Annotated in this window: 53 protein-coding genes (1 of these 53 cut by a window edge); 27 read left to right on the top strand and 26 right to left on the bottom strand. The window is 62.3% G+C overall.

Features of this window, described 5'->3' with window-relative positions; translation table 11 throughout:
* The 4 genes in view from AC1DCM_RS24805 to ccsB are tightly spaced (at most 5 nt apart) and all read left to right on the top strand, a layout consistent with a single transcriptional unit that may run on beyond the window.
* Window positions 1-31, top strand: partial view of a TlpA family protein disulfide reductase gene (locus AC1DCM_RS24805; protein ID WP_442003492.1) — the end only. Its footprint begins 575 nt before the window's first position; the window shows 31 of its 606 coding nt (coding positions 576-606); its start codon lies beyond the left edge, outside the window; it ends in the stop codon at window positions 29-31.
* Window positions 32-36: 5 nt separating this feature from the next.
* A complete protein-coding gene (locus tag AC1DCM_RS24800) occupies window positions 37-792 on the top strand; it encodes a cytochrome c biogenesis CcdA family protein (protein ID WP_442018880.1) in 756 nt (251 codons plus the stop codon).
* Window positions 792-2504: a cytochrome c biogenesis protein ResB gene (gene resB / locus AC1DCM_RS24795; protein WP_442018879.1), complete on the top strand. Its 1713-nt coding sequence runs from the start codon at window positions 792-794 to the stop codon at window positions 2502-2504. The genes AC1DCM_RS24800 and resB overlap by 1 nt, the downstream gene beginning before the upstream one ends.
* The gene (gene ccsB, locus AC1DCM_RS24790; RefSeq protein ID WP_442018878.1) at window positions 2504-3571 is read left to right on the top strand and encodes a c-type cytochrome biogenesis protein CcsB; all 1068 of its coding nucleotides are present in this window, start codon (window positions 2504-2506) and stop codon (window positions 3569-3571) included. Before resB ends, ccsB begins: the two co-directional genes overlap by 1 nt.
* 55 nt (window positions 3572-3626) lie before the next feature.
* On the opposite strand, the gene AC1DCM_RS24785 is transcribed toward ccsB, so the two are convergent.
* Together AC1DCM_RS24785 and AC1DCM_RS24780 are read right to left on the bottom strand one after the other, a co-directional pair.
* The gene (locus AC1DCM_RS24785) at window positions 3627-4205 is read right to left on the bottom strand and encodes a hypothetical protein (protein WP_442018877.1); all 579 of its coding nucleotides are present in this window, start codon (window positions 4203-4205) and stop codon (window positions 3627-3629) included.
* Window positions 4206-4210: 5 nt separating this feature from the next.
* The gene (locus tag AC1DCM_RS24780; protein WP_442018876.1) at window positions 4211-4654 is read right to left on the bottom strand and encodes a PLD nuclease N-terminal domain-containing protein; all 444 of its coding nucleotides are present in this window, start codon (window positions 4652-4654) and stop codon (window positions 4211-4213) included.
* A gap of 87 nt (window positions 4655-4741) precedes the next feature.
* Here AC1DCM_RS24780 and AC1DCM_RS24775 point away from each other — a divergent pair, with 87 nt between their 5' ends.
* Window positions 4742-5053, top strand: a complete 312-nt coding sequence (locus tag AC1DCM_RS24775; protein ID WP_442003607.1) for a DUF4229 domain-containing protein — start codon at window positions 4742-4744, stop codon at window positions 5051-5053.
* A 23-nt stretch (window positions 5054-5076) separates the two neighbouring features.
* Here the strand turns inward: AC1DCM_RS24775 and AC1DCM_RS24770 are convergent, their stop codons facing one another.
* The 4 genes from AC1DCM_RS24770 to AC1DCM_RS24755 all read right to left on the bottom strand — a co-directional run bounded on the left by AC1DCM_RS24770 (window position 5077) and on the right by AC1DCM_RS24755 (window position 8908).
* Complete coding sequence (locus AC1DCM_RS24770) at window positions 5077-5958, bottom strand: 1,4-dihydroxy-2-naphthoate polyprenyltransferase (protein WP_431120303.1); 882 nt, start codon at window positions 5956-5958, stop codon at window positions 5077-5079.
* 60 nt (window positions 5959-6018) lie between these two features.
* Window positions 6019-7158: an AMP-binding protein gene (locus AC1DCM_RS24765; protein WP_442018875.1), complete on the bottom strand. Its 1140-nt coding sequence runs from the start codon at window positions 7156-7158 to the stop codon at window positions 6019-6021.
* 9 nt (window positions 7159-7167) lie between these two features.
* Window positions 7168-8118: a 1,4-dihydroxy-2-naphthoyl-CoA synthase gene (locus AC1DCM_RS24760; RefSeq protein ID WP_477520084.1), complete on the bottom strand. Its 951-nt coding sequence runs from the start codon at window positions 8116-8118 to the stop codon at window positions 7168-7170.
* A gap of 61 nt (window positions 8119-8179) precedes the next feature.
* The gene (locus AC1DCM_RS24755) at window positions 8180-8908 is read right to left on the bottom strand and encodes a CPBP family intramembrane glutamic endopeptidase (RefSeq protein WP_442003499.1); all 729 of its coding nucleotides are present in this window, start codon (window positions 8906-8908) and stop codon (window positions 8180-8182) included.
* 226 nt (window positions 8909-9134) lie between these two features.
* Between AC1DCM_RS24755 and AC1DCM_RS24750 the strand changes: the two genes are divergently transcribed.
* The 12 genes from AC1DCM_RS24750 (at window position 9135) to AC1DCM_RS24695 (ending at window position 21782) form a co-directional block, all read left to right on the top strand.
* Entirely contained in the window at window positions 9135-10784 is a 1650-nt protein-coding gene (locus AC1DCM_RS24750; RefSeq protein WP_477520083.1) for an ABC-F family ATP-binding cassette domain-containing protein, read from the top strand.
* A gap of 131 nt (window positions 10785-10915) precedes the next feature.
* Window positions 10916-11263: a molybdopterin oxidoreductase gene (locus AC1DCM_RS24745; RefSeq protein ID WP_431116373.1), complete on the top strand. Its 348-nt coding sequence runs from the start codon at window positions 10916-10918 to the stop codon at window positions 11261-11263.
* Window positions 11263-13731 carry a nitrite reductase large subunit NirB gene (nirB, locus tag AC1DCM_RS24740; RefSeq protein WP_477520082.1) on the top strand — a complete coding sequence of 823 codons (2469 nt, stop codon included), beginning with the start codon at window positions 11263-11265 and terminating at the stop codon, window positions 13729-13731. The genes AC1DCM_RS24745 and nirB overlap by 1 nt, the downstream gene beginning before the upstream one ends.
* The gene (locus tag AC1DCM_RS24735; protein ID WP_477520081.1) at window positions 13728-14036 is read left to right on the top strand and encodes a Rieske (2Fe-2S) protein; all 309 of its coding nucleotides are present in this window, start codon (window positions 13728-13730) and stop codon (window positions 14034-14036) included. Before nirB ends, AC1DCM_RS24735 begins: the two co-directional genes overlap by 4 nt.
* Window positions 14037-14314: 278 nt before the next feature.
* Window positions 14315-15778 (top strand): amino acid permease, encoded by a 1464-nt coding sequence (locus tag AC1DCM_RS24730; protein WP_477520080.1) that lies wholly within the window; start codon window positions 14315-14317, stop codon window positions 15776-15778.
* 166 nt (window positions 15779-15944) lie between these two features.
* Entirely contained in the window at window positions 15945-16403 is a 459-nt protein-coding gene (locus tag AC1DCM_RS24725) for an SRPBCC family protein (RefSeq protein WP_477520079.1), read from the top strand.
* Window positions 16403-17059, top strand: coding sequence for a pentapeptide repeat-containing protein (locus AC1DCM_RS24720; RefSeq protein ID WP_477520078.1), 657 nt, complete (start codon window positions 16403-16405; stop codon window positions 17057-17059). The genes AC1DCM_RS24725 and AC1DCM_RS24720 overlap by 1 nt, the downstream gene beginning before the upstream one ends.
* Window positions 17060-17188: 129 nt before the next feature.
* Window positions 17189-18415: a thiolase family protein gene (locus AC1DCM_RS24715; RefSeq protein WP_431116361.1), complete on the top strand. Its 1227-nt coding sequence runs from the start codon at window positions 17189-17191 to the stop codon at window positions 18413-18415.
* The gene (locus AC1DCM_RS24710) at window positions 18416-19219 is read left to right on the top strand and encodes an enoyl-CoA hydratase/isomerase family protein (RefSeq protein ID WP_442019061.1); all 804 of its coding nucleotides are present in this window, start codon (window positions 18416-18418) and stop codon (window positions 19217-19219) included.
* Window positions 19216-20079, top strand: a complete 864-nt coding sequence (locus AC1DCM_RS24705) for a 3-hydroxyacyl-CoA dehydrogenase family protein (RefSeq protein WP_442019060.1) — start codon at window positions 19216-19218, stop codon at window positions 20077-20079. Before AC1DCM_RS24710 ends, AC1DCM_RS24705 begins: the two co-directional genes overlap by 4 nt.
* 26 nt (window positions 20080-20105) lie before the next feature.
* A complete protein-coding gene (locus AC1DCM_RS24700; RefSeq protein WP_442019059.1) occupies window positions 20106-20702 on the top strand; it encodes a GNAT family N-acetyltransferase in 597 nt (198 codons plus the stop codon).
* Between the two features lie 180 nt (window positions 20703-20882).
* Window positions 20883-21782 (top strand): SGNH/GDSL hydrolase family protein, encoded by a 900-nt coding sequence (locus AC1DCM_RS24695; RefSeq protein ID WP_442019058.1) that lies wholly within the window; start codon window positions 20883-20885, stop codon window positions 21780-21782.
* Between the two features lie 88 nt (window positions 21783-21870).
* Here the strand turns inward: AC1DCM_RS24695 and AC1DCM_RS24690 are convergent, their stop codons facing one another.
* The 7 genes from AC1DCM_RS24690 to AC1DCM_RS24660 all read right to left on the bottom strand — a co-directional run bounded on the left by AC1DCM_RS24690 (window position 21871) and on the right by AC1DCM_RS24660 (window position 29345).
* A complete protein-coding gene (locus AC1DCM_RS24690; RefSeq protein WP_442019067.1) occupies window positions 21871-23082 on the bottom strand; it encodes a Gfo/Idh/MocA family protein in 1212 nt (403 codons plus the stop codon).
* Between the two features lie 20 nt (window positions 23083-23102).
* Window positions 23103-24272, bottom strand: a complete 1170-nt coding sequence (locus tag AC1DCM_RS24685) for a Gfo/Idh/MocA family protein (protein ID WP_442019057.1) — start codon at window positions 24270-24272, stop codon at window positions 23103-23105.
* Entirely contained in the window at window positions 24269-25045 is a 777-nt protein-coding gene (locus AC1DCM_RS24680) for a ThuA domain-containing protein (protein ID WP_442019056.1), read from the bottom strand. Before AC1DCM_RS24680 ends, AC1DCM_RS24685 begins: the two co-directional genes overlap by 4 nt.
* 26 nt (window positions 25046-25071) lie before the next feature.
* The gene (locus tag AC1DCM_RS24675; RefSeq protein WP_442003515.1) at window positions 25072-25935 is read right to left on the bottom strand and encodes a carbohydrate ABC transporter permease; all 864 of its coding nucleotides are present in this window, start codon (window positions 25933-25935) and stop codon (window positions 25072-25074) included.
* Window positions 25936-25942: 7 nt separating this feature from the next.
* Complete coding sequence (locus AC1DCM_RS24670; protein WP_442019055.1) at window positions 25943-26956, bottom strand: carbohydrate ABC transporter permease; 1014 nt, start codon at window positions 26954-26956, stop codon at window positions 25943-25945.
* A 10-nt stretch (window positions 26957-26966) separates the two neighbouring features.
* Window positions 26967-28205, bottom strand: a complete 1239-nt coding sequence (locus AC1DCM_RS24665; protein ID WP_442019054.1) for a sugar ABC transporter substrate-binding protein — start codon at window positions 28203-28205, stop codon at window positions 26967-26969.
* A 117-nt stretch (window positions 28206-28322) separates the two neighbouring features.
* Window positions 28323-29345, bottom strand: a complete 1023-nt coding sequence (locus AC1DCM_RS24660; RefSeq protein ID WP_442019053.1) for a LacI family DNA-binding transcriptional regulator — start codon at window positions 29343-29345, stop codon at window positions 28323-28325.
* Window positions 29346-29594: 249 nt separating this feature from the next.
* On the opposite strand from AC1DCM_RS24660, the gene AC1DCM_RS24655 reads away from it, so the two are divergent.
* Together AC1DCM_RS24655 and paaZ are read left to right on the top strand one after the other, a co-directional pair.
* Entirely contained in the window at window positions 29595-30299 is a 705-nt protein-coding gene (locus AC1DCM_RS24655; protein WP_442019052.1) for a tyrosine-protein phosphatase, read from the top strand.
* Between the two features lie 211 nt (window positions 30300-30510).
* On the top strand, window positions 30511-32610 hold the full coding sequence (gene paaZ / locus AC1DCM_RS24650) for a phenylacetic acid degradation bifunctional protein PaaZ (protein WP_442019051.1): 2100 nt from the start codon (window positions 30511-30513) through the stop codon (window positions 32608-32610).
* 129 nt (window positions 32611-32739) lie between these two features.
* Here the strand turns inward: paaZ and AC1DCM_RS24645 are convergent, their stop codons facing one another.
* Window positions 32740-33147 carry a VOC family protein gene (locus AC1DCM_RS24645; RefSeq protein ID WP_442003521.1) on the bottom strand — a complete coding sequence of 136 codons (408 nt, stop codon included), beginning with the start codon at window positions 33145-33147 and terminating at the stop codon, window positions 32740-32742.
* Between the two features lie 78 nt (window positions 33148-33225).
* On the opposite strand from AC1DCM_RS24645, the gene AC1DCM_RS24640 reads away from it, so the two are divergent.
* On the top strand, window positions 33226-33807 hold the full coding sequence (locus tag AC1DCM_RS24640; RefSeq protein ID WP_442019050.1) for a mismatch-specific DNA-glycosylase: 582 nt from the start codon (window positions 33226-33228) through the stop codon (window positions 33805-33807).
* Window positions 33808-33838: 31 nt separating this feature from the next.
* Here AC1DCM_RS24640 and AC1DCM_RS24635 read toward each other — a convergent pair whose 3' ends face one another.
* Entirely contained in the window at window positions 33839-34396 is a 558-nt protein-coding gene (locus tag AC1DCM_RS24635) for a TetR/AcrR family transcriptional regulator (RefSeq protein ID WP_477520077.1), read from the bottom strand.
* 62 nt (window positions 34397-34458) lie between these two features.
* Between AC1DCM_RS24635 and AC1DCM_RS24630 the strand changes: the two genes are divergently transcribed.
* Window positions 34459-35532 (top strand): SLAC1 family transporter, encoded by a 1074-nt coding sequence (locus AC1DCM_RS24630; protein ID WP_442019048.1) that lies wholly within the window; start codon window positions 34459-34461, stop codon window positions 35530-35532.
* A 40-nt stretch (window positions 35533-35572) separates the two neighbouring features.
* On the opposite strand, the gene AC1DCM_RS24625 is transcribed toward AC1DCM_RS24630, so the two are convergent.
* Genes AC1DCM_RS24625 through AC1DCM_RS24615 form a run of 3 tightly spaced genes read right to left on the bottom strand, consistent with a single transcriptional unit; the run spans window position 35573 to window position 38055 of the window.
* Window positions 35573-36175, bottom strand: a complete 603-nt coding sequence (locus AC1DCM_RS24625) for a TetR/AcrR family transcriptional regulator (protein ID WP_442003525.1) — start codon at window positions 36173-36175, stop codon at window positions 35573-35575.
* Between the two features lie 53 nt (window positions 36176-36228).
* A complete protein-coding gene (gene paaK, locus AC1DCM_RS24620; protein WP_442019047.1) occupies window positions 36229-37578 on the bottom strand; it encodes a phenylacetate--CoA ligase PaaK in 1350 nt (449 codons plus the stop codon).
* Between the two features lie 9 nt (window positions 37579-37587).
* Entirely contained in the window at window positions 37588-38055 is a 468-nt protein-coding gene (locus tag AC1DCM_RS24615; RefSeq protein ID WP_224088717.1) for a hotdog fold thioesterase, read from the bottom strand.
* Between the two features lie 119 nt (window positions 38056-38174).
* Between AC1DCM_RS24615 and AC1DCM_RS24610 the strand changes: the two genes are divergently transcribed.
* Window positions 38175-38738 carry a GNAT family N-acetyltransferase gene (locus tag AC1DCM_RS24610; protein WP_442019046.1) on the top strand — a complete coding sequence of 188 codons (564 nt, stop codon included), beginning with the start codon at window positions 38175-38177 and terminating at the stop codon, window positions 38736-38738.
* Window positions 38739-38791: 53 nt separating this feature from the next.
* Here AC1DCM_RS24610 and AC1DCM_RS24605 read toward each other — a convergent pair whose 3' ends face one another.
* Both AC1DCM_RS24605 and AC1DCM_RS24600 read right to left on the bottom strand, forming a co-directional pair.
* Window positions 38792-40348, bottom strand: coding sequence for a putative bifunctional diguanylate cyclase/phosphodiesterase (locus tag AC1DCM_RS24605; protein WP_442019045.1), 1557 nt, complete (start codon window positions 40346-40348; stop codon window positions 38792-38794).
* A gap of 2 nt (window positions 40349-40350) precedes the next feature.
* Window positions 40351-41403 (bottom strand): hypothetical protein, encoded by a 1053-nt coding sequence (locus tag AC1DCM_RS24600; RefSeq protein WP_442019044.1) that lies wholly within the window; start codon window positions 41401-41403, stop codon window positions 40351-40353.
* Window positions 41404-41508: 105 nt separating this feature from the next.
* Between AC1DCM_RS24600 and AC1DCM_RS24595 the strand changes: the two genes are divergently transcribed.
* Entirely contained in the window at window positions 41509-41682 is a 174-nt protein-coding gene (locus tag AC1DCM_RS24595) for a hypothetical protein (RefSeq protein ID WP_442019043.1), read from the top strand.
* A 270-nt stretch (window positions 41683-41952) separates the two neighbouring features.
* On the opposite strand, the gene AC1DCM_RS24590 is transcribed toward AC1DCM_RS24595, so the two are convergent.
* The gene (locus AC1DCM_RS24590) at window positions 41953-43596 is read right to left on the bottom strand and encodes an ATP-binding protein (RefSeq protein WP_442003530.1); all 1644 of its coding nucleotides are present in this window, start codon (window positions 43594-43596) and stop codon (window positions 41953-41955) included.
* Window positions 43597-43836: 240 nt separating this feature from the next.
* Here AC1DCM_RS24590 and AC1DCM_RS24585 point away from each other — a divergent pair, with 240 nt between their 5' ends.
* Window positions 43837-44220, top strand: a complete 384-nt coding sequence (locus AC1DCM_RS24585) for a DUF7793 family protein (RefSeq protein ID WP_442003531.1) — start codon at window positions 43837-43839, stop codon at window positions 44218-44220.
* 19 nt (window positions 44221-44239) lie between these two features.
* Window positions 44240-45043 carry a class I SAM-dependent methyltransferase gene (locus AC1DCM_RS24580; RefSeq protein WP_442019042.1) on the top strand — a complete coding sequence of 268 codons (804 nt, stop codon included), beginning with the start codon at window positions 44240-44242 and terminating at the stop codon, window positions 45041-45043.
* An 85-nt stretch (window positions 45044-45128) separates the two neighbouring features.
* On the opposite strand, the gene AC1DCM_RS24575 is transcribed toward AC1DCM_RS24580, so the two are convergent.
* Window positions 45129-46001: a nuclear transport factor 2 family protein gene (locus AC1DCM_RS24575; protein ID WP_442019041.1), complete on the bottom strand. Its 873-nt coding sequence runs from the start codon at window positions 45999-46001 to the stop codon at window positions 45129-45131.
* Window positions 46002-46052: 51 nt separating this feature from the next.
* Here AC1DCM_RS24575 and AC1DCM_RS24570 point away from each other — a divergent pair, with 51 nt between their 5' ends.
* Together AC1DCM_RS24570 and AC1DCM_RS24565 are read left to right on the top strand one after the other, a co-directional pair.
* The gene (locus AC1DCM_RS24570) at window positions 46053-46691 is read left to right on the top strand and encodes a TetR/AcrR family transcriptional regulator (protein WP_442019040.1); all 639 of its coding nucleotides are present in this window, start codon (window positions 46053-46055) and stop codon (window positions 46689-46691) included.
* A gap of 121 nt (window positions 46692-46812) precedes the next feature.
* A complete protein-coding gene (locus AC1DCM_RS24565; RefSeq protein ID WP_442003535.1) occupies window positions 46813-47307 on the top strand; it encodes a hypothetical protein in 495 nt (164 codons plus the stop codon).
* Window positions 47308-48104: 797 nt separating this feature from the next.
* On the opposite strand, the gene AC1DCM_RS24560 is transcribed toward AC1DCM_RS24565, so the two are convergent.
* The 4 genes from AC1DCM_RS24560 to AC1DCM_RS24545 form a co-directional block, all read right to left on the bottom strand.
* On the bottom strand, window positions 48105-50330 hold the full coding sequence (locus AC1DCM_RS24560) for a S9 family peptidase (protein ID WP_442019039.1): 2226 nt from the start codon (window positions 50328-50330) through the stop codon (window positions 48105-48107).
* 63 nt (window positions 50331-50393) lie between these two features.
* Window positions 50394-51323, bottom strand: a complete 930-nt coding sequence (locus AC1DCM_RS24555) for a GGDEF domain-containing protein (RefSeq protein WP_442019038.1) — start codon at window positions 51321-51323, stop codon at window positions 50394-50396.
* Window positions 51320-54766 carry a PAS domain-containing hybrid sensor histidine kinase/response regulator gene (locus tag AC1DCM_RS24550; RefSeq protein ID WP_442019037.1) on the bottom strand — a complete coding sequence of 1149 codons (3447 nt, stop codon included), beginning with the start codon at window positions 54764-54766 and terminating at the stop codon, window positions 51320-51322. The genes AC1DCM_RS24555 and AC1DCM_RS24550 overlap by 4 nt, the downstream gene beginning before the upstream one ends.
* Before the next feature lie 212 nt (window positions 54767-54978).
* Window positions 54979-56643, bottom strand: a complete 1665-nt coding sequence (locus AC1DCM_RS24545; protein ID WP_442019036.1) for an alkaline phosphatase D family protein — start codon at window positions 56641-56643, stop codon at window positions 54979-54981.
* Window positions 56644-57034: the final 391 nt, after the last annotated feature.

Below are 57034 nucleotides of genomic sequence, written 5' to 3'. Positions count from 1 at the left end.
GGCCCTCATTACGTCCGCAGTGGCTGAGTAGTACCGATGAACAGTCCTTTCGCCGAGACGATACTGAATGGATCCTTACTGCTTGCCGTGCCGGTTGCGCTGCTGGCGGGACTCGTCTCGTTCCTTTCGCCGTGCGTCCTGCCCCTCGTCCCCGGTTACCTCGGCTACGTCACGGGACTGACCGGCGTCGACCTCCAAAAGCAGCGGCGAGGCCGGATGCTGGCAGGTATTGGACTGTTTGTGCTGGGCTTCTCGGTAATCTTCGTCCTCCTGGGCGGTGCGTTTGGCCAACTCGGCACCCTCCTGACTGGCCCGCAAAACGCCTGGATCACCCAACTGCTGGGCATTCTGGTCATCCTTATGGGCATCGTCTTCATGGGTGGCTTTGGTTGGCTGCAACGTGACGCCAAAATTCATGCAAAGCCTCCGGCCGGCCTATGGGGCGCGCCGCTCCTGGGGCTGACATTCGGCCTGGGTTGGGCCCCATGTATCGGGCCCACATACTCCGCGGTACAGTTGCTGAGCTTGTCCGGCGGATCGTCGGCGGCAAAGGGTGCGCTTTTGGCCTTCGTTTACAGCCTTGGCCTGGGCATCCCGTTCCTCTTGATCGCCCTTGCCGTGCGGCGGGGCATGGGCGTCATGTCCTTCTTCCGGACACACCGCCTGGCGATCCAGCGGTTTGGCGGAGGCATCCTGATTTTGCTCGGCATCCTGATGGCCACCGGTGTGTGGGGAACCTGGGTGACCGAGTTGCAGTACTGGTTCCAAACCGATGTGAAGTTGCCAATCTGATGAGCGAGTCCGTGAAAGCCAAGAAGAAGTCACCAGCCGCTGAAGGCACGACCACAGCGGAAGGGAAACTGCAAAAGGCCAAGTCCGAGGCCGCGCTGCCGTCCCTCGGTATCCTGGGCATGCTTCGGTGGGCCTGGACCCAGTTGACGAGCATGCGGACGGCGTTGTTCCTGCTCCTCCTGTTGGCTGTGGGCGCGGTGCCGGGGTCCCTGTTCCCGCAGCGCGCAGCGAATCCTGCGGTTGTCACCCAGTACATCAAGGACAACCCCTCCTACGGGCAGCTTCTCGATGCCCTCCAGCTCTACGACGTCTACTCGTCGGCCTGGTTCTCGGCCATCTACATCCTGCTGTTCATCTCCCTGATCGGCTGCGTCACCCCGCGTGCCATCGCCCATTACAAAGCGATGAAGTCGCAGCCGCCGCGCACTCCCAAGCGCCTTTCGCGCCTGCCGGAGTACGGCACGCTCGCGCTGCCCGCCGACGCCGGGATTCCGGCGTCGAAGGCTATCAACGATGCTGCTGGACTGCTCAAGAAGCGCGGTTACCGCGTGGAGGTCAGGGACGTCGACGGCGACCTCCCGTCCTTGGGTGCCGAGCGCGGCTTCCTGAAGGAAGTCGGGAACCTGGTGTTCCACACTTCGCTGATCGGCGTGTTGGTTTCCGTGGCGATCGGCGGCCTTTTCGGGTACAGCGGCCAGCGGATCCTGGTGGAAGGTGAGACGTTCGTCAACACCCTGGTGGGCTACGACCAATTCACGCCAGGCACCAACTTCCAAAGCAGCTGGCTCCAGCCTTACTCCATTCAGTTGGACAAGTTTGAGGCCACCTTCGATCGCGAGTCGCCCAAAAAGATCGGCCAGCCCATCGACTACACGGCCGAGGTCACCACCAAGGAAAATCCGGATTCTCCGGCGAAGAAGGAAACCCTCAAGGTCAACGATCCCATTTCACTGGGTGGCACCAGCCTCTACCTCACCGGCAACGGCTACGCACCCGTGGTCACTGTTCGCGATGGCGAAGGCAACATTGCTTTCCAGGGGCCGGTCACAGCCAAGGTTCAGGGCGATAACTACTACTCATCCGTGGTCATCAAGGTGCCGGATGGCAAACCGGACCAGCTGGCGTTCCAAGGCTTCTTCCTGCCCACGGCCTTCAAGTCCGAAAATGGCATCTCCTTCAGCGCAAGTCCCGAACTCTTCAACCCACAGTTGAGCCTGGATTCCTACTACGGCGACCTCGGCCTGGACAAGGGCGTTCCCCAGAACGTGTTCGAGCTGGACGTCAGGAATCTCCAACAGCTCAATGGCCGAAAGCTTGAAGCCGGCGGAATCACGCTGGCCCCAGGAATGACCAAAACGTTGCCGGACGGCAAAGGCAGCATCACCTTCGATGGCGTCAAGAAGTACATTGGCATGGATGTCCACCACAACCCTGGCCAGTTGTACGCCTTGATTTTCGGCCTCCTGGCCGTTGCTGGCCTGGTCACTTCGCTCTACGTTAACCGCCGCCGCGTCTGGGTCCGCACCGGAACGCACCAGGACGGCCGCACCATGGTGGAATACGGCCTGCTGGCCCGAGGCGAAGACCATCGACTCGCAGGCGAAGCAGCAGCCCTCCGTGAACTTTTTGCCCGGGAATGGCAGATCCCCACTGACTCCGATATGCCGGCACCAACCCCCACAGTCTCTTCCCCAACCTCGAAGGACCAGTAATGCCCGTCATCAACGAAACCCTGGGCCAGTACAGCGAGCTGTTCATGCTGTTGGCCGCCGGCACGTACACCGTGGCGTTCATCGCGTTTGCCTGGGACCTGGCCAAGAGCAGCAAGGCGCTGCGTGCCATCGACGCGAAGGCTGCTGCCAGCGCTCCTGCAGTGAAGGTTGCCGTGGCGGCTGGCCGCGCCAGCGGAAGCTTGGGAGGCCCCGACGCCGGTGGGCCGGCTGGCCGTGCCGAGCGTCCGACGTCGGGCCTCACCATTGAGGGTGGCACCGCGGCAGGCGACATGAAGTACGGCGCCGAACGCCGCGTGCCCGCCCGGGTGGCTGTGGCACTCACAGTACTGGGCGTGCTCATTCATGGCGCGGGCGTTGTGACGCGTGCACTGGGCGCAGGCCGGGTGCCTTGGGGCAATATGTACGAGTTCCTCACCACCGGCGCATTCGTAGCCGTGGCCGTTTTCCTCATCGTGCTCATCCGCCGTGACCTGCGGTTCCTGGGTACGTTCGTCATCGGGTTGGCCATCATCATGCTGGTGGCTGCCTCGGTGTCCTTCTGGACGCCGGTGGGCCACCTCGTTCCGGCCCTCCAGAGTTACTGGCTGATCATCCACGTTTCCATCGCGGTGCTCTCTTCGGCCCTGTTTACCTTGACGTTCGCCATGTCCGCGCTGCAGTTGGTCCAGTCGTACCGGCAGAAGAACCTGGCCGCCGGCCGCGCTGACAAGCTTGGCTTCATGCGGGTGGTTCCAAACGCGCTGAGCCTGGAAAACCTGTCCTACCGCATCAACGCGATCGCTTTCATCGGCTGGACGTTCACCCTCATGTTCGGTGCCATCTGGGCTGAGAAGGCCTGGGGCAGGTTTTGGGGCTGGGACCCCAAGGAAGTGTGGACGTTCGTTATCTGGGTGGTCTACGCCGGATACCTCCACGCACGGGCTACACGCGGTTGGACGGGAACCCGCGCAGCGTGGTTGTCGATCGTTGGCTACGCGTGCGTGATCATCAACTTCACACTCGTCAACACCGTTTTCAACGGCCTGCACTCATACTCCGGGCTCTGAGCAGACCGCTTTCGAGGCCGACCCCCTCGCTGGCGTTCAGCCACAGTGGGCGCGGTTAGATTTCCGTCGCGCGTCGGCGTCCGCTGAGCAACCATGCTGTGGTGGAGGGCAGGAACAAAAGGATCAGGCCTGCCGCAGCCAAGACGTACTGGACGGCAAGCAGCACGGTGGACAGGACGCCCGCGCCTCCCGGGGCTACGACGTAATCTGCGGTGATTACGGTGACCACGGCGTGCAGGAGGATCAGCGGTGCAAGCAGCCACCGCGCCCAGCTGCGGCGCTTGAAGGCCACAGCCAGCAGGACCGCTTCCATCGCGACCACCAGGGCAAGCATGGCCAGGCTTCCGAGGAACACGACGGCGGTTGCACCCTCGACTGCCAGGGCGTCACCATCGGGGAGCTTGCCTGCGATAACACCCTTCAGGCGGTCCAGGTGCGAGTCGCGGGCGAGGAGACTGGTGATGACTACTGCGACTCCTGCGACAAAGCTGGCTACCCACAAAATTCTGGACAGCAGTGCTGGACCTGGTGGCCGCACGACGTCGTCAATGGGTGGATGTGCAAGAGTCGGTGGCCCGCCGCTGGGGGATGCGGAAGTAAATGACTGCCGTGATCCATCAGCTTGCTGGGCCATGTTCCCTACTTCAGTTCGTCGGTGCCATGGGTATCCGGCTCCCCGCGTTTGGCATCGCCGGACTTGTATCCGGGGGCTTTATTGCCCTGGCTGCCCTCCGCGCCATCAGCACCCTTGAGCTTCCGTTCCTTGGCTTCAAGCTCTGCCTTGAGCTTCTTGAGGCGCTCTTCTTCGGCGGTGTTCCGGCGGCGGGTTTCCAGGTTGCGGAGGAACTCGGGATCATCATCCGGGGCGGTAGGGTGGCGGCGGATGGGCTGCGCCGAGGGCTTGCCGTAGGGCCGCCCGAAGATGAACCAGAGGACGGCACCCAAGAGGGGCAGGAGGATCATGACGACGATCCAAGCGGGTTTGGAGATGCCGCGTGTGAACCTGCCATCCGTACGTATCACGTCCACGAGGGCGTAGACGAAGATAACAAGGACGACGACGACGCCAACAACCCGGAGCATGCACCAAGTCTAGTCGCCGTAAGGCATTCACTGGACGCCCCGTTCCGGCTGTGATCAGAGTGCAACCATCCGGGCGGCTAAACTTGGATAGTGGCTTTCCTGAAGTATTCCCTCATCCGTTTGGCGCTGTTCGTGCCGCTGTTCATCCTGTTCGCCTTTTTGCAGGTGGGCTGGATCCTGGCCGTGGTCTTCGCGGGACTGATCGCGTTCGCCATCAGTTACCTCTTCTTCCAGAAACAGCGCGACGCCGCCACTGCGGCCATGCGGGAACGCTTTTCCGGCCGGGCCAAGCCCATCCGCACCGCTGGTGAGGTTGAGGACGCCGAGGCAGAGGATAGCCTCGTGGAGCAGAACCCGGACATCGCCGTCAACAACGACAAACGCCCGGGTTCCAAGTAGGAAAAGGTTCCCAGTAGGGAAACCTAGAAGCCGCGGCTCAGAATCAGGCCGAGCGAGAACAGCAGGCTGTAGCCGAGGTTGATCAGGCCGGTCTGCTTGAGCACGGGAATGAGGCTCTTGCGCTTCTTGCCGTTCACCATGAGCCAAGCGGGCATCAGGCAGGCGGGGATCAGCAGGAGAACGATCAACATCCACGGCTTGGTGGGCGCCAGCACAATCACCAGCAGGATGGCGACGGCCAGCATCAACACGTAGCTCTCGCGGGCATGCCTGTCTCCAAGACGCACGGCCAGAGTGCGTTTCCCGGCCGCCGTGTCCGTGGGAATGTCCCGGACGTTGTTGGCCATGAGCAGGGCGCAGGCGATGAGCCCCGTACCGATCGCGCCAATGACGGCAGCAAGGCTGACCTGCCCCGCTTGGGTGTACGTGGTGCCGAGCGTTGCCACCAGCCCGAAGAACACGAAGACGAAGACGTCGCCCAGGCCAAGGTAGCCGTAGGGGTTCTTGCCGCCCGTGTAGCCCCAGGCTGCCAGGACGCAACCAAGGCCTACCAGGATCAGCCACCAGGTCTGGGTAATGATGACCAGGATCAGCCCGCACACCATGGCGGCGCCGAACAATCCGAAGGCCGCCCACTTCACTTGCTCCGGCTTGGCGAGTCCGGAACCAACCAGGCGCAGCGGCCCCACCCGGTCCTCGTCGGTCCCACGGATGCCGTCCGAGTAGTCATTGGCGTAATTGACGCCGACTTGGAGAAGGAGCGCCACGAGCGCCGCCAGGATCGCGTTCGGCAGCCGGAAAGCATGGAGCTCGAACGCCGCTGCCGAACCGATCAGTACGGGCGCGATGGCCGCGGGCAGTGTGCGGAGCCGGGCTCCTTGAATCCATTGTGCAGCTGTCGCCACGTGCAGTACCTCGTGTGTTTCGCGTTGATCTTTAGTCGGAGTCATGAGGGCAGAACCTCTCTATTGTCCCTGATGCGCGGCGGATAGCTGGTCGATCATGGCCAGCCTGTCCGGTTTTCCGTTGGGCAGCATGAGCAATTCCTTCTCCGCCAGGACCGTCTTCGGCGCCAGGACGCCCAGTGCGGCTTCGCCTCCGGAAGTGAAGCCCTTGATGCCTTCCGGCGATGGATCTGTCATGGCCACGTAAGCTGCAACGGCCTGGCCCCATTCACGCGACGGGACACCCGCGACGAAAGCCCCGCTGACGCCGTCGAGCTCTTCCAGCTTGCTTTGGATGTACGCGGCGGAGGCTTTGACGCCGCCGGTGATGATGACGTCGTCGGCGCGGCCCAGGACGGTGAGCTTGCCGTCGCCGGTAACTTCGCCGAGGTCGCCGGTGACGTACCAGCGCACGCCGTCCTCTTCGAAGAACGCGGCCTTCGTCGCGCGCGGCGCGTCAAGGTAGCCCGCCGCCACCGTCTCGCCACCTAGCAGGATGCGGCCTTCCAGTTCGCCCTCGCCGATGCGGACCTCGACGCCGTCCAGGGGCTCGCCGTCGTACACGCACCCGCCGCACGTCTCGGCCGAGCCGTACGTGGTGACAACGTGGAGTCCCTCCGCGTGGGCGTTTGCCAGCAGCTCGGACGAAGCCGGCGCGCCGCCCAGCAGGATGGCATTGAAGCGGCGCAGCACGGCAAGGGTTTCCGGGGCGGGTGAGTCCAGGAGCCGCTGCAGCTGGGTGGGTACCAGCGAGGTGAAGCGGATCTTGTCCGTCAGTTCCTCGGCGGCAGCCGTGAATGCCTCAGGCGTGAAGCCGTTCGACTGATCCATCACCCAGGGCCGCGTCCCGGCGTAGAGGGAGCGAACCAGGACCTGCACGCCAGCCACGTACTGAAGGGGGAGCGCGAGCAGCCACTGGCCTTCGCCGCGCAATGCCATGGCCGTGGCCACAGAGGACGCAGCCAGGGCATCCACAGTGAGGACAGTCGCCTTGGGCGTCCCGGTGGAGCCGGAGGTTCGGACCACCACTGCAGTCTCTTCCACGCCGGTCTCTACCGGAACGGCTTCCGGCCGTCCGTCCTCGTGAACCACAATTTCGACGGCGGGACCCTCGCCATGCAGGGCAGCGGCCAGTGCTTTGAGTACGGGATCGATGTCCACAGGGATGTCCTAGAAGTAGTAGGGGAAGTTGGACCAGTCGGGGTCGCGTTTCTGGAGGAAGGCTTCCTTGCCCTCGACGGCTTCATCCGTCATGTAGGCCAGGCGCGTGGCTTCCCCGGCGAAGACCTGCTGCCCGGCAAGGCCGTCGTCGGCCAGGTTGAAGGCGAACTTCAGCATGCGGATGGCCTGGGGGGACTGGCGGGCGATATCAGCCGCGTACTCCAGTGCGACTTCCTCCAATCGTGCGTGGTCCACCGCCTCGTTCACGGCTCCCATCCGGACCATGTCCTCAGCCGAGTATTCACGGGCCAGGAAGAAGATCTCCCGCGCGGCCTTCTGCCCGATCTGGCGGGCCAGCAGCGCAGAGCCATATCCGGCGTCGAAACTTCCCACCGTGGCATCGGTCTGCTTGAACTTGCCGTGTTCACGGGAGGCGATAGTGAGGTCGCTGACCACATGCAGGGAATGTCCGCCGCCCGCTGCCCAACCATTGACGACGGCTATGACCACCTTGGGCATGGTCCGCATCAGGCGCTGGACTTCCAGGATGTGAAGCCGGCCGGCGCGGGCGGGGTCGATGGTCTCCTGGGTATCACCCTCGGCGTAGCGGTAGCCGTCCCTGCCACGGATCCGCTGGTCGCCACCCGAACAGAACGAGTGCCCGCCGTCCTTTTCCGAGGGTCCGTTGCCCGTGAGCAGCACGGTTGCGACGTCGGGAGTCATGCGGGCGTGGTCCATGGCGCGGTAAAGCTCGTCCACAGTGCCCGGACGGAACGCATTGCGCACCTCGGGGCGGTTGAAGGCGATGCGGACTGTGGGGAGATCCTTGATCGTCCCGTCCGTGGAACGCTCAACCTGCCGGTGGTACGTCATGTCCTTGAAGTCGTCGAAGCCGGAAACGGTGCGCCAGCGCGAGGGGTCAAAGATGTCGGAAACCTTGGCAGGGAGATGGTTGTTCACAGTCCGAGTCTAGTAACGGCCTCCGCTGATGCAGAACTCGTGTCTCGGCATGCCCTTGTTGCTAGTGGGGGAGGAAGTCCGGCGGGATCGCATAGATGAGAACCACAGCCAGGAGGTTCTTGGCGGCATGGACGAAGTAGGAGAACATCAGGTTCTTTCCCGTCCACACATAGACCGCCACCAGCACCAGGGCCATGCCGAGATAAGGCGCAAGGGCCGGCAACACCAGACCCTCCCTGCCCACCACGTGGATCGATGCGAAAACTCCCACCGAAAGGGCACAGCAGATCCAGATGTTCACGTACTGCGACAGCTTGCCGATCAGCAGGTGCCGGAACAAGTACTCCTCAACGAACGGCCCCAGGACCACCAGCAGCGGCACCATGAGCCAGGCCGGCACACGCTGGAGCAGGCCTTGGATGCCCAACTGGTTTTCGGAAGTCTGCGCAGTACCGGTCGCCGCAACCAGGAGTGCCGTGACGATCAGCATGACCACCACCGCAAGGGGGACCATGCCAAGAGTGAACCAAGGGCGGGTGCCCAGGATCTTGACGTCACGGCCGACTATGCGCCAGGCGGATGCCAAGGCGAAAACCCCGACGACGGCATAGAAGAGTGCGTTAACGGCATACGAGGCGGTGGCAGGGTCTGAAAAAAGCTGGAGCATCATTCGCTCCACGGATTCGCCCGCAAACGTGAAGTAGATCGTGAATCCCAGATAGGCAGCGACGGCCACGGCGTCCAGGGCATTGAACCGGTAAAGCCTCGTCCGCGTCGAAATGGTGCCCATATGACCAGACTATCTTTGCGGGTGGAATGGTGCGCGCCTGCCAGGGGGGCCCGGGGAAACGGGCAATCGCTCCAGCCTGAAACTTGACGCGCCCTCGTTCCCCGGGCAGTCTGGACCGATGAAGTCTTGAGCGCAGCCCTTCCATCCGGCTGCATCCCCAGTACCCACTACGGCAGTGCCCTCAGCGGTTCCCTGCCATTCACTGCGGACTTTGCGAGGACACCTCTTGACTGACCACCTTCACCTTTCCGGCGTTTCCCACGGTTATGGGGACCGAGAACTTTTCCACGGCGTTGACCTCACCATCGATCACGGCGAACACGTAGCCATTGTGGGAGAAAACGGGGCGGGGAAATCCACCCTTCTCCGCCTGCTGGCCGGCGTAGAAACGCCCGACGACGGCAGTGCCGGTTTGGTCGGGAATTCCGGCTACCGCGTGGGTTATCTCGCCCAAACACACGGACTTCCGGCCTCGCTCACTGTGGGGGACGCCATTGACGCGTCGCTTACCGCGTTGCGTGCGCTCGAGGCCAGCATCAGCGAACTGGAGCGGGACCTGGCGGATGCCGACCCCGAAACCCTGGAACTCTACGGAAGCCTGCAGACCCAGTACCAACTTCGCGAAGGTTACGCTGCCGAGTCCCGGGTGGAAGCAGCGCTTGACCGGCTGGGGCTAGGAGGCCTGGACCGGCGTCGAACGCTTGGATCTTTGTCCGGCGGCGAGCAGGAGCGCGTTGCCCTCGCGTGCCTGCTGGCCGATCCGGCCGAAGCCCTGCTCCTGGACGAGCCCACCAACCACCTCGACGCGAACGGCACGGCCTGGCTGGAATCGAGGTTGGCTGCGCATCGAGGGACCGTGGTGGTGGTTTCGCACGACCGTGTCCTGCTGCGGAAGGTAGCCAGCACAGTCATCGAAGTCGATGCCGAACGCCGGTCCGTCAATCGCTACGGCAACGGCTATGAAGGCTACTTGCGTGAGAAAGCCGCACAGCGTGCCCGTTGGGTGCAGCAATACGACGAATGGCTCGACGCCATGGCCGCCGAGCGGTTCCAGGCCGCCACGGTTTCGGGCGGCATGGGCTACGGCCGGGTGCGCGACAACGACAAATTTGCGACCGGCTTCAAGAAAGGAACGTGGCAGCGCGCCGCCACGAGCAAAGTGCGGAACGCCCAGGAACGCCTCCGACGGCTCGAAGAGAACCCCATTGACCGGCCACCCGTGCCGCTGAAACTCGCCGTACAACTAGACCTTCACGTGGAGGAGACCGCTGGACCGCCCATCGAAGCACGCGGCATCAGCGTGCCCGGTCGCCTCAAAGCGACTGACCTGCGCGTTGAAACCGGGGAAAAGATCCTCATCACCGGACCCAACGGCGCAGGAAAATCAACACTGGTGTCTGTGCTCGCAGGGACGCTTGAATCCGCAGGCGGGACCTTGGCCGTCCAGGGCAAAGTCGGGTACCTGCAGCAGGAACTCGACGTTCCGCCCCGTCCGGGGCTCCGTCTGCTTCCGGCGTTTGCCGCGGGACTGGGCGGAAACATCGACGAACACGCCGAGGCCCTGCTCCGCCTGGGCTTGTTCCGGCCTGCTGAATTTCACGTTCCCGTGGGCAGCCTCTCGGCCGGACAGCAACGGCGGCTAGCCCTTGCCCGGCTGCTTCTGGGCAGTTACGAGACCATGATCGTGGACGAACCCACCAACCACCTGGCGCCAGTGCTCGTGGAACAGTTGGAAGCTGCGCTCGCGGACTTCGCGGGGACGCTGGTCATCGTGAGCCACGACCGTGCGTTGGGGGAGTGGTTCGACCGGTGCGCCGCGGCGGGCTCGGTGGGTAGCTGGGTCCGGTACGGAATGCAGGATGGCGAGTTGCTGTAGGTCGTTGCCGCCGGGGTGAGTTGTTCGCAAAGGGATCGTTACGCTCTGTCCTGCTTATGGAAACACGGCATCAAGCGTCCCGAAACAACACTGGAGCACCATGGAAGGAAGCCGGCCGAAAGGATCTTTCCGTGATCTCCAAGAACCTCTTCCTCCAGGGCATTTTCCCGTTTGACGGCATCGGTATGGAAAAGCCGGTTCCCCTCCACAGCGAGCTCGCGCACTTTGTCCCGGACGGCGTCGTGAACCAGACTCTCTACTTCCGCGGCGGCAACTCCAGTTCCGAACTCATCGCGGTTGTCCTCATGCGGGACGGCGTTCCGATGCGGTACTTCCCCATCGGAGCAAAAGGCGATGTACACGTCCCGCTGAGGGTTGTGGAAGATATCGAGGGCGGCTCGATGATCGAGCTGTTCATCGCCGCGCCAGCTGGTGTCCGCGGTTCCGTGGTGGTGGACCTGGGCATGGTGGAGCACTGATGGCCAGGCGACTGGTGGTCATCGGCAACGGCATGGCCGGTGCCCGCACTGTTGAGGAAATCCTCGCCCGCGCCGGTGGAGACGCTTTCGAGATCACCATCTTCGGGGATGAACCGTATGGGAACTACAACCGCATCATGCTGAGCCACGTGCTGTCCGGTGAGGAAAGCGATGCGGACATCTTCCTCAACGCCCTTTCTTGGTACCAGGACAACAACATCACCCTGCACGCCGGGGTGCGGGTGGAGCGCATAGATAAGTACAGCAAACACGTCTTCGCGGCCGATGGCAGGGTGGTTCCGTACGATGTCCTGATCATCGCCACCGGAAGCCACTCGTTCCTTCCTCCGATGGATGGCCTGTACACACCCAGCGGATCGGTGCGTCACGGGGTCTTTACGTTCCGGACCATGGACGATACCCGCAAGATGGTCCAGTTCGCCCAGCACGAGCATCATCGCAAGGCCGTCGTGATTGGCGGTGGACTGCTCGGGTTGGAGGCGGCCCGCGGGTTGCAGGCCTACGGCCTTGACGTGGCGGTGGTCCACTCAGGCGGCCACCTCATGAATGCACAATTAGGGCCCGACGGCGGCGCAATACTGCGGCGAAGCGTCCAGGCGCTGGGCATCGAGGTCCACACAGGAAGCCGGACCACCGCGGTGCTGGGCAAGGACCGGATCACCGGTGTGCGATTGCGTGATGACACTGAGCTGAGCTGCGACATGGTGGTTGTTACAGCCGGCATCCGGCCCAACGTTGATGTCGCCGTGGTGAGTGGCCTGGCCGTGGAACGGGCCATCGTGGTGGATGACCACCTGCGTGTCATGGACGAAGAGGACATTTATGCCGTGGGGGAGTGCGTGCAGCACCGGGGCGAGGTTTATGGGCTCGTGGCTCCCTTGTGGGAGCAGGCCGCCGTTCTGGCCGACCAGCTCACCGGCGTGGATCGTTCATCGGTCTATCTGGGGTCCCGGACCGCCACCAAACTGAAGGTGGCCGGCGTCGACGTCGCTTCCATGGGCTTGCCGGGCCCGGAACTCGACACGGATGAGCACATTGTTTTCTCGGAACCGAGCCGGGGCGTGTTCAAGTCGATCGTGATCCGGGACAACAAGATGGTGGGCGCCACCCTTCTTGGTGACAGCCGGAAGGTTGCGTACTTAACCCAGGCTTTTGACCAGGGACTGCCGCTGCCGGAGGAGCGGCTCTCGCTGATGTTCGATCTCGGCTCCCCTTCAGAGGAGGAAGGTGTTGCGGAACTGGCTGACTCTGCCCAGGTCTGCAACTGCAATGGAGTCTCCAAAGGGGCACTCGTCTCGGCTGTACAGGGTGGATGCCGCTCGGTACCCGCTGCCATGGATGCCACCCGGGCAGGCAAGGGGTGTGGTTCGTGCAAGTTGCTGGTCAAACAGGTGGTGGAGTGGGCGGCCGACGGTGCCGTAGAAGATGACCCCTCAGCCAGCTATTACGTCCCTGGCATTCCCTTGGACAAGGCTGCGTTGATGTCCCGGATCCGGGAGCTTGGACTGCGCTCGGTTTCACAGGTTTTCGCGGCTTTGGCTCCTGACAGTGCGGAGGACGCCAAGTCCAAGATGGGCCTCGCCTCGCTCATGAAGATGATGCTGGCGGACAAGTACATAGACGAGCGCGATGCCCGTTTCATCAACGACCGCGTGCATGCCAACATCCAGCGCGATGGCACATTCTCCGTAGTGCCCCAGATGAAGGGCGGCGTGACGTCCGTGCAGCAGCTCCGGAGGATCGCCGACGTCGCGGAGAAGCACAACATTCCCATGATCAAGCTGACCGGTGGCCAACGCATCGATCTCCTGGGCGTGGCCAAGGAAGACCTCCCCACAGTCTGGGCGGATCTGGACATGCCGTCCGGCTACGCCTATGGCAAGAGTTTCCGCACGGTGAAGACCTGCGTGGGGAAGGACTACTGCCGCTTTGGGACGGGTGATTCCACAGGTTTGGGCATTTCGCTTGAGTCCCGCTTCCAGGGAATTGAGTCGCCGGCAAAACTGAAACTCGCGGTCTCCGGATGTCCGCGGAACTGTGCAGAATCCTTGGTGAAGGACGTTGGGGTCGTGGCGGTGGAGGGCGGCCGCTGGGAGATCTACATTGGGGGAGCGGCCGGCGCCCACATCCGGAAGGGCGATCTACTGGTCACGGTGGATACGCCCGAGGAAGTCACGCTCCTGGCGGGTCGTTTCATGCAGTACTACCGGGAAAACGCGAACTGGCTTGAACGGACGTACGCGTTTGTTCCCCGGGTAGGGATTGAGCATCTTCGCAGCGTCATCCTGGATGACTCCGAGGGCATCGCTGCCCGCCTGGATGAGGCGATGCAGGAGTCGGTGGACAACTACGTGGATCCGTGGAGTGAACGGGATGATCCGCTAACGCCTGGCCAATTCCGGACCTCGCTGCCCTTGACGGTACTCCCGCAGGTGCCGGTCCGATGAAGATTCCACACATCGTAGGGCCAGTTGACCAAATTCCGTTCGGCGAAGGCAGGGCGTTCGGGATCGACGGCGAGCAGGTTGCGGTCTTCCGGCTGCGTGATGGGAGCCTGCGTGCTGTCTCCGCGGTGTGCCCCCACAAAGGAGGCCCCCTCGCGGACGGAACCATTGATCAGCGCGTGGTGATGTGTCCACTCCACCAGCATTCGTTTGAGCTGGAAACCGGGTGTTCCACCACGGGTGCGAAGCCCCTGCGGACGTACGAAGTTTTCGCAGATGAGGGCCAGAACATCGTCGTCATTCCTTAAAGCAACGCGGGGTCACTTATGGCCCCTTTGGGCGGCCAACATGGGCCCTAACTGACCCCGCGTTGCTTTGTTCAGGGAGGGTGCTGTTGCCTGCGTCACGGGCATTCCCGTTAATCCCGTAAGATAGACGGGTTGCGCGAACCTTCGGCGTTCTGCGTTCTTTGTCACACTTTGGGGTCCTCCAACGAGGAAAGCTCGAATTTTGTGTGGCAAAGGTGCCCATGTCCCGGCATGGGCGTAAACACCTACAGCAATACCCCAACCCACAAGGAACAGCTGTGCCGCAAAGTACCCCCACAGATCTCCAGAACCCCACGGCCTCATCTACCGCCGTCGGTTCCACCCTCAGCGCCGAGGGTTACCAGAAGACCCTGAGCCGGCGCCACGTCACCATGATCGCCATGGGTGGCGCAATCGGCGTCGGCCTGTTCATGGGCGCCGGTGGCCGCCTGGCCTCCACTGGCCCGGCCCTGATTTTCTCCTACGCAATCGCCGGCGTCATCGCTTACCTGCTGATGCGCGCGCTCGGTGAACTCATCATGTACCGCCAGACCTCTGGCTCGTTCGTGAGCTACGCCGGCGAAATGTTCGGCAAGAAGGGCGCCTTCCTTTCAGGCTGGATGTACTTCATCAACTGGGCCATGACAGGCATTGCCGAGCTCATCGCGATCGGCCTGTACTTCCAGTTCTTCTTCCCCAACGTTCCCGTTGAACTCTCCGCCATTGCAGCGCTGGTGCTGCTGGTGGCCGTGAACCTGTTCAGCGTCAAGGCCTTCGGCGAGTTCGAATTCTGGGCCTCCTGCCTCAAGGTCGCAGCCATCCTGATCTTCCTGGCAGTTGGCACCTTCATGGTTGTCACCAACGCGCAGGTGGGCACCGGCCACGCTTCCGTGGGCAACTTGTTCCACAACGACGGCGGCATGTTCCCCAAGGGCGGCCTGGTCATGATCCTGGTCCTCAACGCCGTGATCTTCGCCTACAACGCGATCGAACTCGTAGGTATTACCGCTGGTGAGATGCAGAACCCGGAACGTGAAGTTCCCAAGGCGATCCGCGCCGTCGTGATCCGCATTATCGTCTTCTACGTCGGTTCGGTGATGCTCCTTGCGATGCTGCTGCCGTCGGACCAGTACAAGGCGGGCACCTCGCCGTTCGTAACCGTGTTCGGCCAGATGGGCCTCGGCTGGATGGGCGACGTCATGAACATGATCGTCATCACCGCCGCGCTGTCCTCCTGCAACTCGGGCCTGTACTCGATCGGCCGCATCTTCCGGACCATGGCAAACAACGGTCACGCCCCGCAGTGGCTTACCAAAATGTCCTCCCGCCACGTGCCGTATGCAGCCATCCTGGCGATCGGCGGCGTCTACCTGGTGGGCATCCTGCTCAACATCTGGCTGGGCGGCTCGCACGCGTTCGACCTTGCGCTGAACACGGCCTCCATTGGTGTGATCTTCACCTGGGGTTCCATCTTCGCGAGCCAGATTGCCCTGCGGAAGAAGCGCGGCAACGTCTCCAGCCTGCCGATGCCCGGTTCACCGTGGACCAGCTGGTTGGGCCTCATTGCGCTGCTGGCCATCACCATTCTGATCGGCTTTGACACCATGACGGATAAGGCAACCGGCGAGGTCTTCCTCCTGGGTCTCTGGACCCTGGCGACCATTCCGTTCTTCGCCCTGGTCCTTTGGCTTGGCTGGCAGAAGGTCAAGAACAACGAGCCCAAGAGCGAACTCTTCAGCTAAACGCTCTCTTCACCCAAGCTCGACGGCGGGTGCCTCCCTAGCGGGGGCGCCCGCCGTTCGCGTTAAGGGGCCCGTTGGTCGTGTTATTTGGCGCATATGGGGTGCAGAGCAGGCCCCACAGCGCCAGTCAGTTGGGAGTGTCAGTGCCCCGGACTAGGCTCGATGTATGGATCACACCACCACCCTGACGCAGCACATCAACGCCAGCCCGGAGAAAGTTTGGGCGGTCCTCTCGGACATTCCAGGCTCGGCCGGGACCCTATCGGGTATCAACGCAATCCAGATGCTCAGCGAGGGTCCCTATGGGGAAGGCACACGCTGGAAGGAAACACGGACCATGATGGGCAGGCAGGAAACCGTGGAGATGTGGGTGTTGGAGGTGGATCCACCCCGCAGTACCACGGTCAAAGCACTTCAGGGCGGCGCCGATTACACCACGCGCTTTAACCTGGCAGGGCGCGACGCCGGCACTGACCTTACGCTGACATTCGGCGCCGAGGTCCTCAAACCCACGCTCCTCAGCAAAGTCGCCATGGCCTTGTTCGGCAAGATCGGCATGAGCATCACCCGGAAAGCCCTGGGCAAGGACCTTGCCGAGATCGCTGCAAAGGCGGAATCCCTCTGATGGCGGCTGCAAAGGTGGCGGCCCCCAAGATCTCGCCAGTGCGGTTGGAAGAACTGCGCGACGACGACGCCCCGGACTTCCAGCGTGGCGAACGCTATGACGGCATCAGGTTTACCCGCGTTTCCGCCGATGGGGAGGAGCTGAGCGGTGCTGACTTTATCGAGTGTGAGTTCACGGGAGTCTCCTTCAACGAGGCTCAGCTGCGCGGCGCCACGTTCCGGGAGTGCATCCTGGCCGAGCCATATGCTCCAGTCTTCACAGCCGCCCGGACTTCCTGGCAGGACGTGGAGATCAGCAATCCCAGGTGGGGATCAGCCGAGCTGTACGAGGGCACGTGGCGTTCGGTGCGGATCGAGGGCGGCAAGTTGGACTACGTGAACCTGCGGGGTTCAAAGCTGATGGACGTCCAGATTTCAGATTGCATCATCAACGAGCTCGATCTTGGCGGCTGCACCGGGACACGGGTGTCGTTGAAGAACTGCACTATCGGCACCTTGGATGTCACCGGCGCCAAGCTCAAGGACGTGGACCTGCGGAGCTCGGAGTTCCGGAGTATCAACGGATTGGCGGGACTCGCCGGAGTTGTTATCGACGATTACCAGTTGAGTCTCATGGCCCCGTTATTGGCTGGTCATTTGGGAATCCGGGTGATCTGAAGCACTGACCGGACTGCCCGGAGATGACTTCATCTGTTGACCCGGAGGGCAGGCCGTGTAATCTTTATAGAACGAACGGTCGGTATATTATTCCGCACCGGTCCCTTTCACTTCGCGAAGGATGTTCTCATGGTCGAGGCTTTTCTTGTTGGCGGCGCACGGACGCCGGTTGGTCGTTACGGCGGGGCACTGTCCTCCGTCCGTCCTGACGACCTCGCCGCGCTGGTGGTCCGTGAAGCAGTGGCGCGTGCCGGCGTCGATCCTGACTCCATTGATGAGGTAATCCTCGGCAACGCCAACGGCGCCGGCGAGGAGAACCGCAACGTCGCACGCATGGCGACCATCCTCGCGGGACTTCCCCTCCACATCCCGGGCATCACGGTTAACAGGCTTTGTGCCTCGGGCCTGAGCGCCATCATCATGGCGAGCCAGATGATCAAGTCCGGCGCCGCGGACATCGTGGTGGCCGGTGGGGTCGAATCCATGAGCCGGGCACCCTGGGTGCAGGAGAAACCCACCGCTGCATTCGCCAAGCCGGGCCAGATCTTCGATACGTCCATCGGTTGGCGCTTCGTCAACCCGCTCTTCACCAAGGGCGAGCTCTCCCGTGACGGCAAGATGACCTACTCCATGCCTGAAACCGCGGAGGAAGTGGGCCGCGTGGACAACATCTCCCGCGAGGATGCAGACGCTTTCGCTGTCCGCTCGCACGAGCTCGCGTTGGCAGCCATTGCAGGCGGCCGGTTCAAGGACGAGATCGTTCCGGTCACCGTGAAGACCCGCAAGTCCGAGACCGTTGTGGACACGGACGAAGGTCCCCGCGAAGGCACCACCATGGATGTCCTGGCCGGGCTTCGGCCAGTAGTCCCCGGTGGCTCCGTGGTCACCGCAGGCAACTCCTCCAGCCTCAACGACGGCGCCTCTGCCATCATCGTGGCCTCCGAGGCAGCGATCAAGAAGTTCGGGCTGACGCCTCGCGCCCGCATCATCGATGGCGCTTCGGCAGGCTGTGAGCCGGAAATCATGGGCATCGGTCCTGTTCCGGCAACGCAGAAGGTCCTTGCCCGCACTGGCCTTACCGTGGACCAGCTCGGCGCAGTAGAACTCAACGAAGCTTTTGCCACCCAGTCCCTTGCCAGCATGCGGCGCCTGGGGCTGGACCCGGGAATCGTCAATAACGACGGCGGTGCCATCAGTTTGGGGCACCCGCTGGGTTCCAGCGGATCGCGTCTGGCCATTACCCTTCTGGGCCGCATGGAGCGGGAGCTTGCCAGCAACAATGGACCGAAGCTTGGCCTTGCCACGATGTGCATCGGCGTGGGCCAAGGCACGGCAATGCTGCTGGAAGGCGTGTAAATGGCACTGAACCAGGAAGACTTCAGCACACTTCTCCTCGAGGAACGCGACGACAGGCTCACTGTTCTTCTCAACCGTCCCGAAGTACGCAACGCGATCGACCAAACCATGGTGGATGAACTGCACCTCGTTTGTGCCGAGCTGGAGCGCAACCCCAAGGTGCTGATCATCGCGGGCACGGACGGCGTCTTCGCCTCGGGTGCGGACATTGGACAGCTCCGGGAACGCCGGCGGGATGACGCATTGCGGGGGATCAACTCGACTATCTTCATGCGCATCGCCAAGCTGCCCATGCCCGTCATCGCAGCTTTGGACGGCTATTGCCTCGGTGGCGGTGCGGAGCTTGCCTATGCGGCGGACTTCCGCATCGGGACCCCGAGTGCCCGGATTGGCAACCCCGAAACAGGGCTGGGAATCCTTGCTGCAGCGGGTGCCAGTTGGCGGCTCAAGGAGCTTGTGGGTGAACCGAAGGCCAAGGAAATCCTCCTCGCCGGCGCCGTGTTGCGGGCCGAGGAAGCGCTGCGAATCAGCTTGATCACCGAGATTCACGAAGCCCCTGATCTTATGGAGGCCGCGCACAATCTGGCTGACAGGATCGGCCGCCAGGACCCCCTTGCCGTCCGCATTACCAAGTCGGTGTTCCACGCTCCTGCGGAAGCGCACCCACTGATCGATACCCTTGCCCAAGGGATCCTCTTCGAATCCCAGGCCAAGTTCGACAGGATGCAGGCTTTCCTGGATAAGAAATCGGCGAAGGCCGCCAGCTCATCCACGACTGCCAACGACGACAGGATCCAGAAATGACAGCAGTTCCCGCGATTCCCCACGTTGTTGGAGTTCTTGGTGGTGGCCGGATGGGTGCCGGTATCGCGCACGCGTTCCTGACCAAGGGCGCCACGGTCATCGTCGTGGAGAGGGATCACGAGGCAGCCGCCGGAGCGCAGGGCCGGGTCGCTGATGCGGTTGCCAAGTCCGCTGCCCGCGGCACGCTGAGCGAAACCCCTGACGAAGCCATGGCCCGGTTCAGCACGTCGACGGACTACGAATCCTTCATCCACTGTGGCCTGGTGGTAGAAGCTGTGCCCGAGGATTACGATCTCAAGGTCACCGCTTTGAAAGCGGTGGAAGACCACCTTTCCGCTGATGCGTTCCTTGCCTCAAACACGTCGTCGTTGTCCGTGACGGACTTGGCGAATGCACTCCGCAGGCCAGCCAACTTCATCGGCCTGCACTTCTTTAACCCGGTGCCCGCCTCCACCCTCATCGAAGTGGTGCTGGCCAAGGAGACCTCGCCCGAACTCGCCCAAGCGGCGAAGAACTGGACGGAGGCACTCGGCAAGACGGCCGTCGTCGTTAATGACGCGCCGGGCTTTGCGTCCTCAAGGCTGGGCGTCGCTATTGCCTTGGAAGCGATGCGCATGGTTGAGGAGGGCGTGGCTTCAGCGGAGGATATCGACGCCGCGATGGTCCTCGGGTACAAGCACCCTACCGGGCCGCTCAAGACCACGGACATCGTCGGTCTCGATGTTCGTCTGGGTATCGCCGAGTACTTGCATTCCACGCTGGGTGACCGCTTCGCTCCGCCGCAGATCCTGAGGGACAAGGTGGCCCGCGGGGAGCTTGGCCGCAAAACGGGCAAGGGCTTCTTCGACTGGAACGACTGAAGCCCGGGGCGGGTTAGGCTAACCGGGTGACCTCGATTGAACCCATTACCCTGACCGGCAAATTCGTGACCCTTGAACCCTTGCGGCCAGATCACCACGACGACCTTGTGGAGGCGGCCAAGGACGGTGAACTCTGGAAGCTCTGGTACACCTCCGTGCCCACGCCGGAAGGTATGGCTGCCGAGATTGAGCGGCGGCTGGACCTGCAGGCAAAAGGGTCCATGGTGCCCTTCGCTACCAGGCTCAACAGCACGGGCAAGGTCATCGGGATGACGACGTACATGAACATTGACGCCGCCACCCCGCGCGTTGAGATTGGCTCGACTTGGAACGCGGCGTCCGTCCAAGGCACGGGCACCAACCCCGACTCCAAGCTGCTGCTCCTTCGGCATGCCTTTGAGACCCTTGGCTGCCCCGCCGTCGAATTCCGTACGCACTGGCTCAACCACCAGTCCCGCGACGCGATCGCCCGACTCGGCGCCAAGCAGGACGGTGTGCTCCGGAACCACTCGCGCAGCAAGGACGGCACCCTCCGCGACACCGTGGTGTTCTCCATACTGGAACACGAATGGCCGGCGGTGCGGAACGGCTTGGAATACAGGCTGGCCAAGTACGGCGCATAGGTGAGCAGGAACGTGGAAGCCGAAAAATAGGGTAGCCACAGGGCCTGTACCGCGCTGCCTGCCGGGCGTAATCTGGCCAACACATTGCCCCGTACGCGGCCGACGGGTGGGCGTGCCGCTAAGTGATCCTGTTTATCGGACCACCGGAGCCCCAAAAGAGCAGTATGAAGGGGAAGCATCATGGCAACTCATCGAGCACGACGCCGGCACTTGGCTTTTGCAGGCGGACTCGCCGCCCTGGCACTCACCCTGGGATTCACGGCCAGTCCGGCCACCGCCGCACCGCCGCCACCTGTCACGTATGTGGCGCTCGGTGATTCATACACGGCGGGGACTGGTGCGGGGGGCTTGAGCAGGCCACCCGTGGCTTGCTGGCAAAGCCCCGGTGGTTACGTTGACCTGGTGGACGCCTCACCAAAGGTCACCTTGGTGGCCAACTTGGCGTGTCATGGAGCCGTGTTGTTCCCCGTCCCACCCTTCTATGACGGAGTGACGCCGACTGTCGGTCAACAAATCTTCGCTGGGCAGCAGGCCTTGGCTGGTGCTGATCTGGTCAGCGTCACAGCTGGTGCCGTGGATGCCGGCAGTTTGCTCGCTTTGCAGAACTGCTCCACGCCCAATACCCAGCTATGCGCGGCCACCGTTTCCGGGATCATCGCCAATCTTCCTGTGATCGAGTCCGGACTTGAGATCACTTACCAGGCCATCCAACAGGCGGCCCCGGACGCCGTCATCGCTGTTCTTGGTTATCCGCGCCTGTTTGATCCGTCCCAAGGCGACATCGTTATTGGTGGCGTCACAGTGGTGCCGGTCGCGAACCAGATCCAGGTGAACATGGCCATTGATGCCCTCAACGCGACTATTGCAAAGGCGGTGCAAGAGAGCGGGACCAACGCGGTGTTCATCGATATGACCAAGCGGTTCCTTGGGCATGCGGTCAACTCAGCCAACCCATGGATCGTCCTGGATCTCACCCAGCCACTCCTGGATGCGAACTTCCACCCGAACAGCGCCGGACACCAGGCGTATGCGTCTGCTTTGCTCTCCTCGGTGAAGCTGACTCAACTCGCCAAGCGTTAGACCACTAGGACGTTGCGAACCCGCTGTTTCGTTGTTGCCCAACAACGAAACAGCGGGTTCGCGACGTTCATGCAGGCCGGACGCAAGCTCACACCTTCTGCCAGCGGCTCTCAGCCTCGGCGCTGGCCTCCACTGCCGCTAACACCTTCTGGACCTGCAACGCATCAGAGAAGGATGGCTCCGGCTGGCGATCCTCAGCGATGGCGTTCACGAGGTCCACCACCTGATGCGTGAATCCGTGCTCGTAGCCCAGGCCATGTCCGGTGGGCCACCAGTTCCCGACGTAAGGGTGCGATGGTTCCGTCACGATGATCCGTCGGAAACCGGCGTCCTCGTCGGAGGCATCGTAGAAGGACAGCGAGTTCATGTCCTCGAAGTCGAAAGCCAACGAGCCGAGCGTGCCATTGAGTTCCAGCCGCATGGCGTTCTTCCTTCCCAGGGCAAACCGAGTCGCCTCGAACACTCCGATCGGGCCGCCGTAGGTGGAACGCCCGACGGCGGTCGTGCCGCCACCCGCTATGGCTGGGTCACCGCCGTCGGGCGTCTTTCCGCCGAAACGGGCCGTAAAGATCGCGGCGTCGTCCACAGTTACCGGACCGCGCGGACCGTCTGCGCCACGGTGACCGCCGAGCCCAACGAAGTCACCGCCGATTGGCCGCTCCTTCACGAACGTCTCCATTAGGGCTGAAACCCCTGTGATGTTGGACCCGGTGATCCACTGTGCGGCGTCGATACTGTGGGCGCCGATATCACCCAGTGAGCCAGACCCGGACTTTGCTTTGTCCAGGCGCCACGTCAGGGGCGCGTCCGCATCCGACAACCAATCCTGGAGATACTGGGCCCTGACGTGCCGGAGATCTCCCAACCGGCCTTCGTCCACCATCCGCTTAGCAAGGGCCAGTGCAGGAGTTCGCCGATACGTGAACCCGCACATCGAGTACACGCCCCGCTCGGCGGCCGAGGATGCCACAGCGGTCATCTTCTCAGCCTCAGCCACACTATTGGTCAAGGGTTTCTCGCACAGCACGTGTTTGCCGGCTTCCAGGGCAGCAATCGCAATCTCGGCGTGCGTGTTGCCCGGGGAACAGATATCGATCAGGTCAATGTCATCGCGCTCGATCAGGCGACGCCAATCGCTCTCCACGGAATCCCAACCGAGCTTGGCCGCGGCCGCCTGAGCAGCAGCAGCATTTCTGCCAGCCAGCGCCGTCAGCTTGGGCGCAAGTGGGAGATCGAAGAAGCGTGGCGCCGTTCGCCAAGCATGCGAGTGGACGGCGCCCATGAAGGAGTAGCCCACCATGCCCACCCGCAGCTTCCGAGTCACAGCCGAATGCCTTCCCCCGCAAGCGCACTGCCTCCCGTAAGCGCACTGCCTCCCGCAAGCGCACTGCGAACCGAGGTCCAGGACTTCAAAACTTCCAACACGGCCGGGTCCCGCTCGGCAAGTAGTGCCTGTTGGTACGAGTCCTCAAGCAGCGTGTCCACGGAAACCCGGGTGCCGTTGGCCGCACTCAGGATGGCCGCCTCCACCATGGCCAGGCTCATGATGTTTTGGTGCACCTGCCCCATCGGGGTGCTTCCCGTGCGGACTGCAGATACAAAGTCGCGCAGGGAACCAGCGATTTCCTGGCCGGGATCCTCAGAACTGCCAGCATCGCCGGAAACAGGAACAGAGGAAACAGGCTCATTGTCGCCGTCCCACAAGACCGTGCCGTGCTCGCCGCTGATCCGCCACGAGGCGTTCCACGAGGTTTCCTGGCCCGGGCTGCACCAGCTTCCGTTGAACACGAAGCGCTCGCCGCCGGTCATTTCGAACACGGCCGTGGCCCCGGCATCACCGCGGTACCAACTCCACGAGGGGTTGTACTCCTCGCAGAAAACAGAGACGGGATCGGCGTCGAGCAGGAACCGGGCCATGTCGAATTGATGGATCGCCATGTCCAGCAGCAGGGGGTGGTCCATGGCATCACGGAATCCGCCAAAGTGCGGCGCCTTGAAGAACTCGGCAGAGACGATGCCAACAGCACCCAGGGACCCGGACAGCCGCTTGGCTTCGAAGAGCTGCCGGTTGTAGCGCCTGGACTGGCTGACCATGAACAGCTGGCCGTGAAGCTCAGCCGCGGCTGCCAGGGAAAGCCCTTGCGCCACTGTGGAGGCCACGGGCTTTTCGCCAAGAACCGGCAAGCCGGCAGCGAGTGCCTCGGTAGTGACCGGATGATGCGCGGCAGGAACGGTGACGTTGATGATCGCCTGGGCTCCAACGTCGGACGCCAGCGCCGCTGTGCCGGCACCCACCGGAAGGTCTGGACGGCCGAGCGAAGCTGCAGCCTCGGCGGCGGTGGCGAGATCCAGATCCACGATGCCCACAAGTTCCACCAACGGTGACGACTCAACGGTTCGAAGCCAGGCGCGGCCCATGCCCCCGGCGCCGACCACTACGACGCGAAGGGGAGTGCCGTCGTCGGGGATGATGGCGAAAGGCGTGCTCACGCGTTTGCTCCTTGGTAGCTCTTGCCGTTGAAGAAGTCGTTGGTTTCGTAGCGAAGCAGCTCAGGGACGGCGCGCTCGGGACGGTCAGTGACGGCCCATTCGACGGCGTTGGCGATGACCCGGCGGATGTCTTTGTGCTGATAGACGGGGTAGTCCTGGTCGCCGGGGCTGAAGAAGAAGATCTTGCCGTGTCCGCGCCGGAACGTGCAGCCCGAACGGAACACTTCGCCTCCGCTGAACGAGCTGATGAACACCAGTTCCTCCGGCGTGGGGATATCGAAGAATTCGCCGTACATTTCCTGCTCAGGGATCACGATGGGGTGCGGCACGCCCTTGGCGATGGGGTGGGTCGGGTCCACTGTCCAGACGAGTTCGCGGTCGTGTTCGGAGCGCCAGCGCAGGGTGCAGCTAGTGCCCATGAGCTTGGTGAAGATCTTGGACCAGTGCCCGGAGTGCAGCACAATCAGGCCCATGCCCGCGAGCACGTGGCGGTGGACGCGCTCCACGATTTCGTCCTCAACGTCGGCGTGGGACATGTGCCCCCACCAGGTGAGGACGTCCGTGTTGGCGAGGACTTCCTCCGTGAGGCCATGCTCGGGTTCGTCCAGGGTCGCGGTGCGAACCTCGACGCCGGAACCCAGGTTCTCCTCGATGCCCGCCTTAACTGCGCCGTGCATTCCTTCCGGGTACAGGCGTGCCACGAGTTCGTCCCGCTTCTCGTGACGGTTTTCGCTCCAAACGGTGACGCGGATGGGCTTGCTTGTTTCAGGCATGATTTTTCCTTCTGATGAGTGAGGGTCTACTTGACCGCGCCGCCGGTGGTGCCAGCGGCGATGTATTTTTGGGCCGCGACCAACAAGACGATGGCCGGGATGGAGGCGAGTACCGCCGTCGCCATCACTGAACTCCAGTCGTTCACGTAGGCGCCGATGTACTGGAAGATGCCCAGGGTGACGGGGCGGACCGCTTCCGTGGTGGTCAGGGTCAGGGCGAACAGGAAGTCGCTCCAGGCGAACAGGAACGTAAAGAGGCCCGCGGTGATCAGCGAGTTCCGACTCAGCGGAATCACGATCGACCAGAACGCCCGGACGTGCCCCGCACCGTCCACCCGCGCTGCCTCGATCACGGACGACGGCATGCCGTTCATGAACGCCCGGATGATGAGGATGGCGAACGGAATTCCGTGTGCCGAGTCCGCGAGGATCAGGCCTGGAATGGAGTTGAGCAGCCCAAGATCGTTGTAGGCCGTGTAGAGGGCGTTGGCCACCACGATGCCCGGGATCATCTGGCTGATGAGGATCGCGAAGAGGACAACTCCTGCGCCGCGAACCTTGAAATAGGCCAGCGCGTAGGCCGCCGGGGCAGCGATTGCCAGGCTCAATGCCACACTGCCCAGAGAGATGATCAGGCTCGTGCCGAGGTTCCCGGCTTGCTCACTGATGGCTGTGGCATAGCCGGTGAAGTCGGGCTTCAAGGGCAGCCACGAGGTTTCCAAGGTAGTGCCGTTGGGCTGCAGGGAGGCGTTGATCATCCAGTAGACCGGGAACAGCATGATGGCCAGGAAGAAGATGGCCAGCGCCGTGTAGCCCCAGTTCTTGCGGTTTCCTGCCGGCGCCTTTGCCCTGCTGGGCCGGAGTGTGGGTGCTTTCAGTACGGTTGTCATGGTTTCCTCACTCATCCACAGCACGTCGGCTTGCCCGCAGGTACAGGACCGCGAACACCAGGGAAATGATCACCAGCACGTTGCCCAGGGCCGCGCCTTCGCCGAATTTGAATTCGTGGAAGGAGAGGTCGTAGGACTGGGTAGCGATGGTCTGGGTCGAGTTCGCCGGGCCACCGTTGGTCAGGCCCAGGATGATGTCCAGCACCTTCAGCGTGTAGACGACGCCGAGCACCAGCACCACGCTCACCACGGGACGGAGCATTGGCCAGGTGATATGCCGGAACGCCTTCCAACCTGTGGCGCCATCCAGGGACCCGGCCTCGTAAAGCTCGTCCGGGATCTCCTGCAGGCCCCCGTAGAGGATGGTCAGATTGAACGGGATGCCAATCCAGATGTTCACTCCCACCACAGCGATCAAAGCCAACGAGGTACTGGTCAGCCACGGAACGCCCGTGTTGATGACGCCCAGATCGCCCAGGAAACGGTTGAGAGCTCCGCTGTCCTTGTCCAGGATCCAACGCCACACGGCACTCGAGACAATCAGCGGCAGTAGCCAAGGCAGCAGGAGCAGCGAGCGCAGGATTCCGTTGAGCGGGAACTTGCGTTGGAAGAAGATCGCCAACGCCAGCCCGATCACGAACTGGCCCAGGATGGAACCCACCGTGAACAGCGCGGTGTTCAGCAGTGAGGTGGAAAACAACGACGACGACAATACAGTTACGTAGTTGGCCAGCCCTACCCACGGGGCTTCTCCGGTGAAGAACGTAGCCGTGGTGTAGTCCTGGAAACTCATGACGACGTTCTTGACCACGGGGTAGCCGAAGAACAGTGCCATGTAGACCACGGCAGGAACCAAGAAGAGCCACTGGAAGATGCGCTCGCGGCGTTGGCGGGTGCGCCGTCGTGGTGTCTGCGCTTCTGTAGGCGAGCCTGCCGGGCGGCCATGCTTGCGCGTGGCCTTTCCCGCGGCCTTTCCGGTGGAACCTGCCGCTGTTTGCGACAAATCTGTTGTCAATGACATGGCTGGCTGCTTACTGGCCTTGCGCTTGCTTGAGGGCATCTGCCGGCGAGGCGTTACCGGTCAGGGCTGTCTGGATGGCGGTGTAGATCTTGGTTGCCTGTGCCGGCCATTCTGCACCCAGCTCGCCGGTGCGGGCGCGGGCAGTCTTGATCAGCTCAGTGAACGTAGCGAGCTTGGGGTTTTCGGTGGCGAACTTCTCCGCCAACGTGGTTTTGGAAGGAATCGTGTTGCGGACCTTGGCCATCGCCATCTGGTTCTCGTCACTGTTCAGGCAGGCAACCACTTCCGCGGCCTTGGCCTGGCGTGCCTTGTTGCCGGTCTGGGGGACCGTCCAAACTTCGCCACCCAGCGGCGCAACGGACGTCTGGCCGGCTTCACGGACGGGGATCTTTACGACGCCGTACTGCAGAGTGGGCTGCTTATCCAGGGCCGGGATCTGCCACGGGCCGTTGACCATCATGGCTGCTTTGCCGGCCATGAACTGGTCCTTTACATCGGCCTGGGTCCAGTTCAGGGCGGAGGAAGAGACGGAGCCGCTCTTGACCAGGTCTGTCCAGAGCTGGAGTGCCTGCTCGGTCTCCTTGGTGTCGATCTTCTTCTCGTCACCGCCGTTGGACCACATGACCGGGAGGAACTGCCAGGTGCCTTCATAAGTGGGGTTGGCGTTGAACGCGAGCCCGTACTGGTCGCCGGCGGTGAGCTTGGCGGAGGCTGCCTTCAGCTCATCCCAGGTGGTGGGCGGGGTTACTCCAGCCTTGTCCAGGATGTCCTTGTTGTAGAACAGGGCAATGGTGTTCACGGTGGGAGCCAGGCCATAGACCTTGTCCTTGTAGGTGCCTGCGCTCAGGACACCCTCTGCGAAGTTATCCGTGCTGATCTTGAAGTCTGACAAGGGAGCCAAAGCGCCCGTGGCGGCAACCTGCTGCAGGTCCGGATTGTCCAGCATGAGCACGTCCGGAAGCGTTTTGGAGGAGGACTGCTGGAGCACCTTGGAGATCAGGGACTTGCCCGGGACGGTCTCCCGCTTGATGGTCACACCTGCCTGCGTCCCGCACTTAGTCAGGGCGTCGCCGATGAAGGACTTATCCGGCTCGTTGTTGTAGTAGTCCATCACGGAGATTTCTTTGACGGCCTCCGACGACGAAGCTGCGGGGGAGGTCCCGCAGGCTGAGAGGGCCAGGGGCAGGCCGACCAACGCAGCGACGGCGAGGGCAAGAGGACGACGGGTTGTCCTTTGTGCTGACTTCATTGTCTGTTCCTTTTTTCTGGGGATGGCTTTTATCGGGGACGAGGTTGTCGATACGTATCGACGATGCGTATCGATGAATTTGGAAACGGATGAGATGCAGGGTGCTGTGCAGAGGGTTTAGCTGCCGTGGGGTGGACGGAGCGTGCTGGCACGGTGCGTAATGACCGTGGGTACCAATTCCAGGGATTCGGTTGGTCCCTGGTTTTCGGCTTCGAGGAGATCGCAAATAATCTTCACCGCACGGCGGGATACTTCGGCCGGGCGGAGGTCAATGGTGGAAAGCGGTATGGGCTGAAGCTCAGCAAGGGTGGGGGAGGCGCTGCCGATGACGGAGACATCCTTCCCGGGAGTCAGGCCACGGCTGGTCAGAACCCGTCGAAGAACGTCCTGAACGGTGCCGTCCGGAGCGATAAACGCAGGTATTCCAGTGGTCTCCGCCAAGGCTTTGTCCACGGATTCCGCGATCACCTCGTGGTCAGTTCCTCCGGGAAGGTGCAGCACCTTGACGCCGAGGGTCTCCGCGGCCTTGTTGGTGCCGGACATGAAGCGTTCCACGTAGTTCACGTGGCGATCGACAACCTCCGGCTGCCAGTCGATCACTGAGATCACCGCGTGCCCTGCTGCCGCAAGATCCTGGACGCATTGTTCGCCGGCCATTTCAAAGTCGGCATCAATGCAAACCAATCCGGAAGGATCATGTGGGATGCCGATCAGCACCACGGGAACGTGGAGGCTGCGGACTACCGGGAGCCGTTCGTCGTCGCCTTCCACCTGCATCAGGATCAGGCCATCGCAGATCTGCTGGCCCACCACACGCTGCAGCCCCGGTGCGCCCTCATCCTCGGTGACCAGCAGGATGTCGTGGTCATAGAGGCGGGCAGTGTTGGCGATCACGGACACAAACTCCATGATCGACGCCATGTGCAACTCGGGGATGAAAGGGATGACCAGGCCGATCACGCGGGTCCGACGGCTGGCAAGCGCGCGGGCTCCGGCATTTGGCTGGTAGGTCAGCTGCTGGATAGCATCCTCCACCTTTTTCCGCGTCTTCTCGGAGATGGGTCGCTTGCCACTAAGAACATAGGAAACCGTGCTCTGTGCAACGCCGGCGGCCTGGGCAACGTCCTTGCTGGTGGGCATGTCCTGGCCTCCTCGCGCTCTCTGCTGAACGGTTTGATTGTGGTTGTTGTTTGCGTTTCGTGTTCGTCGATACGTATCGTCGATGCGCATCGAGAACGAGTATGACATGAGTCACTCGCCCCGCGCAATACCCCCTTCTGATCCGCTCTCACATCCACCGCCCTTTCGGCCGATCTTCTCTCATTTCCTGTCGCCTTTGGGCGGATGTTCTCTCACATCACTGCAGGCGAATGTGCTTAGCTGGCTCCTATGGACGGGACAGCACCGCAGTTAGGCGTCCACTGGGATGGCGCCGTGAACGCCTGGCGGGTCGCGGGGGACGTGTACAGAATGGGTCGCCACGAGTGGGTAACCGCAGCCGGTTGGCACCAAATGTACGACGACGGCATCCGCACTATCATCGATTTGCGCGCCTCGGGCGAGCGGCGGCAACGCGACACCGATCCCAAGGTGCCGGACGACGTGAAGGCCAGCATCGACGTCGTGCATTGCCCCACGGAGGACCCCGACCATAGCGATTTCGGCGAACTCTTCGGCCCGTACCTGAAGGACCCGTCGCAGTACGGCGACTATGTGAGGCTATTTGGGGAGAAGATTGCGGCCGTCTTCAAGGCCATCGCCGCCTCGCCAGGCAAGGTTGTGATTCACTGCTCGGCGGGCCGGGATCGGAGCGGGGTGATCGCACTCATGTTGCAACGCTTGGCCGATCTTGGCGACGACGAAATCCTGCGCGGCTACGAACTTGCCGCGCGAGGGATCAATGAGCGGCACCGCACCCACGGGGCACCGCACGCGCACGATCCCTACCTTTCGGACGAGGAGTTCGAGGCCTGGTTGGAGCAGAAGCGTGCGGGCGTGAAAATGTTCCTTGGTTCGCTGGACGTTGAGTCATTCCTGGCGCGGAATGGCGTCACGGGCCAGGAAGTGGAGGCGATCCGGGCCAAGCTGCGGTGATGTGAGAGAACGATGCCTGGAATCGGGCGGGATGTGAGAGAGGATCGGCTGGAATCGGGTGGGATGTGAGAGAGCGACGAAATTGCTGCTGCACTCCTCCGGGCATTCATGTACCCTGTATATATTACCGAACGGCCGGTCAGTAATGTTTGCGGTCCCGCAGACCCAATGACCGAGCCGATTTCACGTGCCTTGGAAGGACCCGTCGACGATGACCACTACCGCAGTCGCCCCGGAAACCACAGCCGTTGCAACCGTCCCCAGCTATGTCCAGGATGCCTGGTGGACGCCGGCTCCTGACGCCAAAACCGTCCCGGTCCGTGATGCCAGCACCGGAGAAGTCCTGGCCAACGTCAGCACTGACGGACTGGACTTTGCCGCCGTCGTAAATTACGGCCGCACCACAGGCCAAACGGAACTTGGAAAGCTGACCTTCCACCAGCGTGCGCTCAAGCTCAAAGAGCTTGCCATGTACCTCAACGGCCGGCGTGAAGAGCTGTACGAGTCCTCGTCGCAGTCCGGCGCCACCAAGATCGACAACATGATCGACATCGACGGCGGCATCGGCGTTCTTTTCACGTTTGGGTCCAAGGGTCGCCGTGAACTGCCCAACTCGCAGGTTGTGGTGGATGGGCCGATGGAGGTGCTGTCCAAGGATGGTTCGTTCGCCGGTGAGCACATCTACACACGCATCCCCGGCGTTGCGGTGCAGATCAACGCCTTCAATTTCCCGGTCTGGGGCATGCTGGAGAAGTTCGCGCCCGCATTCCTCGCCGGCGTTCCCACCATCGTCAAGCCGGCCACGCCCACGGGCTACGTTGCGGCGGCCGCGGTCAAGGCGATGGTCGAGTCCGGCATCCTGCCCGCGGGTTCCCTTCAACTGATTTCCGGCTCCGCCCGGACCATCCTGGACGAACTGGATTTCCGCGACCTCGTCTCCTTCACGGGTTCGGCGTCTACCGCGAATTCGCTGAAGGCCCACCACAACGTGGTCCAGGGTGGCGTTCGCTTCACCTGTGAGACCGACTCCCTGAACGCCGCGATCCTTGGACCGGACGCTGTTCCCGGCACTCCGGAATTCGACGCGTTTGTCCGGGCCGTCGTCACCGAAATGACTGTCAAAGCCGGCCAGAAGTGCACCGCCATCCGCCGTGTGATCGTCCCGCAGGAGTTGATTTCCGACGTCTCTGCGGCCATTGGTGCGCGCATTAACGAGCGTGTGGTGGTTGGTGATCCTCGCGCCGAGGGCGTCACCATGGGCGCCCTGGCTTCGCTGGAGCAGCTCGCCGACGTCCGCGCGGCCGTCCAGTCAATGCTCGACGCCGGTGGTGAGCTTGCGTACGGGTCCCTCGATTCGCCGTCGGTCACCTCGGTCGGGGGCACCGTGGGTGTCGTGGAAGACGGGGCTTTCATGTCTCCCGTACTCCTCAACTGGGCCGACGCGGAAGCCGAAGAAGTCCACTCCCTTGAAGCTTTCGGCCCCGTCTCCTCGGTGATCGGATACTCGGATCTTGCCGATGCCATCCGCCTCGCAGCCCGAGGCTCGGGTTCATTGGTGGCGTCCGTGTGCACCAACGATCCTTCGGTGGCGCAGGAGCTGGTGCTCGGAATCGCAGCGCATCACGGCCGCGTCCACATACTCAACCGCGAGGACGCGCGGTCCTCCACCGGACACGGCTCACCCGTACCTCACCTGGTCCACGGTGGTCCTGGCCGCGCAGGTGGCGGCGAGGAGCTGGGCGGTATCCGCTCGGTCCTGCACCACATGCAGCGCACCGCCATCCAGGGCTCGCCGAACATGCTCACCGCCGTTACCGGTCAGTGGCACACGGGCGCCGACCGCAATTTCACCGTGGAAACCGAAGGTGAGCACCCCTTCCGGAAGCACCTCTCGACGCTGAGGATCGGCGACGCCGTTCGCTCCGATCTGCGCCAGGTGACCCTCGAGGACATCACGGCCTTCGCTAACTCCACTGGCGATACGTTCTATGCACACACCAATCAGGAAGCAGCCGAGGCCAACCCGTTCTTCCCGGGCATCGTCGCGCACGGCTACCTGCTCCTGAGCTGGGCTGCCGGGTTATTCGTGGAGCCCGCGCCGGGTCCTGTGCTGGCCAACTACGGCTTGGAGAACCTGCGTTTCATCACGCCCGTGGCAGCCGGCGACTCCATCCGCGTCACGTTGACCGCCAAGAAGATCACACCGCGTGAGACTGACGAATATGGCGAGGTTGCCTGGGACGCGGTTCTCACCAACCAGAACGACGAAATCGTAGCCACCTACGATGTTCTGACCCTCGTGGAGAAGTAACCTTCTCTCACATCCCGACCGTTTTTACCGGATCTTCTCTCACATCATCGTGCCCTGGGCCGGTTGTTCTCTCACATAACAACGAAGCGCGTCCCCACCAGGGGGACGCGCTTTGCCTTAAGGGGACGGTTACAGCTGGTATTCGGCCTGTTGGCCAAGGGTCTCGTGGATGCACAGAACATTGTTCTCGGTATCCATGAACCAAGCGCACTTCTCGGCGTCCGTGGTGCAAATGTGGTTATCGGTCTTGAGATCAGGCTCGTCGTAGTCCTGGAACTTGACGCCTTGGGCCTCCATCTCCGCAACAGTTCGCTCGATGTTCTCGACCTCAAAGCTCAGGGCGGTATGACCAGAGTGCTTACCGTCCGTGACCGGCAACAACTGCAGCATGGGGCCGCCGTCGTTGCCAAATAGATCATTTCCATCCCAGGTCCTGCCGCGATGCGGAAGGCCGAGCTTTTCAGCGTAGAACTCTCGTGCGCGGCTCAGGTCATCGACAGGCAGGACGGTTGTGGCTGTGTTAAGGGCTAGATGCATTTGGCCACCTCCTACGCTGAAAATTTTACGCTGGGCGGCTCCGGAAGGATCCTACGAATCATGTCCTAAGGTTGAACGATGGGATTTAGCAGGTCTGCGCTTGATGCGTTTCGGGGCCGAACCCTGCCCGATTTGGTTTCGGACCAGACGAGGCTCCTGTTCGTCGGCATCAATCCTGGCCTGCGTGCTGTTGCAGTACAGGCGCATTTCGGTGGCGGCAGCAATCGATTCTATCCAGCGCTATTCCGTGCCGGCATCGTCGATCGCCGGATAGATGCCTCGGCAGGTTTCCGTCGCGAAGACCTCAACCATCTGCTGGACCGGGGCGTTGGAATCACGTCCATAGTTGCGGGAGCTTCGGCGCGCGCGGATGAACTCACGCCCGAGCAACTCCTTGCCGGAGCCAAGGCACTATCTGCGCGAGTTGAACTTATCGCCCCAGCAATGGTGGCGGTTTTGGGAATCAGCGCCTACCGGACTGCTTTCGCCCGGCCGCGGGCGCCCTGGGGACGACAGCCCGATTCGCTTGGAGGTGCCCCGGTTTGGGTGCTCCCGAATCCAAGTGGCTTGAACAGGCACGCGAGCCTTGCTGATCTCGCCGACGCCTACCGTGAAGTCGCTGTTGCGGCTGGCATCGAACCCCTTGCAGATCCGGCATAGCAAACGCCAGTCGGAAACCTTCCGGTAGTCGTCACAGTCCGTCAATGAGTCCGTCGATAATGTTGCTGAACCTCTCGGCGGGCCCGCCTGTTTTGACCAAGACGCTTAGCCCGATGACGGAAGCAACGAGTTGGCTGGCGACAGTTTCGGGGACCTGACCGGTGCGGAATTCTCCAGACGCTTGTCCTTGCACGATTGCCTGCCTGAACACAGCTTCGATCTGAGAGAACATCTCGTTCGCAATCTGATTCACCTCGGCGTCGGCTGCGCCGAGCTCCGCCGCAGCATTGACCATGACACAACCGCGTTGATGCTCGCCCACGCCGGCCAGTGCCATGAGTGCCTGTTTGAGACGCGGTCGGATTGGTCCGGGAGCTACAAACATGCCCGTTAGGTACTCGACTCTGGCCTCGCTGTAGCGCCGAAGGGCACGCAGAAACAAGGCATGTTTGCTCTCAAACGTGTTGTACAGGCTGCCCTTGCCGATTCCCAGCTCGGTGGCCAACTCCTGCGGCGTTGTGCCGGCATACCCTTGGCGCCAGAACAAGTCCATCGCTCTGTTGACAGCCTCACCAGCCTCAAATTGCATCGGTCTACCCATGGGAACAGCGTAGCGCCCATGATATTGTACTTCTAGGTCAAAAACCGCTGTTGAGCACTTGTCCGACCCTCTACGTTGTTAGAAACGGGAACCCATTGTCTATACATCCGCCCTTGGAGAAGACCGCCTCAGCGCCTTCCCCTCGTACCCGCGTCCCCCTGAATACGCTCGCTATACCGCTTGGTTTGGCTGGCCTCGCACAGGTTTGGTCGGCGGCGACCTCGTCCTTCCAAGCCCCGATCGAACTTGCGCAAGCATTCTGGGTGATCGCCGCCATTGCCTGGCTTTGGACCATCGCGGTGCACGTCCATCGCGGGAGGCGCACGGAACAGTCGCTCTCTGATCAGCTCAAGCACTTCGCGCAGGGCCCGCTCGCCGCCTTGCTTCCGATTGCAGCCATGTTGATTGGGGCGGGGCTGCACCGCACCATTCCTTTAGCCGGAACCATTGTGACCGGTGTTTCCATTGCCGTTGCAGCCGCGTTCGCCGCATGGATTTTGAACTTCTGGATGCGCGGCGAGTTGCCACTTGAATCCGTACATGGCGGCTACTTCCTCCCCACCAGCGCGGCAGGTTTTGTGGGTGCGCTCACCGCAAGACAGACGGGACTTGACTGGCTCGCCGTCGGAAGTTTCGCCGTCGGCCTCTTCTTCTGGCTCGTGATCTCTGTGTTTTTCTTCCTGCGACTCGCGCTTCGGCCTACGATGCCGGACTCGCTTACTCCGACCTTGGCAATCATGATCGCTCCGCCGGCGGTTGCGGCGGCCGCGTGGCTTGCCATTTCGGGGGGTCGACCAGACTATATGTTCGAGGGGTTGACGGCCATAACGGTGTTAATGGTTTTGATCCAGCTCACACTATTGCGGCGCTATCGGGCCTTGCCGTTCTCGCTGGGCTTCTGGTCGTTCACGTTCCCCTTGGCAAGTGTTGCCGCACTTGCCATCACGTGGTTGCACTTGGGCAGACCGGCTGCCTGGGAGGCTATGACGATTGGAGTGCTCGCGATCGTGACGACTGCCGTTGTGCTGGTCGCGGCGAAATCAATCGCAGTGTTTTTCCGCCTCGCCGCCACGGCCCGGCGACAAAGGGCGAGAGAGGAAACGGGGAAACCGGTCCGGATGTGAGAGAGCATCCAGGGGAAACCGGTCAGGAAGTGAGAGAGGGTCAGGCGGCGGTGTGGAGGCCGTCGAAGGCCATGGTGATGACGTCGTCGGCAAGTTTCTCGGGGGAGAGGGAGCCGCCTGGCTTGTACCACTCCACGATCGAGTTGATGGTGCCGAACAGGAGCCGTGTGACCGTGCGGGGATCGATGTCCTGGCGCAGGGAGCCGTCCTGCCGGGCAGCGGCGATGAGCGCGGCAACCTTGTGGTCGAAGGCGCGGCGACGTTCCAGCGCGTCGCGTTCGATCTCGGTATTTCCGCGCAGGCGCAACAGCAATGTGACGAATGGCAGCCTGTCCACCAGCACCGCAATGGTTTGCCGAAGCACGAACTCCAGCCGAGCATCTGCCGCCCCGGAGGTGGCGGCAGGCTCGTCCAGGATGGCCTCCAAGCCGCCGAGGGCGTGGTCCAGGGCGAGCTTCAGCAGATCGCCCTTGGACGGCACGTGGTGGTAGATGGCTGACTTGGAGATCCCGAGGTTCTCGGCCAGGATGCCCATGGACGTAGCATCGTACCCGTGGCGGTTGAAGACGTCGACGGCGATGCGGAGCACCGACTGCTGGTCGTAACCGGGCCGTCCGCGCTTGGTGGTTGTCTCAGTAGGCATGGTGGCATTTTCTCACGATCTCTAGACGGGCTGCCGTTCAGCGACGCCGCATGTCAGCCCTTCGGCCGCATGTCGTAGATCCGGCGGAGCTTCCCGTTGGAACGCTCGAGGGAACCGGGCTCCACAACGTCAACTACGCAAGAAGACCCCACGTGAATCTTGATCTGCTCGCGCAAAGTACGGGCCGCCGTCGTGCTTGACTCTGCGGGGACGTTTTCCCGCCGYTCGATTTTCACGGTCAGCGAATCCATGCGCTTGCCCTCGGGGCGGGTGATTTCGAGCTGGAAGTGCGGGCTGAGTTCGGGGATGCGCAGGGCGATTTCCTCGATCTGGGAGGGGAAGAGGTTGACGCCGCGCAGGATGATCATGTCGTCGCTTCGGCCGGTGATGCGGCCCATCCGGCGGTGTGCCGGGCGAGCGGTTCCAGGGAGCAGGCGGGTCAGGTCCTTGGTGCGGTAGCGGATGATCGGCAGTGCTTCCTTGGTCAGCGACGTGAAGACCAATTCACCCGGTTCACCGTCGCCGAGGACTGTCGAGTGATCAAAGGGATCGATGATTTCGGGCCGGAAATGGTCTTCCCAGATGTGGCAGCCGTCTTGCGTTTCAACAGCTTCGCCAGCGACGCCCGGGCCCATGACTTCGGAGAGCCCGTAGATGTCGCAGGCCTTGATGTTCATGGTGGTTTCGAGTTCGTGGCGCATCTCTTCGGTCCACGGCTCGGCGCCAAGCACGGCGTACTTCAGCGAGGTGGACGTGGGGTCGATGCCCTGGTGGGCCATGGCGTCGGCGATCGTCAGCAGGTACGTGGGCGTGGCCAGGATGGCGTCCGGCTTGAAGTCCTGGATGAGCTGGATCTGGCGTTCGGTCTGGCCGCCGGACATCGGGATGACCGTGCAGCCCAGCGCTTCGGCGCCGGCATGGGCGCCGAGGCCGCCGGTAAAGAGACCATAACCATAGGCGTTGTGGACCTTCATTCCAGGACGGACGCCGGAGGCGCGCAGGCAACGGGCCACCAGGGTTGCCCAGTTGGCGAGGTCGTTCTTGGTGTAGCCCACCACGGTGGGGCGGCCGGTGGTGCCGGAGCTCGCGTGGATGCGGGCAACCTCGTGCTGCGGGACCGCGAACATGCCAAACGGATACTCCAGCCGGAGGTCTTCCTTGGTGGTGTACGGGAACTTGCCGAGGTCGCTCAACTCGCGGAGGTCGGTCGGGTGCACGCCTGCTTCATCGAACTTGCGCTTGTACAGCGGCACGCGATCGTAGGCATAAGCCACGGTGTGCTGCAGACGGTTGAGCTGGAGTGCTTCAAGCTCGTCGCGGGACATCGTTTCTTCGCGGTCCAGGACGGGCGCGGTTGCCTCGGAGGTGGACGACGCGGGCGCGGCGACGGTGTTCTGGGTCATCTGGAGTTCCTACTTCTTGGAGATGGTGCGGCTGCGGCCCCGGAACTCTGCAATGAGTTCTCCGGGATCTGGATCGGGGGTGGCGCCCGCGGCGCCTGGTGAAGCCGCGTAGATCTGGATGTCGTAGAGGCCGCTGCGGCCGGTACTCGCGCGACGGTTTGCGACGGCGGTAATCACCTGGCCTTCGAACGCCGGCTTGATGAAGTTGATGTCGACGCCGGACGCCACCGTGATGTTGGCAGCTTGCTTTGGCGTGGGGTTGGCCGGGTTGCAGGCCAGTGCGAAGGCGGTGTCCGCGAAGGCGAAGATCATTCCGCCATGGGCCATTCCGAATCCATTGAGCATTTCCTGGCGGAGGTGCATGCGGATGGTGGCATGGCCGTCGTCGATCTTAAGGACCTCAATGCCCATCCATTCAGACGCGTAGTCGTTCGTCAGGATGTGGTGCGTTGCACCGGAGAGGGTTGTTTCAACCATGCGTCATTGCCTCCAGCTTTATTTACCGAATGTTCATTAGGTAATCCCAGATCGGGCCAACTGTCAAGACTGGACAAAGCTTGGGCGAGGATTTGGACGCGCCTAGTAGCCTCGAAGACATGCCCGAAATTGAGCTTCCGATCATGACCGAACGACTCATACTGCGGCGTTTCGAGGCCGAGGACCTGGACCGGTTCCACGCTTATCAGTCGCTGCCGGAGACCGCCCGATATCTGTTCCGCAATGAACTGACCAAGACGCAGTCCATGGAGGTTCTGGGCCGCTATGCGAATGCACACTTCAAGCATGAAGGCGACTGGGCCTGCCTCGCCATTGAACGCCAGGACCGTCCGGGACTTATGGGTGAGATCGTCCTGAAATGGCTGGAGGGAACAGGCCAGGCTGAGCTTGGCTGGATCCTCCACCCCGAGGGCAGGGGCCAGGGAATAGCGACGGAGGCGGCTGAGGCTGTCATGAAATTGGCATTCGGCCAGTTGAACTTCCACCGCATAGACGCGAAACTCGATGCGCTCAACACTGGCTCCGCCGGTATATGCAAACGCCTAGGCATGCGCTTGGAGGCTACCCTGGTGGACAACTGGCACTACAAAGGCCAGTGGGCCACCGAGAACATTTATGCGATCCTCGACTCCGAATGGCGGGCGCGCCAAGCGGGATCTTGACGTCCCGGCCAACTCGTGGTGCACGCCAAAGCCAGCCCACCGCCGTCGCGCGTTTAATCCTGGATCGGCCAGGTCTTGTGGTGCCTCAGCTGTTCGGTCAGTTGTGCCTCCGGCAGTGGCCGGCTGAAGTAGTAGCCCTGCCCGCTGGTGCACCCAATGCTGAGCAGGAAGTCTGCCTGCTCCGCTGTTTCGATTCCCTCCCACACAGCACCGAGGCCGCACGCACGTATGAGCTGCAGGACTGCCGCGAGGAGGGCGGGCTGTGCGGGATCGCTGCCGAGGGCCGTGAGGAGCGTTCTGTCCACCTTGACGGCGTGCACGGGCAAGCGGCGGAGGTAATCGATGGAGGAGTATCCGGTGCCGAAATCGTCGATCTCCATCTCGACACCCAGCCGCCGAAGACTGTTCAGCGTGTACCGGTCAAGGTCGTTCCCTTGAATGACGGCGCTTTCGGTCAGCTCCAGAACCAGCAGCGACGGGTCCAGCCCGGCCGAAGTCAGGGCTTCGCGTACGTCCTCCACGAACTCCAAACGCTGGAGGTCAGCGGCGGACACGTTGATGCGCATGTTGAAGTCGTGGCGCCCCGTGAGGGGGTCGCTGCGCCATCGCTGCAATTGCTCGACGGCGGTGCGCAGCACCCACCCGCCCAGATCGGAGATCATTCCCGTTTCCTCGGCAATGGGAATGAACTCATCCGGCATGATCATGCCGCGGGTGGGGTGTTTCCAACGGACCAGGGCCTCGACGCCTTCAATTCCGCGGGTGTCCAAGCGAATGATGGGCTGGTAGTAGAGCACCAGCTGCGAACCGGCGATCGCTTCTTTGAGCTCACCCACGAGTTGGTTGCGCAACTGCCGGGCAAGGAGCATGTCGGTATCAAAGACCTTCAATTTGCCGCGACCATCAGCCTTGGATTCGTACATGGCGATGTCCGCTTCCATCATCAGTTCCTCGGCACTCTTGCCGGGATCTGCCATCCGAAGGCCCATGCTGGCGCCGCACCGTACGTGTTGGCCGTCGATCTCCATGGTCCCGTCCAATGCAGCCAGGATCCGATTACCGATGGACGCCGCCTTCGCCGGGGTAACTTCCTGCAGCAGGATTGCGAATTCGTCGCCGCCCATGCGGGCAACCATGTCCTCCTCGCGGACGGCAGCACTGATGCGGGCTGCCACCGTTTCCAGCACTTTGTCTCCGATGGTGTGGCCCAGGGAGTCATTGACGCCCTTGAAGCCGTTCATGTCCATCAGCAGGATGGCCGGCCGTTGATTGCCATTGGGGCCCCTGGCCTGGGATTCCGCGAGCGCGGTGGAGAAGGCAGAGCGGTTGTGAAGGCCTGTGAGGGGATCCGTCATGGCCATGTGCTGCATTTCGCGGTGGGCCTCGTGCAGCTGCCGTGTGCGGTCTGCCACGCGCTGCTCCAGCTCTTCATAGATAATCTGGAGGTCCTCGGCAAGGAGGTTGGTGCCCATGATCACGGCGTCGATCTCGTCGCGGGCATCGGAGATTTCAATCCTGGTGTTCAGGTCTCCCGCGGCAAGCCTGACGATGCCGTCCAGCAGCAATCCCAGACGTGGATCTGGTGCGGCATTCGAGTTTTCCTCGGACATGGTCACTCCCCGTGCGGTTCGCCTCGCTGATCAACCATATCCCGGAGGTACGCACGAACGGCCGAGCTGCGATCAGGGAGGGCGGCCTGATCGAAAAGGTTTGCGGTTTCGCTGAAAGTCGCGACGGCTTCTTCCCGCCGGCCCAGTGCGAGCAAAGTCCTGGCCAAGAGGAAGTGCGACTCTGCAGAGGTTTGGGTGGCGAGGATGGAAGACCGGGCACACAAGGGCTCAAGGATGGTGAGGGCTTCCTGCATATCGCCGTTGAGATAGTTCCAGTGGGCGCGGACCAGGGACATTTCCAAATGGTCCCGCTCGGAACCGCCCACGATGTCTGTGGCGAGCTCGGCCCTCTCGATGCATCGCAGGGTAGCGGCATCACTCAGCCGGGCCTGAAGCCGCATTTCCGCCGAGGCGCGATTGAAGCGTGCCCACAAGTCCACGTCCTTGGATGGGGACAGCCGTTCGGAAGCAAGATCGTGGTACCGGCTGCCATCTTCAACCCGGTTTGCCAGGAAGGCAACGTTCCCGATCACCCAATAGCCCTTGCCCGCTGTGTCTTCGTCGATGTCTTCGGTAAGCAGGGATTCCAGCTCCAAGCATTCACGCCAGGCATCGTCCAGCAGCCGGCTTTCGGCAAGGGAGGCAATGAGCGCACGCTGCGCCAGGATCTGCACATACACCAAGTCCGCGTCCCGGGCAGCCAGTTTGGCGGCATCCGCAGCCATGGCGGCGGCCTCGGCCAGACGCCCCAGACCCTGGAGGGCAACGGCAACCATGGTCCCGGCTTTGGCGCCAAGCTCAGGCGAGGAGGCCGTGAGTTCGTGATCATTCAGTTCCCGTGCCAATGCCAGATATTCCTCGATCCGGCCTTGGTCCCGGAGGCATTCCGCCTGCAAGTAACGCATGTTCCACCAAGACAGTTCATCGCCGGCATCAATGGCAAGATGTGCAGCTTCACCGGCTAACCGAAAGGCCTCGTCAAAGTGACGTTCTTTCCATTTGGCGCGCGCATTGAGTCCGGCTACAAGATGAGGCGTTAATTGTGGACTCTGCATGTGCCCATTATCCATGTCCATAGCGAAGAAAAGCTCGTATAGTTTGCCTCGTGACCTTTTTCAAGTCACACCGGTAATTCGCATCAGTATGAAAGGGCACAGCGGATGAAGAAATTTGCGGCAACACTGCTCATGGCAGCAGTTCTGGCAGTAACGGGGCTGGCTGCTCCGGCTAACGCCGAGCCTTCGCAGGATACCAACAGTACGGCAATCGGCTGGTGGCCGAACAGCACAACCACCAAAACGAATACCACCACCATAGGTTGGTGGCCGAACTAAATTGGGGGAGCGCCTCTCAAGGCCAGATGACTCAAACTGATGCCCTGGGCTTTTGCTCGGGGCATCAGTTTTGTTGCGGATTGTGTCGCAGATTAGTGACTTTGCGGGTCAGCTTTCAGGGCAGCCATTGACCAGCGTGTCATGGACGGGGACAGGACGCCATGAGGGCGTCAAGTGCCAAGGAGGGGGCAGTCAACTGATTATTTGGGGGCGTCAAGTGGCCGCTACCGACCACTAAACGGGGCCCTTCGGGGGCCACCAAAGCCGCCGTTACGGACCACCAACCGGCAATTCAACGGACACCGTAGTCCCGGACCCCAGCTTTGAGTCGAAGATCATCCGTCCCATATGGCGGCTGATGATGTCCTGGGCGATCGCCAGCCCCAGACCGCTTCCGGGAACAGCAGCTGCCGTGGCGTTGGAGGCACGGTAGAACCGCGTGAAGATGTGGGGAAGATCGTGTTCGGGGATGCCCAAGCCTGTGTCCGCCACTTTGACCAGTGCTGCACGGCCACCGTCTGCCGATGCGAACATCGAACTCGTGATGCCCACCCGTCCACCTGCCGGGGTGAACTTGATGGCATTGGCCACGATGTTGGTGAAGACCTGTTCCAGCTTGGCTTCATCGGCGGTGACCTCCACGTCCTCGGTTCCCTCAGTGAAGGACACAGCGACGTGCCGTGACTCGGCCAAAGGCCGCAGCGTGGCCACCACTACTTGGAGAAGCTTGGCGATGTCCACAGGTTTGAGGTCCAGGTTGCTTCCGTCCTGCATGGACACCGTCAACATGTCCTCGATGAGCCGGCGGAGCCTGTCGGAGTTCCTTGCGATCACGTCCAGCATCTTGCTGATGCCCTCAGGAACCGGGCCGCCCGAACCATCCCTGATCATGTCCAGGTAGGCCGTGATCGAGGTCAGGGGGGTCCGGAGTTCATGGTTGACGGTTGCCAGGAAGTCAGTTTTGGCCTTGTCCAACTGCCTGAGCTGGTGCAGTACCCGTTGCTGGGCGCTGATGAGGTGGCCCTGAATGAGTCCGTGCGCCACATTGCCGGCCACGTGCTGCATCAATGCGATCTCAGGCCGGGTCCAATCGTGCCGTTCCTCCACCGTGCTGAGGAGGATGATGCCTAAGGCCGCACCACCTTCGCCGACAGGCAGCAAAACTGACGAGACCGGGTTGAGCTCGCAGGACCAGTCCTTCAGCGCTTGGGTAATCCTGGATTCCGGTTGCGTTCGGTGATCGGTCACAGCAAGAACGTCAGCTTCGGCCCATAGCCTGTTGGCTGCCTCTACGATCAGGTTCTCGCTCTCGCCCAACCTGGCGGGAAGCATCGGCGTGCCCGGGCGGTTCCATTGGGCACGGATTGAGGGAACGCGTTCGTCCCGGAAGGTAGCAAACCAAACGTGGTCCATGCCGAGGGCTTCGCCGAAACCTCTCACCACGTGGTCGGCAATCAGTTGGGGATCGTTGGTTTGCCGGATGGCGGATGAGACGTTCCGGAGGCTCTCCCTGAGGGCTTCTACCTCTCCCCGGGACCGTGCACGCTCCCGGGACCTGCCGATCAAGGTTTCAACGCGGTAAACAAGTTCATCGGCACGCACCGGGTTGATCACATAGTCCACGACGCCCCACGCTTGGGCTTCTTCCAGGTCCACGGATTCACCGGCGTTGAGGAGCAGCAACACAGGAACACCAGGACTGCGAAGACCATGTGCCAGGGAGTTTTCCAACACCACTACAGCGGGAATACCGGCTTCCAGCCGCGCGGCCATGGAAGCGGTGTCTGCAGCGGCGAAAACTTCGAACCCTGCGGCCTTGAGCGCAGCCTTTGTTAAGGCCAAACGATCAGCGTCTGAATCCGCCACGAAGGCGGAGCGGGAAACGTGCTGCACATCGGCCCCGTTCTTACCCACTGAGCCCCCTCCGTTACAACGTTCGTTCCACCGTAATTCCAGATTTGGCAACACACTATCAGCGCCACCGCGGGCTTCGGCCCTGCAGGGGCATTTGATGCTCATTTGCGTCGCCGGGGAAGGCATTGCGTCGGGGAAGATAGCCTTTACATTCGGCGCCCGATTCGACAGCCTAGAGGGTGAAAGCCCAGGGGGAGGCTTGGTCCTCCTGCCGTCCGTATGGAAATGCCAAGGAGATCTGTGAACCAGCCAGCCACACCGCAGGACCACCAAGAGGTGACGTTCGAGCTGGAACTCGAAGACACAGGAATCCTACGGCTAACGTGGCCGCGCGGATCCAGGATCCAGGAGGCGGACGCGCAAAGGGCGATGGATCGGGTCAACGAGATCTGCGGCGAAGCGCGCCACCCGATGATCGTGGATATGGCTACCACGGCTGACGTCACCCGGGGCGCCCGTTCAGTGTTCGCCAAACCCTGCCAGGCCTCAAGTATCGCCCTCTGGGGTTCGTCCCCCGTGGACCGGGTCATCGCCAACTTCTTCATTGGCATCATGAAACCCCCATGCCCCACGAGGTTCTTTACTTCAGAAACAGAAGCCCTGCTTTGGCTGAAAGAGCAATAGCGCCACATATATTTGGAGCATGCTCTCCGCGCTCCGGAAATATCTGCTGATTCCCCGCCTGATCAGGCTTTCCTCGGCCGCGCCCAAGGACCCGCTTACGGCGTGGGATCGCTATTGGGGCAGCGTCCGGACCACCGGGGCCGCCGGGGATGTGTTGTGGGATTCGGGCAGCTCTCATGAACTTGAGGGTTACCTGCCCAAATTCGCCCGGATGGATCAGTCCCTTCCCGTGGTGGACGTGGGGTGTGGCAACGGCAGCTTCACCCGTCTGCTGGCCGATCATTTCCCGCACGCGCTAGGGCTCGATTACTCCGCGAACGCCGTAGATCGCGCCCGGCAAGAGTCAGCGGACGTCACGACGGCGTCATTCGCCGTGTGCGATATGACGGCACCTGACGCCGCGCGGACTGTCGTGACGGCCCTTGAAGCTGCGGGCTGGGCAGGCGATGCCAACGTGTTCATCCGGGGCGTACTGCACGTCCTCGATTCCAAAGGAAGGGCAGCTCTGGCCGCAAACCTGCTGCCCGTCGTCGGGACCCGCGGCAGCGTTTTCCTGGCCGAAACCAACTTTCCGGGCACCCCCGTGGATTACGTCAGCCACCTCGGAGCCACCCGCGACTCCATTCCTGCCCCGTTGGAGTGGGCCATCAAGGGCTTGCCGATGCCGGGCCGCTTCGGCGCCGCCCAGCGCGCCAAGGCGTTCCCGACGGCGGAGTGGAACCTTTTGGAGGAGGGTGCGACGAGTATCGAGACCCGGCCGCTGAGCAACCCGTCCGACCCGGATCTCATTCCGGGATACTTCGCCTTGCTCCGCGCCCGCTAACTCTAAGGTCAGCGCCAGCCAGGACTAAGGTCCGCGCCGCCAGCACCAGGTTCCGCGCCCGTGAACACCAGGAGTGGCACTGTGGTCACCGGGACCGTTGAACTGGGATAAGGTCCGAGTGCCGGTGAACGATCCGCCAGGCGCCGTCCTCGCGGCGGTAGACGTGCGTTGTTCGCATCGTGTAGTCGGCCGGGACCCCATCAACAACGGCGTGGCTGTGCTCCAACCCAACGATGTATGCGAGGCTTCCGCTGGCAGCGGCCGCGACAACCTCGAACTCGAACCCGGTGGCGCCTTCGAACCGTCGGGCTTCCTGGCGAAACTTGGGCTCCAGATCGTTCCAACCCACTCCGGAGATGTGCGCACCGAACAGGGTGGTGGGGTCAGTGTGCGACCACAAAGCGATGCGGGATGTTACGTCGCCCTTGTGCAGGGCCACAGTCATGTCCCGCTGCTTCGGCAGGATCTCTGCGAGGAAGGCCTCGGTCTCCTTAACCATGACCGGCCGCTCGCCCGTCATTGGATCAGCCCGACCAAGGGGCAACGGAACGCTGGCCTCTGCCGTTGGAAAATCCGCGTGACGATGCACTATCCGCCAGGCGCCGTCTTCACGACGGTAGACGTGGGTCACCCGCAAACTGTATTTCCGGGGAGTGCCCTCAACGGTGGTGATGCTGTGCTCGTAGCCGACCGTGTAGGCGAGGTCCTCGCTTACTCCGGCCGCGATGATCTCAAGATCGAACGAATCCGAGTGCGAAAACCACGAGGCGACGTTGTGGAACATGGGCTCAAGCTCTGCCCGGCCGCTGCCGCTGAGGCTCGCACCGAAGAGCGTCAGCGGGTCCTTCTTGGACCACAGCGCGAGGCGCGGGCCGGCGTCGCCGTCGTGGATTGCACTGTCCGCGGCCTGTTGTTGGGGAACTATTTCAGTGAGGAAAGCATCGGTCTCAGTAGACATGACCAACTCCATTACAGTGAGACTGTTTTGAATACTGTTATACTGTACCCAATGGGCGCAAAAATCAAGAGGTCGTACGATTCCACCCGCCGCCAACAGCAGGCTGCGGAAACACGGCGAAGCATCATCGCGGCGGCGAACGAGCTGTTTATCTCGCAGGGATACGGGCAAACCACGGTCAAGCAGGTCGCTGAACGGGCCGGCGTCGCCGTCGAAACTGTCTACGCGACGTTCCGCACGAAAGCCGCGCTGCTCCGGCACGTTTGGTATGTCGATTTCCGCGGCGACGAGGCGGACGTGACCCTCTATGACAGGGCCGAAATGCAGGCCATCCTGACCGAACCGGACCTGCCAGCCAGGATCCGACGCCACGCCGCATTCGTGAGCGCGAGCAATCGGCGGATTGCCCCTCTCCTTGAGGCGCTCACAGGAGCAGCCGCGAGCGAGCCCGACGCCGTCGCCATGCTCAACGAATGGGCCGACCGTCGTTTGGATGTGGCGACGCGTTACGCACAGGCCGCCGGCGCCACCGGGCAGCTTGGCGTCACAGAGGAGGAATGTCGCGACGTGCTGTTCGCGACCATGGACGGCACACTCTGGACCCGGTTCGTGGGCCAGCGCGGATGGAGCGACGAACGGTTCTCGGACTGGCTCGCCGGGATGTGGATCAGCATGCTCGTCCGGCACTAACCGCTACTTGAGCCCGGCCAACTATGCCAGCTATCTGCACAACGTTGGAGGGCTCATGGGCTTACAAGGTGTCATGACACCTTGTAAGATGGGACGGAAGCCCCTTGGAAGAAGGTCAACAATGTCGGCAGGCACGCCCAGGCGTTCGGTCCGTGTTGAGGACGAGCTATGGAACCAGGCACACGCCAAAGCGGCCCGGGAAGGGACCACAGTCGCTGAACGTGTCCGTGCCGGACTGCGAGAGTACGTATATGGACCGGAGGTCAGACACACTATCGCCGACTCCCTGGTCTACCTCGTCCCTGATTCACTGGAAGACCTGAAAGGGCCAGCATCCGGTGATGTGGTACTGCCCATCCACTTGGACTGGGGCCCAGAGCGTCGCTATGACGTCGGCGATGACGCCAGCTGCAGGACGCTCTACCAGCTGACACTGCAGAACTCAGGATCCGCTGAAGAGATGGCCCGGATCATCAACCCCGACAGGCTGGTTGCTTTGTGGCCTTCCATGCGATTGCCCGCTCGGTGCCGGCAGCTATGGAATGACGCCTTTCCCCAGCTGCCCATACACCGCGAAAGCAAGGAACATCCTGGATGGACGACGCTCAACGCGTAGCAACGGAAATAGCCTTCTCTGTTCTTGCCACGGACGGGTTCATCCTCGCCGGTGCACAGGCACTTGTCGAACACGGCGTGATCGACAGAATGTCAGAGGACATTGACTGTTCGCCCAGCACCGCTGGCATACTCCCGAGACCTTCGCGGCCGCCGTGGACAAAATCACCTACGCACTTGTCGGTGCTGGATACTCAGTGGAGATCACCCGCCAATACGAGGAGTTCGCCAGCCTGACGGTGGCCAAGGACGATGCGACGGTCGTGATTGATCTCGGTTTGGACTGGTGGGAGAACAAACCCGCAATCGTGGACGTCGGACCCGTGCTGTCACTGAAAGATTCAGTCGCATCGAAACTGCTCGCCGTCTACTCCCGCGGCTACGCCCGTGACTACCTCGACGCCTACTCCATCCTCAGCAGCAAACGATTCACGCGGTCGGAAGTAAGCCGTTCCCAAGCCTGTGCGACGATGTTTCGTTGCACAGCGAGAACGTCAATCCAGCCCTTTCGGGCGTTTGTCGTTCCAAAGATGATTTCTTGTTCGGAGCGGCGCAGTGGGCGAGGGACTGCTTCCTTCCTCGGCGTCACTCGCTGGCTCGGGGATCGTCGACGGCTTCTGTCTCGTCCAGCCAGTCAAGCTGGTCATCGGGTGTGTATCCGGAAGCGGCTATGCGGAAGGAAACCCAGCCAAGGGAACGGAACGAGAAGCCTTTCAGCGAAACTCAAAGCGCCAGGAGCAAGCGATGCGGCAACGAGACCCGCGGCCAAGCGCAGCGCCTCATGTTCCCGTTCCACCGCTACTTGAGCCCCGCTCCTGGAAGCAATTCCGTGGCACCCAGCGAGTCGGCAACAAACGCGTAGTCCCAAGCCCTCTCGCGCCACTGCACGTACCGACCGGACGCTCCGCCGTGGCCGCCGTCCATCTCGATCTTCATGACGATCGGTTCGGAGCCCGTGGTTGCCGAACGCAGTGCCTGCACCCACTTGGCCGGTTCCACGTACAGAACCCGGGTGTCGTTGAAGGAAGTCACGGCTGCGATCTTGGGGTAGGGCACGCTCCGTACGTTCTCGTATGGAGTGTAGGACTTCATGTAGGCATAGGCCGCGGGATCGGTGATGGGGTTGCCCCACTCTTCCCATTCCAAGGCCGACAAGGGAAGCTCGGGATCCAGGATGCTGGTCAATGGATCCACAAACGGCACCTGAGCCACCACTGCCGCGTACTTTTCCGGAGCCATGTTGGCGATGGCACCCATGAGCAGGCCGCCGGCGGAACCACCCATGGCAGCAATCCGGGAGGGGTCCACCCAGCCGGAGCCAGCCAGCCAGTCGGTGGCCGCGATGAAGTCCGTGAAAGTGTTCTTCTTGCTGAACTTCTTCCCGTCGTCGTACCAGTGACGGCCCAGCTCACCACCGCCGCGGATGTGCGCAATGACCATGACGATCCCGCGGTCCAACAGTGACAAACGGGCAACGCCGAAGCCCGGGTCCATGCTCATCTCATAGGAGCCATAGCCGTACACCAAGCCAGCCGCCGTGCCGTCCTGCTGTACCGAACTGTGGCGCAGCACTGACAGCGGAATCCGGGTGCCGTCGTCGGCGGTTGCCCACTCACGGGTGGCCACGTAATCCTCGCCGGAGTAACCGCCCAGGACGGGACTTTCCTTGCGCAGCAGCAGCTGGCCTGATGACAGCTCAGGAGTGGGCAGAACGAAGTCATAGACGCGCGACGGTGTGAAGTAGGAGGTGTAGCCCATGCGGATCACGGGGGCCTCGTAGTCGGAGCTGGAAACGCCGGCCGTATAGAGCTCTTCGTCGAAGGCCGGCTCCACGGGCGCGGCCTGCTCCGGGGTGCCCAGGCCTGCGAGTGGCAGCACCTGAACACGCTCAATGGTGTCCTTCCGGATGGACAGCACGAGGTGCGTGGACGTGACGCCCGCGCCGTTGACGCGGACGTCGTCGGAATGCTCGACGACTGTCCGCCAGTGCTGCTCTGCCAGCGGCTTGGTGAGCTCGAACGGGTCAACCAGGCTCACCATCGAGTTGATGGCGTCCTTGTTGTGGGTCAGGAGCAGGGTCTCCTTGCCAGCCAGGAGGAAGGGCTCGGCCTCATAAAGAATGTGTTCCTCGCGGGGAATGACCGTGCTGAGCCCGGCGTCGTAATCATCAAAACGGAGCAGCCGGGTCTCGCTGAACTCGGAGCAGCCGATGCTCAGCACAAGGTGGCGGCGGTCAGAGGCGAGATCGAAGCCCAACCACATCGCGGCGTCGTCCTCCTGGTAAAGAACCTCATCTTCGGCAACCGGCGTGCCCAAGACGTGTGACTTGACCTGGTAGGGACGCCAGGAATCGTCCACCACGGTGTAGAAGATACGGGTGCCGTCGGGGGAGAACGCCACGCCATAGAAGATGTTCTCGATGACGTCCGGCAGGAGTTCGCCCGTCCGGAGGTCCTTGATCCGCAGTGTGAATCGTTCGTCGCCGGAGTTATCCACCGCGTATGCGTAAAGGTTGCCGTCGATGGTCACGGCAGCGCCACCGATGCTGAAGAAAGGCTGGCCCTCGGCTTCCACGTTTCCGTCCAAAAGCACCTGCTCGCCCGGGATCTCCACGCCCGGCTCAACGGATGGCGGAGTCCAGTCAGTTACGGGGTCACCAGTGTTCCGCGCCACCACGCGGCAATGGATGCTGTATTCCTTGCCCTCCACTGAACGGCTGTAATACCACCAGCCATCCTTGCGGCTGGGTACGGACAGATCAGTTTCCTGGGTGCGGCCCTTGATCTCCTGGAAGATTGCTTCCCGGAGCGGTGCCTGATGCGCGGTGACAGCCTCCTGATAGGCGTTCTCTGCCTTGAGGTGCTCCACTACCTCGGCAGATTCCTTGTCCCGGAGCCACTCGTAGTTGTCCACAAAGACGTCGCCGTGATGTTCGCGGCGGCTGGGGACACGTTTGGCAACAGGCGGCTGCGGCGCTGAACCGTAGGCAGGGACAGCGGCAGGCGCGGAGGAAGTGTGGCTCATACGGCAACTCTATAGACGGCCTCTGACAAGGAACCAGCGATTTCGCTCAGAGCGCCCAGATGCTTAGTCCACGCCCTGCGAAAGCGTGCTGGCCAACGTGACGCGGTTCCGGCCGGATGCCTTTGCCGCGTACAGAGCAAGGTCCGCTTCGCGCAGCAACTGCTCCGTCCCGGCGCGGTGCCCATCAGCGAATGCCGAGACACCCGCGCTGATGGTGAGTATGCCGTCGGGGTCCCCGGAGTGCTCGATCTGAAGCGCATGAACAGCTGCCCGAATCCGCTCCATGACCACTTCGGCGCCAGTGGCCGTCTGCTCCCGAAGGACCAGGAGGAACTCCTCGCCGCCGAACCTGTACACGCCGTCGGACTGACGGACCTCGCCAGCAAGGGTCGAAGCGATGGCCACCAGTGCGGCGTCTCCTGCCTGGTGGCCGTAAATATCGTTGTAGCTCTTGAAGTTGTCCACATCCACCATCGCCAGACAATAATCCCGCGAGTAGCGGTCACTTCTGCTGTGCAGTTGTCCCAGGTCTTCGGTCAGCTTGAGCCTGTTGTTCAGCTTGGTCAGGGGGTCGGTGCGGGCCTGTTTTGTCAGCGCCGTTCGATACTTTGCGAGGTCTGCGTGCAGCGAGGTGATGCGTTGCGCGGCAAGCAGACGAATGTGCAGGTTGAAGGGGTCCAGCGGTTTGGTGACGTAATCGTCTGCGCCGGCCTCCATGCCCGCGAGGACGTCCTTTCGCGAACCATGGGAGGTCACCAGGATCACGTACGTGTAGGTGTCCTGCTCGCGCTCGCGGATCGCCCGGCAAAGATCCAAGCCGTTCAGGCCCGGCATCATCAGGTCCGTCACCACGGCCGAGGGAGCATGGGCTTGGTAAAGATCCCAGGCCGAGTCGCCATCCACTGCCACGATGCAGTCATGACCGGATTGCTCGACGGCGGCCTTGGTGATCATCCGGGAAATCTGGTCGTCGTCGGCGATTAATACTTTCATGGGGCTCCCAATAGTGTGCGCGCGAGTGCCCCATCCACCCGTGCGAGTTCCGAATTCAGTTGATCAAGTACGGGCGTTCCATCTGCTGCAACATCCGGGCCCGCCTCACGGCCCAGCCGTTCCAAGTCCTTGGCCAAGGTGGCGGCGCCTGTAGCGCCGATGTTGGCCGCGGCCCCCGCGAGTTTGTGGGCTGCGGCCTCCACCGCGTTGGCCTGCCCGCTCTCCAAGGCCGAACGCAGCGTCTCCTGGGAACGCTGGGCTTCCTCGCGGAAGGCCCTGATGGCTTCGGGCAGCAGGCCCATACCGTCCGCCGGCCCAAGTTCACGCAGAATCTGCAGCCTGTCCTCGTCCAGGACGGTACTGCCGGCGTCGTCGGGCTCGGCAGCGTGGCCGGACTCGGAAGCGTCCAAAACAACAGCGGTCGACGGCGGTGCTTCCGCCACCTGCAGCTGGGGCTCCAACCGTTCCTGCGGCACCCACCGGGCCAAGATGTCGCGGAGCTTGTCCAGATCCACAGGTTTACTGATGTAATCGTCCATGCCGGCGGCAAAACAGCGCTCGCGGTCCTCGTTCAGGGCCCCGGCCGTCATGGCAATGATGGGGATCCTCACGGTTTTGGCATCCCGGGAACGAATCGTCTTTGTCGCCTCAAAACCATCCATCACCGGCATGTGGCAGTCCATAAGAACGGCAGCGTAGTTTCCGGTGAGTGTCGCAGCAACGGCTTGCGCGCCGTCGTCGACGATGTCTACTTCGTAGCCGAGCCTGTTCGCCATCCCGCGGGCCACCAGCTGATTGACCTCATTGTCTTCAGCCACCAGGAGTTTGCCGAGGCGGAGTTCCGGGTCCCGGGGCGGCAGCTCGGGCTGCGTTCCAAGGGGCGCTGGCTTGCCCATTGTTTTCGTGGCCAGGAGCCGCAGGAGCCGGTTGTAGAACTCGGAGCTCCGTACGGGCTTGGTGAGGTACTCGCGGATTCCCGCGGACGTGAGATCGGCCTTGTCCACTTGCATGGTGGAGGTCAGGAGAATGATCCCCGGGCCGCCCGAGCCGTTGCTTTCTTCCTTGATTTGGCGGGCCAGTTCCAGGCCGTCGACGTCGGGCATGCACATGTCCACGACGGCGATGTCGTAAGGGTGGTGGTCGGAAACAGCCAGCCGGTATTCGTCCATGGCGGTGCGCGCATCTGCGACTGCCACCGGCTGCATTCCCCAGCTTGCGAGCTGTGTCTCCAGTACCAAGCGGTTGGTGGCGTTGTCGTCCACCACCAGGACCTTTTGGCCCGCGAGCGAGGCGGGCAGGAGCCCGGTGTCCGTGGCGGGTGGGCCGACAGGCAGTTCCAGGACAAACCAGAATTTGCTGCCTACTCCCATTTCGCTGTCGAGTCCGATTTCGCCGCCCATGACTTCGGTCAGTCGCCGCGAGATGGCCAAGCCGAGGCCCGTGCCGCCGTAACGGCGGGTGGTGGAGGCATCTGCCTGGGCGAAGGATTCGAACAACCGGTGGTGGTCTTCGGCGCTGATGCCGATTCCCGTGTCGCGGACTTCAAACCGCAGGGAGGCTTTGTTTGAATCCTGGTTGACCACGGAGACCTGGATCTCCACCTCGCCGGATGGGGTGAACTTGACTGCGTTGGATGACAGATTCAGCAGGATCTGGCGGATCCGCCCGGAGTCGCCCATGAGCCGTTCCGGCACGTTGGGGTGGCAGTAGGAGATCAGCTCAAGATCCTTGCTTTGGGCTTGTTCGGCAACCAGCCCGGCAACCTCCTCCACCAACGCCCGCGGATCGAAGGCCGTGATGTCCAGATCCACCTTCCCGGCTTCCAGCTTGGAGAAGTCCAGGATGTCATTGATCAGCGTCAGCAGAACCTCGCCGGCGCCTTTAACTCCCTGGGCGTACTGCCGTTGGACCTCGTTCAGGCGCGTGTCCAACATGAGCGACGTCAGGCCGATCACGGCGTTCAGGGGAGTCCTGATCTCGTGGCTCATGGTGGCCAGGAACTCGGACTTGAGCCTGCTCGATTCCAAGGCCGCTTCCCGGGCAGCCAGGAGCTCGGCTTCAGCAGCTTTCCGTTCCGTGATGTCCCGGGAAATAGTGGCCACGCCCCAGATACCGGACTCGTTGCGTACAGGGGAGAGCGTCACGGAAACGGGAATGATGGCGCCGTCACCTCGCTTGCGGAGCGTCTCAAAGTTCTGAACTGCACCGCTTTCGGCAGTTGTCCGCAGGGCCTCGTGTTCTGCTTCCCGCAATTCCCCGGGGATAAAGAAGTCGCTGTTCTTGCCTATGGCCTGCTCTGCCGTGTAGCCGAAAATCCGCTCAGCCCCCGGGTTCCAACTGAGGATCTCGCCCTCAGGCGTCTTGCCAATGATGGCGTCACCGGAGGAGTTCACGATCGCTCCCAAGCCCTCAAGCTCGGCTGTACGGGCAGCCACCTTGGACTCCAGGTCCCGCGTAAGGCTCACATTCTCGACGACGATCAGTACCTGCCGCACGATGACAAACACCAGGACCAAAATGCCCGTGATCAGCAGGATCGGGTCTCCCAGGTTGACGGCCCGGCTGCGGTTGAAAAGGACGGCGGAGAAAACGGGAATATAGGGGAGGAGTTCCAAGGCCGCAGCGTATGTGCGTCCGTCTTTTTTGCTGCTGCTGGCCTCTGGAGCCAGGGGGCTGAACCCGACGAGCAGGAAAGCTGCTACCCAGCCAAGTGCCAAGGGGGATCCGGTCACACCTGTGACGCCTTCGGCGGTAAGCCGGACGTAGGTCAGGTCAGTCAACGCGAGCACCAGGAAGCCCAAGCCCAGGCACAGCCACGGAAGGCGCCGCCCACGGGCGGCACGCATGGTCAGCACGATCACCAGCGAGACCATTACCACGTCCGCGAAAGGGTAGGCCAGCGTGGTGAGGAAAGCCAGGGCGTCCTCATTGCCTGTCTGAATCAGTGGCCCCAGGACTGCACCCCAAGCCATGAAGAGAACCGCGCTGGCCACCGTTCCGACATCCAGGACAGTGCGCACAACCGACATGCGGACACTGTCGCCCTTGGAAAGCAGGACAAGCCCGACGGCGACCGGCAGCGCATAGCCGACGAATCCGATGTCCGAGGCCGAGGGGAAGGGGTAGGCGTGGTCCAGCACTATGCCGTTGAAGGTCCAGAGTGCTTGCCCGCAGGACCAGAGAGCCAAACCGGCAACCACGAACCAACGGGCTTTTGTATTGCCGTGTCCCTGTAGAGCCGCGCGTGTGTGTGTCATCAGCGCAGTCAGGGCGGCGATAAGGATCGCAAAGTCGCCTGCCAGCTGAGCTGTGGGTGTGCCGATACCGCTTCCGAACCCCACGGCCAAAAGGACGGTGCACAATCCGACTGCAACCAGGTAAAGCGGCATGCCCTGGCGCGCCCACGAGCGCACCGGAAGAACCTCGTGCTTCACTCCTGCCACTGAACCCCTGCCTTCGAAAGTGGCCCCACCAAAAGCGAACAACGCATCTTGCCTTTGCGCTGAGGAGAGCATACGCCGAAAGTGTGCTAAAGTGACCGGCAACACACAAAGGTGACGTCCCGTGAGACTCTATCGTCCTGTGAGACCCCATCTAAGTCGCAGCAGTGCGCGTTTTGAGAGCTCATAACGCGCTCTGCTGCGACTCACATGGGTCAGCGCTGAGGGATGAGGGTCTTCGAGAACAGCACAGCCCCATTGGCGTTGCGGAGGCTTACGGTGAAGGTGCTGTCGGCGGCAAGATCCACGTGCCCGAAATATTGGTTCTCGCCATCGCGCGGAGATTCGCCCGGGAAGCGACCAGCCTTGGCGAACACCACTTCCGGCCCAAACGTTCCATCCATGTCGTTGGGTCCGAACGAGCCAGCGTTGATGGGGCCAGCCACGAACTCCCAGAAGGGATCGAAATCGGTGAAAGACGCTCGTTCGGGGGAGTAGTGATGGGCTGCGCAGTAGTGCACGTCCGCCGTCAGCCACACAGTGTTCTTGACGCCGTCCCGCTTGAAAGCGCTCAGCACGCCGGCGATTTCCAGTTCGCGTCCCAGCGGAGCACCGTTATCCCGGTTGGAGAGGCTCTCTTGGTTCACCGGACCATCGGGCACGATGATGCCCAGTGGCAGGTCAGCTGCGATCACCTTCCACGTTGCCTTTGACTGGCGTACTTCCTTGATCAGCCAATCCACCTGCTCCTGGCCGAGGATGTTGGTGTCGTACGGTTCTTTGCCATCGGTGTTGGGGGACTTGTAGGTCCTCATGTCCAGGCAGAAGATGTCCAGCTGCGGGCCGCGCGAAATCTTCCGGTAGATGCGCGCAGGTTGGTACTGGCCGGCGTCGAACGTTCCCGGGCGCCATAACGCCGCGGAGTCTGAGATCGGCATGTTCTCCTGCCAGGCCTGCCGGCCGCGGGCGGCGAGGACGTTGACGTTGCGTTCGGTGTAGCGGGCGTCGTCCAGGATCTGGCCGGGATACCAGTTGTTGTGTGTCTCGTGGTCATCCCATTGGGCGATCACGGGGACCTCGGCGAACATGGCCCGCATGTTGGCATCCAGGGAGTTGTAACGGTGCCGGCCCCGGTATTCCTTAAGGGTTTCGGCAACCTTGGAGACTTCTTCGGTGACGATATTCCGCCATACGTGACCGTCCTTCTCGGTGACCGTGGTGGCGATGGGGCCGTCGGCGTAGATGGTGTCCCCCGAGTGGATGAAGAAGTCCGGGCGCGTTGCGTGCATTGCTTTGTAGCCGCGCATGCCGCCGATTTCCTCATTGATGCCCCAGCCCTGCCCGGCGGTGTCGCCGGTCCACACGAAGGACTGCGATGACGACGACGGCTTGCGGCCTTCGCGCTCGTCTTCAGGATCGCCGTTCCCGGCACTGTTGTTTACCGATGAGCCGGGCGCTGTGGTGAACGTCCCCGTGACTGCCTCGCCAAGTCCGTTCTCGTCCTCGAAGTTAAGTTCAAGGGCGAAGCGGGTTCCCGCAGGAAGTCCTTTGGCGTGGATCTTGGCGGTGAAGTCGCTGGCTTCAGTAGCGAGCGGTCCCTGGATGGTTCGGCTGAATCCATATCGTCCCCGCAGGATTTCGCCCGCGCTGTCCACTGCTTGCAGGCGGGCGGTGAGTCGCCCTGGGCCCGAGGCGCGTGACCAGAGGACTGCCGAATCCGCGGTGACATCGCCGGTGGCGATTCCTGTGGGGAGTGTGAGGCGTTTGCGGACCAGGGGGATGGCGGCGGGTGCAGGTGCAGCGGTACCGGTTGCGAGGCCAGCCAATGCCAAGCCGGTTAAAGATGTTTTGACGAGGGTGCGGCGCGAGAGATCAGTCATGGTTCCACTGTTTCGGGGCGTCGTGAACAGCGGGTGAGCCTGAGGTGAAGGATTCTGCTGGATCATCCCGACTGGCAGACAAGTCCACACAACTCCCGCCCCGGTACGGCGCGGACTGGCTGCTGATCAAGGTTCGAATGATCCAACACAATTTGAGCAGCAGACGAGCCAGGCATGCCGGCGGGCCTGATCGGGCAGGGGGGCGCCCGACCAGGCCCGGCGGGGCTCTGTGGTGGTGCTTGAGGTGGTGATGCTTGCTCTGGTGTTACAGGCCTCGTGTTACAAGGCCTGGTGCTACTTGATGGTTTCGGTGCGCTGGGTGCCGGTGAAGGCGAAGGCGATGGTGCTGGTGGCGCCTTGGAAGGTGTCGTTGGCCGTGGTGGGGAACGCG

This window comes from Paenarthrobacter sp. 10N417, assembly GCF_056394745.1.
Note: the sequence above shows the minus strand (reverse complement) of the source record. Positions and strands in the feature narration are given on the sequence as shown.

Coding starts and splice junctions, on each gene's coding strand:
- AC1DCM_RS24735 (WP_477520081.1), top strand. CDS start 13,728: ATGAAGATTCCACACATCGTAGGGCCAGTTGACCAAATTCCGTTCGGC.
- AC1DCM_RS24565 (WP_442003535.1), top strand. CDS start 46,813: ATGTCGGCAGGCACGCCCAGGCGTTCGGTCCGTGTTGAGGACGAGCTA.
- AC1DCM_RS24625 (WP_442003525.1), bottom strand. CDS start 36,175: ATGCCTACTGAGACAACCACCAAGCGCGGACGGCCCGGTTACGACCAG.
- AC1DCM_RS24675 (WP_442003515.1), bottom strand. CDS start 25,935: ATGACAACCGTACTGAAAGCACCCACACTCCGGCCCAGCAGGGCAAAG.
- AC1DCM_RS24665 (WP_442019054.1), bottom strand. CDS start 28,205: ATGAAGTCAGCACAAAGGACAACCCGTCGTCCTCTTGCCCTCGCCGTC.
- AC1DCM_RS24640 (WP_442019050.1), top strand. CDS start 33,226: ATGGGATTTAGCAGGTCTGCGCTTGATGCGTTTCGGGGCCGAACCCTG.
- AC1DCM_RS24680 (WP_442019056.1), bottom strand. CDS start 25,045: ATGCCTGAAACAAGCAAGCCCATCCGCGTCACCGTTTGGAGCGAAAAC.
- AC1DCM_RS24570 (WP_442019040.1), top strand. CDS start 46,053: ATGGGCGCAAAAATCAAGAGGTCGTACGATTCCACCCGCCGCCAACAG.
- AC1DCM_RS24595 (WP_442019043.1), top strand. CDS start 41,509: ATGAAGAAATTTGCGGCAACACTGCTCATGGCAGCAGTTCTGGCAGTA.
- paaZ (WP_442019051.1), top strand. CDS start 30,511: ATGACCACTACCGCAGTCGCCCCGGAAACCACAGCCGTTGCAACCGTC.
- AC1DCM_RS24725 (WP_477520079.1), top strand. CDS start 15,945: ATGGATCACACCACCACCCTGACGCAGCACATCAACGCCAGCCCGGAG.
- ccsB (WP_442018878.1), top strand. CDS start 2,504: ATGCCCGTCATCAACGAAACCCTGGGCCAGTACAGCGAGCTGTTCATG.
- AC1DCM_RS24575 (WP_442019041.1), bottom strand. CDS start 46,001: ATGTCTACTGAGACCGATGCTTTCCTCACTGAAATAGTTCCCCAACAA.
- AC1DCM_RS24610 (WP_442019046.1), top strand. CDS start 38,175: ATGCCCGAAATTGAGCTTCCGATCATGACCGAACGACTCATACTGCGG.
- AC1DCM_RS24560 (WP_442019039.1), bottom strand. CDS start 50,330: ATGAGCCACACTTCCTCCGCGCCTGCCGCTGTCCCTGCCTACGGTTCA.
- AC1DCM_RS24555 (WP_442019038.1), bottom strand. CDS start 51,323: ATGAAAGTATTAATCGCCGACGACGACCAGATTTCCCGGATGATCACC.
- AC1DCM_RS24705 (WP_442019060.1), top strand. CDS start 19,216: ATGACAGCAGTTCCCGCGATTCCCCACGTTGTTGGAGTTCTTGGTGGT.
- AC1DCM_RS24605 (WP_442019045.1), bottom strand. CDS start 40,348: ATGTCCGAGGAAAACTCGAATGCCGCACCAGATCCACGTCTGGGATTG.
- AC1DCM_RS24710 (WP_442019061.1), top strand. CDS start 18,416: ATGGCACTGAACCAGGAAGACTTCAGCACACTTCTCCTCGAGGAACGC.
- resB (WP_442018879.1), top strand. CDS start 792: ATGAGCGAGTCCGTGAAAGCCAAGAAGAAGTCACCAGCCGCTGAAGGC.
- AC1DCM_RS24755 (WP_442003499.1), bottom strand. CDS start 8,908: ATGGGCACCATTTCGACGCGGACGAGGCTTTACCGGTTCAATGCCCTG.
- AC1DCM_RS24645 (WP_442003521.1), bottom strand. CDS start 33,147: ATGCATCTAGCCCTTAACACAGCCACAACCGTCCTGCCTGTCGATGAC.
- nirB (WP_477520082.1), top strand. CDS start 11,263: ATGGCCAGGCGACTGGTGGTCATCGGCAACGGCATGGCCGGTGCCCGC.
- AC1DCM_RS24660 (WP_442019053.1), bottom strand. CDS start 29,345: ATGCCCACCAGCAAGGACGTTGCCCAGGCCGCCGGCGTTGCACAGAGC.
- AC1DCM_RS24785 (WP_442018877.1), bottom strand. CDS start 4,205: ATGGCCCAGCAAGCTGATGGATCACGGCAGTCATTTACTTCCGCATCC.
- AC1DCM_RS24655 (WP_442019052.1), top strand. CDS start 29,595: ATGGACGGGACAGCACCGCAGTTAGGCGTCCACTGGGATGGCGCCGTG.
- AC1DCM_RS24780 (WP_442018876.1), bottom strand. CDS start 4,654: ATGCTCCGGGTTGTTGGCGTCGTCGTCGTCCTTGTTATCTTCGTCTAC.
- AC1DCM_RS24635 (WP_477520077.1), bottom strand. CDS start 34,396: ATGCAATTTGAGGCTGGTGAGGCTGTCAACAGAGCGATGGACTTGTTC.
- AC1DCM_RS24800 (WP_442018880.1), top strand. CDS start 37: ATGAACAGTCCTTTCGCCGAGACGATACTGAATGGATCCTTACTGCTT.
- AC1DCM_RS24600 (WP_442019044.1), bottom strand. CDS start 41,403: ATGCAGAGTCCACAATTAACGCCTCATCTTGTAGCCGGACTCAATGCG.
- AC1DCM_RS24695 (WP_442019058.1), top strand. CDS start 20,883: ATGGCAACTCATCGAGCACGACGCCGGCACTTGGCTTTTGCAGGCGGA.
- AC1DCM_RS24580 (WP_442019042.1), top strand. CDS start 44,240: ATGCTCTCCGCGCTCCGGAAATATCTGCTGATTCCCCGCCTGATCAGG.
- AC1DCM_RS24615 (WP_224088717.1), bottom strand. CDS start 38,055: ATGGTTGAAACAACCCTCTCCGGTGCAACGCACCACATCCTGACGAAC.
- AC1DCM_RS24545 (WP_442019036.1), bottom strand. CDS start 56,643: ATGACTGATCTCTCGCGCCGCACCCTCGTCAAAACATCTTTAACCGGC.
- AC1DCM_RS24720 (WP_477520078.1), top strand. CDS start 16,403: ATGGCGGCTGCAAAGGTGGCGGCCCCCAAGATCTCGCCAGTGCGGTTG.
- AC1DCM_RS24670 (WP_442019055.1), bottom strand. CDS start 26,956: ATGTCATTGACAACAGATTTGTCGCAAACAGCGGCAGGTTCCACCGGA.
- AC1DCM_RS24715 (WP_431116361.1), top strand. CDS start 17,189: ATGGTCGAGGCTTTTCTTGTTGGCGGCGCACGGACGCCGGTTGGTCGT.
- AC1DCM_RS24690 (WP_442019067.1), bottom strand. CDS start 23,082: ATGGTGGGCTACTCCTTCATGGGCGCCGTCCACTCGCATGCTTGGCGA.